Origin of the sequence: Marinifaba aquimaris (genome assembly GCF_013328345.1) — a bacterium.
Classification (GTDB): domain Bacteria; phylum Pseudomonadota; class Gammaproteobacteria; order Enterobacterales; family Alteromonadaceae; genus Marinifaba; species Marinifaba aquimaris.
The window spans coordinates 1-57,671 of record NZ_JABULX010000007.1; the positions used below are offsets into that span (position 1 = coordinate 1).

Here is a 57,671-nt window from a genome sequence, read left to right on the forward strand (position 1 = left end):
GAGCCATCTTCTACTTTTGCTACACTGTCTCGAATTAAGTCTTTAATTTCTTTTGCCGCTTCTGCTGAGCGTTGAGCTAAGTTACGTACCTCGCCTGCAACAACAGCAAACCCTCGACCTTGCTCGCCTGCTCTTGCCGCTTCCACCGCAGCATTTAACGCCAGTAAGTTGGTTTGGAAAGCTATTTCATCTATCACACCAATAATATCGGCTATTTTCTTACTCGAATCATTAATCTCTGACATACCTGTCACTGCGCGCTCGACAACCTCACCACCTTGAACCGCTTTCGTTTGGGCATCGCTCGCTAACTGATTAGCAATTTGAGCATTATCAGCGTTTTGTTTAACTGTACTGGTCATTTCTTCCATCGACGAAGCCGTTTCTTCTAATGACGACGCTTGCTCTTCTGTGCGCTGGCTTAAATCCGCATTACCTTGGGCAATTTCATCAGCACCCGAAGCAACCATATTTGCAGATTGGTTTACTCGCGCAATAATTTCCGTCAGCTTAGTTACCGTCGCATTGGCATCTTCTTTAAGCTTACCAAATGCGCCTTGGTAATCACCTTCTATTCGCTTCGTTAAATTACCGTGCGCCATCGCATCTAGCATTTCAACGGTATCATTCATGACAACTTCACTAACATCAACAAGACGGTTTAACCCTTCACCTAAGTTTTTAAAGAAGCCATCTTTGTCCTCGAGTGTCATTCTCACGCTTAAATCACCAGATGCCGCGCTTTCTACTAACTTGTCAATTTCCCGTTCAACCAATACCTCTTCAGTTCTATCGGCCCATTCAACAACTGTACCTAGTCTTTCACCCTCAATACTCATCCAAGGTGTAGCAGTCAAAGAAAATGTTAATCCAGCTAAATCAATTTCGGTCTTATAAGGTTCACTTAAATTAGCTAACAAATTTCGCTGATAGGCTGGGTTCTGGTGTAAAATATCGATGCATTTACCAATCAGGTTTTCTGTATCGAACTGCGATAATACTGTTTTTAACTTAGATTCACGTTTTTTCAACATTTTCATGTTTTCGTCATTAACGAAAACTATGTTGCAGTCATTGTCCGCTATCATGACATTCGCTTGGCAAAGCTTCAAAGCACTCGCAAGGTTGGCTGCTTCTCTTGCTTTTATAGCGGCATTTTTTTCAGCTGTTATATCAGTAGCGTACTTAACCACTTTGAAAGGCTTACCATTAGCGTCAAAAATAGGGTTATATGAAGCGCTTATCCAAACGTCATCACCAACTTTATTCAAACGCTTATATTCACCTGAGAAAAACTCACCGTTTCGCAGCTGATTCCAAAAATCTTTATATTCAAGACTCTTAGCATAATCAGATTCTACAAATATTGCATGATGCCTGCCTTTTATCTCGTCGAGCTTATAACCTATGGTTGTCAGGAAATTATCGTTAGCGTGTATGATTGTACCGTCAAGGTTAAATTCGATAACCGCTTGAGAACGACTAATAGCGTTAATCTGACCTTCATAATTTAACCTTTCTGCCTTTTGTGCAGAAATATCGACAGCAAACTTAACCACTTTAAATGGCTTGCCATCAGCATCTAAAATAGGGTTGTATGATGCTTGAATCCAGATTTCATCGCCATTTTTATCTAAACGTTTAAATTCGTCAGAGAAGAACTCACCTTTAGCGAGGCGTTGCCAAAACTTCTTATATTCGGTACTTCGACCATAATCTTGCTCAACAAATATAGAATGATGATAGCCTTTAATTTCGCTTAATGTGTAACCCATTGCGGTGAGAAAATTATCATTTGCAGTTAAAATCGTACCATCGAGGTCAAATTCAATAACAGCTTGAGAACGACTAATAGCTTCAATTTGGCCTTCAAAGTTGGCACTTTGAATTTTATCTGCAGTGATATCTGTTGCGTATTTTACTATTTTGAAGGGGTTACCCTCAGAATCCAAAATTGGGTTGTAAGAAGCTTGAATCCAAATTTCCTGAGCATTTTTTCCATATCGCTTAAACTCTCCGGAAAAGTACTTACCGCTACCAAGTTTTTGCCAAAAATGTTGATACTCTTCACTGCTGGCATACTCAGCATCGACAAACATAGAGTGGTGCTTTCCCTTGACTTCTTCTAGACTGAAACCTACAGTCCCTAGAAAGTTGTTATTTGCAGTTAAAATCGTGCCATCTAAATTAAACTCTATTACTGCCTGGGAACGACCTATTGCTTCTATTTGCCCGGAGAAGTCGGCGGCTTTGAATTTTTGTTCTGTTATGTCTACTGCGTATTTAACAACTTTATAAGCGTTACCGTTATAATCGAATATAGGATTGTAAGAAGCTTGGATCCATATTTCTTTGCCGCCTTTAGCAATGCGTTTGTATTCGGCTTGTTGATATTGCCCAGCGGCTAAACTTTGCCAAAACATTCTATATTCATTACTCTGCGCGTATTCTGGTTGAACAAATAAACTGTGATGTTTACCTTGTATTTCAGGCAATGAATAACCCACCGCGCTTAAAAAGTTATCATTCGCCGTAATAATTGTACCGTCCAAATTAAATTCTATTACCGCTTGAGACTTACTGATAGCATCCAACTGCCCTTGGTAATCAACAGTTTTTCGTTTTAAGGCAGTGATGTCTGTGGCGAATTTAATAACTTTTAATAGATGTCCCTCATCGTCATAAACAGGGTTGTAGGATGCTTGTATCCATACCTCTTTGCCATGTTTACCGTAGCGCTTAAATTCTTCAGATTGGAATTTACCAGCAGCTAATGATTGCCAAAATTGAGTATATTCAGCACTGGTAGCATAACTAGGGTCGACAAACATTTTGTGATGCCTGCCCTGTACTTCTGCAAGTTGATAACCCATTGTCGCAAGGAAGTTTTGGTTAGCAGTGATTATTGTTCCGTCTGGCTCAAACTCTATAATCGCTTGTGACTTGTGTAACGCAGCGATCACAAAGTCGTTGACTGAGTTGACCGGCTCCTGTTCCTTTGTGAACCATCCCATACGGTTACCACCTCTTGACTTAATTTGTTCAGATCAGTTGTTTGCTGTAGTTAGTAATCGGCCAGCAAAATTAAATATTTAGTACATCGTTTAAATTCAACAGAATTAGCATTTTGTCTTGAGCCTGACCTAAGCCATTGATAAATCGACTATTTTTATTATCACCTAATTCTGGCGATTGATTTATTTGGCTATCAAGAATAGTGTGAACATCTGAAACGGCATCGACCACTATTCCCATAATTTTGTCTTTACCTGCCTGTTCGAGCTTTAACACGATTACAACGGTGATCGGGCTATACTCTATCGCTGGTAATCCAAAACGAATACGTAAATCAATAACAGGCACTATGGTACCGCGTAAATTCAATACACCCTTGACATAATCAGGTGCATTAGGAATGGCAGTACTTTGTTCCCAACCTCTAATTTCTTGTACTTTTAAAATATCGACGCCGTATTCTTCATCAGCCATCAAAAAAGTTAAAAATTGGCTACTATCTTCTAAGCTTTCATCTTCTTCGTCAGTTGCTGCTAGTCGCGCATTTAATTCTTGTATATTCATATTTAAGCGACCTCTTCTTTATTGAGGTGAGAGATCGAGCGCAGCGCTTTATTTATGCCAGCTAATTTAACTAAGCCCGCTACATCTATGATTAACGAAACGGTGCCATCACCTAAAATAGTGGCGCCAGAAATACCTTCAACGCGCATATAATTCGCTTCTAAACTCTTAATTACAACTTGCTGCTGAGCGAGTAACTCATCAACTAAAATACCGACTTTGCCATTGTCATTCTCAACAACAACTAGCAAACCATCTTCAAGCTTATTGCTATCGGCTGTGTGATTAAAAGACTCGTACAAACGAACAATCGGCACATATTCATCTCTCAATCTGAGGACTTCATATTCACCGCCAACGTTATTAACTTTGGATACATCAACTTGCAGTGATTCGATAATATTAACAAGCGGTATGATATAGATATGTTCACCCACTCTAACTAATTGCCCATCTAAAATAGCAAGCGTAAGTGGTAAACGAATGGTAAATGTAGAGCCTTGACCAGGGCGAGACTCCAACTCGATGGAGCCATTTAGTGCCAGTATGTTTCTGCGAACAACATCCATGCCTACACCGCGACCCGATAAATCACTAACCTGATCCGCCGTTGAAAAACCAGGCTCAAAAATCAACTCATTGATATCTTGTTCAGAAAGCTCATCGGTATCTTTGATAAGGCCGTTTTCAATGGCTTTACTGCGAATTTTCTCTGTATTAAGCCCTTTGCCATCATCGGCGATTTCCACTACAACATTACCGCCTTGATGGTAAGCATTTAATGTCAATAAACCGACTTCAGATTTACCACTAGCAACTCGTTCTTCTGGCGACTCCAAGCCGTGATCCATAGAGTTTCTGACCAAATGAACCATAGGGTCAGATATCTTTTCCATGACGGTTTTATCTAATTCAGTTTGCTCACCAAGTAACTTAAGCTCGATATTTTTACCCAACTTCTTACTGGTATCTCGAACGAGGCGAGGAAAACGACTAAATACAAAGCTAATAGGCAGCATGCGGATGCGCATGACACTTTCTTGTAGGTCTCTAGTATTGTGAGCTAGTTGTGCCATCCCCTCCTGAATTCTCGCTAGTTTACTGGAATCAAGTTCACCATCGGTTAATTGCGTTAGCATAGCCTGAGTAATAACCAGCTCACCCACCATGTTAATTAGTGAGTCAACCTTATCAATACTGACGCGAATAGAACTTGCTTCGGTATTTTTAGGTTCAGCTTTGGTAGGCGCTTTATTTGTTTCGGTGGGTTTTACAACTTCCGTAGGCGGGTCAGTAATCGATTCAGCCGTTTCTAGTTGAGTCGAAGCATTGTCATCTTCAGCTAGAGCATATTCTTGTTCAGAATCTTCAACCTCTGCTTTGATTGCGTCAATGACAATATCAGACTCATCAATAACCCAATCAAAAACTTCATCAACTGCGGCTTGTTCACAGTCTGATTTAAGCGCAATTTGCCATTGGAAATAACAGATTTCAGGGTCAATGTCGCCAAGTACAGGAACTTGTTCGACATCGAGCTGCACGTCAACTTCACCTAAATCAGCCAATTCCAATAGCATATAAATTGGCTCATTACCCGTTTTTAGAATGTCTAAACCCGGTTTAAAGCTGATATTCCAGCCTTGCTGTTTTTTATTGGCCTTCGGCGTTGACGGTTCAGCTAATTCAGCGCCTTTTGGCTCAGTTGGAGCGTCTTCTCCGGATAAAATAGCTTCAAACTGTTTCTTAAGTTCCGAAGATACTTGGGTATCAGGTTCTTCGCTAGCTCGTAAGCTATCGAGCATTCCTCTTAGGCAATCAACAGATTGTAAAAATAAGTCAATTTGATGCTGAGTTAACTGTCTTTGACCATCTCGAATTTGGTCAAGTAAAGTTTCGACGACATGGGTAAAATCTGAAACGGAGGAGAAACCGAAAGTGCCGCTTCCACCTTTAATGGAGTGCGCAGAGCGAAAAATGGTGTTGATCGTTTCATCATCAGGAGTACCCGGTTGTAAGTTGAGCAACTCAGCTTCCATGACATCCAGCCCTTCAAAGCTTTCTTCAAAGAAAACCTCGTAAAACTGACTTAAATCCACACTCATAAATTATCTCAGTACTTTATTGATAGTCGCTAATAACTGATCTGGGTTAAATGGTTTTACAATCCAACCTGTTGCACCAGCAGCTTTACCCGCCGACTTTTTCTCTAAGCCAGACTCTGTGGTCAACATCAACATAGGTGTAAATTTGTACTGAGCTAGCTGACGCAATTCAGAAATAAGGGTGATACCGTCCATATTAGGCATATTCACATCAGAAATGATGAGGTCAAACTCACTCGTTTTAGCTACGTTCAAAGCATCCACACCATCTTTGGCATCAGTCACGTCGAAACCAGCTTTTTTAAGAGTGAACGAAACCATTTGGCGCATTGAAGCAGAATCATCAACGGCAAGAATTTTTTTCATGGGTATTTCCTGTGTACGTATTTAATTATTTAAGATTAAAATAAGATTCTAAGGCCAATGCCTTAACAGCATTATTAAAAGCAGTTGATGTTTTTGAAAAACTTAAAGATAAGTTTTGCTTTTCAAGTGTTTTTTGCATAGAGACAAGTAATTGCATGACTGCTGTATCCACTTTTTCTGTGTTACTGGCGTCTACTTCAACTGGGCATCCAAGCACAAAAAGCTCACGCATGTTTTTGAGAAGTTCTTCAGCTTGTGCGATTGTGGCGCTGGCAGGTAGTTCAAGATTTACTTTTTCAGCCATTCCTTTCTCTGATCTTATTATTTCAAATATATTTATATGTAATTGATACTAGATGTAATTTACGATTTAGCACAATATTTTTTTGTTAATGAAATGAAACCTAACTATAAATAAAAAAACTGATAGAAATGGCTTCAAATTGTTAACGACAGTGCCTTAATTACCTCTGGTAACTGCTCAAAATTAATGCTCGGTGGAGACATATTAAAGTCGGGTTTGACCATCGCCGTAATTTGCCCTTTTGGATTAATAATCACTAAAGACGCAGAATGATTTACCAAATAATCTTGCCCTTCTTTCCCTTCAACCATTGAGTAAACTAAGCCCAACTGTCGAGTAAAAGGCAGCAGAGTTTTATGTTCTGCTGTCACCCCAACAAAGTTAGGATTAAAAAATTGAGCGTAATCGTCCAACTTACTAACACTGTCTCGCTGTGGATCAGCCGATACTAAAACAACTTGATATGGCAAATTAAGTTGGCTTAGAGCAGGTTCTATTCTGGCAAGGTTGAGCATAGTAGCAGGGCAAATATCTGGGCAATAGGTATAGCCAAGAAACAAGATGTTCCATTTACCAAGTAAAGCTTGTTCGGTAAATGGTCCGTTTATGTGCTCAAGTTCAAATGAAGTTAAAGCTCTTGCTGGCTGATAAACCCGAACGTTTTCAAATTTTTCGCCTACATCATTTTTTGATTTTTGATCAGTACATCCAAGGAGTATACAAATACAAAACAGAGCAAAGTAGGTACGCAAATTTGTCATTAAAACCACTTAAAAAATAAAATGATCAACCATTAAAGCAATAAACAACAGCATAAGATGAATAATAGAAAATTTAAATAGTTTGAAGGCATCTTTATGATCTACTTGCCTTTTTAAACGCAATGCCAGCTGTAAAAAGCGGCCATTGAGCAAAATACAGGCAATTAAATAACAGTATTCCACCATACCAACTAACCAAGGCAACAAGCACACTAAAAATAAAATAGCCGAATAAAGCACAACCATGGTTTTGGTGAACTCAATTCCATGAGTCACCGGCAACATTGGTATCTTTGCTTTGCTGTAGTCTTTCTCTCTGTGAATAGCTAATGCCCAAAAGTGCGGAGGAGTCCAAGTGAAAATAATCATCACAAGCAATAAAGCATTGGGGTCAAGTTGATTGGTTACGGCTGTCCAACCTAATAGTGGCGGCATAGCTCCCGCTAAACCACCTATAACGATATTTTGTGGGGTTGCCCGCTTTAAATACAGAGTGTAAATAAAGGCATATCCAACTAAAGATGCAAAAGTTAACCAAGCCGTTAACCAATTAACGGCTAACACCAATATAGTAAAACCGAAACATGCCAACAGTATTGCAAAGCACAAGGCATGGGTACTGGTCACTCTGCCTCTAGCTATAGGCCTTTGGTAAGTTCGCGCCATTAAACTATCAACCTTTTGATCAACTACGTGGTTAATGACAGCTGCAGCGCCAGATAAGCTACCAATTCCCAAAATACTTGCAGTGATCAGTGAAAAAGAGGGTAACTCAGCTGACGCTAAGACCATACCGACTAAAGCCGTTAATAATATCAACAGTACAACTTTAGGTTTAGTTAACTCTAAGTAGTCTTTGTAGTGAAAACGACGACTAGCCCCCATGATCATACTCTTAGCCATAACCATGTTCTCCTGTCCGATATTTAATACTGTAGATAACAAAAACGAAGCTCACTAGCAGCAACAAGGCAACAAAATTGTGTGCAACCGCAACACTCAAAGGCAATAAGAAAACGATGTTACTAACACCTAGTGCGATTTGAGTGATCAGCAAAAGAGAAATTAACCAAGCAACTCGATGAGATACTTTGCAATTAGCGGCATGAAATAGATAAGCTAAAAAGATTAAAACAATTGCGGTAACAACCATAGCTCCAATTCTATGGCTTGAGTGGATGGTTACTCTTGCAGCAAAATCCAGCACACCAAACTCATAATTATCAGCAACTGGGCTGATGGGTGAAAAAGCCTGCTGATATTGATAAAGCTCCAGCCAGCCATCTTCACAAATAGGCAACTCGGTACAAACTAAGGCAGCGTAGTTAGCGGATGTCCAACCACCCAAAGCAATTTGTAAAAAGACAAATACCAAGCATAAACAACTTAATACAAATATCCGATTTTGCCGATAAAGATGTATGCGTATTTGATAGTGGCCAAGGCGAAAAGCCATCAAGCACAACAATGAAAAAATAGTAAAACCACCTAGCAAATGCCCCATTACAATAATGGGCATCAGGTTCATTGTTACCGTCCACATCCCTAGAGCGCCTTGGAAACAAACCAAGATAAGTAACAAACTTGAATGAAAGTAAAACCTTTGTTGCTTTAATTTAAAAGTGAAGTAGGTCAGTAATAAGATGCTAAAACCAAGTGAAGAAGCGAGATAACGATGAATCATTTCATTCCAAGCTTTATCAGGTTCCAATGGTCTTTCAGGATAAGCTTGCTCTGCGATAGCAATATCTGAACCTTGGGGAACTGAGAAAAAACCATAACAGCCTGGCCAATCTGGACAACCTAGTCCAGCATCTGTAAGGCGCGTGTAAGCGCCTAAGACAATCACGAAGCAAGCTAAAAATAACGATAAGTACACTAAAAAACGCATCATGAGCCTAACCTATCTTAGATAGTTTCAGCATTTTTTTAAGATCTTTTAACAGATCTCTAGCGACCAAAATACTTTGTTTAGCATCGTGCGAGATAGGGTATTTAAGCATTACATTGTTTAGTGGATCGGCGATAAATATTGCGCTTTCATTTTGATAAGAGAAGTTTGTCAGTGCCTTATCACTTAGATAATTGATTTGCCCATTGCTGTCAGTTTGCTTAACGGATGCAGATGATACCAATACCGCTTCGACTCTATCTAACTCTCGACCAAGTGCTAAACGTACATTATTCATACCTGACAACGCATTTTGACAAGACTGATCACAAGTATCAGAGTGATGACCATACAACAATAACCATTTACCTTTTAGGTGTTCAGGTCTGTCCATTTCAATTTGTATGACAGGAGATAAGAGTTCACCTTTAGCCATTACCCCTCTTTCAAACCAACCTTGTTTAAGTGCAATAGCTGCTAATAATACGGGCGCTACAAAGGCGACAATAAACAGTGCTAACTGGCTGTATTTGGTTTTTGGTAGCATATTCTGCATCCTTTTATTAGCATCAAGACTAAAAACACTGCAGCTAATGCATACCACTGTACGGCATAGGCTAAATGTTTTTCTGGTGGCATAACCATGGTTTTCCAGTGCACTTGAAAACCTACTGGTTGTTGGTAATCGAGCAATAATTTAAATCTAGCTAAAGGCATATCGAGCGACTGACTTAACATATTAGGTACCAGTTGCATGATTCGTTTTGGGTATTGATCACCCAGTACTAAATCCGACATGAAAGGGTTGGTATCGACCTCTCTAATCACAGCAATAAAAGTCACCGTTGAAGTGGGTAATACTATTGGTGAAATCAATTGACGTCCTTGACTCGCTGGTACCCAGCCTAAATTTACCGCCATGGGTACAGGATAGTTTTGATCTTTTATCAATGCCACAACGTCAAACCCGAGTTTTCCCTCTAACATTCTGTTTTCTATCAACCAAACCTTGTCCTTTAAAAAGCGACCAGATATGTGCACTCGGGTGTCATTTTTTAATAATTCAGGTTGGGATACAGCTTGGTTAAGTGCGACTGGAAAAGTACTTTTTAATGCCGCCATTTTTGCCAAGCGAACAGATTTCACATCCGCTCTATTAAGCTGCCAGTTACCCAATAAAACTAAAACACTGCAAACGACCACAGTTAAAATAGCGGGGAAAAACTGTATTTTTAGAACAATGCGTCCTAGATTAATTAACAAACAATAACTCCAAGGTTTATCAAATGGCGCTAATCATCAAAATAGCTATCGTCTTATTATTCTGCTTTGTTGTATTCAACTTAGCCCGTGCACTTTTCAGTATGCTGAAATCACCAGCACACGAAGGCGTTAGTTCATTTATAGGCAAACGTCTCTGGTTTGCCTGCGCGTTACTTTTAGTCTTTGTTTTAGCAGCGTCTTTTGGTTACATCACACCCAATCCAACACCCTATTAAACGGGCTAAATGATATAAACGAAGATGAAGAGACCCAGCCAAACAACGTCAACAAAGTGCCAATACCAACTCGCCGCCATAAAAGCAAAATGGTTGTCATTAGAAAAATGACCACACCACACTCGAGCGAGAATAACAATTAAGAACAAGGTTCCCACCGTAACGTGCATGCCGTGAAAACCCGTTAGTAAAAAGAAAGTATTGCCGTAAATGCCTGCATCTAAGGTCAGGTTTAAATCGCGATATGCGTGCACATATTCAAGTACCTGTAAATAGAGAAAGATAGAGCCCAGTAAGACAGTTAACGTCAAAAAGAGCTTCATTTGTTTGCGGTTGTTTTTCTCAAGCCCTACGTGTGCCATGTGCATAGTAATAGAAGATGTTAAAAGAATAAGCGTGTTGATAAGTGGCAACCCAGTCCATCCCATAGCTTGAGTTTCAGTGCCATCAGGTGTCTTTTCGAGGGGCCACATGGCTGTAAAGTCAGGCCAAAGTACTAAGTGAGTCATTTCGTTATTCGGCTCACCTCCCAACCAAGGTACAGATAACACTCTGGCGTAAAATAAAGCACCAAAAAAAGCCATAAAAAACATAACTTCAGACAAGATAAACCAGCTCATACCTTGCTTGTAAGAAACACCAAGTTGTTCACTATGCATGCCTTGCATTGATTCGTGAATTTGATCTTTAAACCAACCTATCATCATTAATACAACGATCACTATGCCAGCAATTAATACCGTTTTTCCCCAACCTGGATCGCCTGTTTGATGTATTTTGGCAATGGTTGTCCCAGCACCAAGTGCAATTAGAAACAAAGCAAAAGCACCAACAATTGGCCAAGGGCTTTGTTCAGGTACGTAGTAAGATTGAGAGTCATGTTGCTGTGACATTAGCTCGCTCCTTTATCAAGTTCAGACTTGCTGTATGAGGCTTGAACGGACTGAGCTTGATATAAAGTGTATGACAAAGTAAGTAGTGAGATATCTTCTGGTAAATCTTCATCGATAAAAAAGCGCATCGGATAAACCACGGTTTCATTAGCTTGCAGTATTTGCTGTGAAAAACAAAAACACTCGGTTTTATTTAGATAAAGTGAAGCAGTACCTGGCGAAACAGACGGAACAGCTTGGGCAAGTTGCAGGCTAGACGTTTTATTTTTAACTTCAAAACTCACCTCAGAAAGCTCACCTATTTTTACTTCGATAAACTTTTGGTTGGATTTAAAATCAAATTCATTTTTAGCGTCAGTTTTAACTAAGAATTGAATTTTTACCCGTCTATCTGATACCACTTTATCTGCGTCTGAATCTTCAGCCTTAACAATAATACGACCATTAATACCCGTAATTTCGCAAAATGTGTCGTACAGTGGCACTAGTGCAAAGCCAAATAAAAACATGCCAAACACGACCAAAACTAACTTTCGAAGTAAAACTAAATTGGCACGTGTCATCTTGCTAACCCCTACTTAATTTTTGGTGGAGTGCTGAAAGTATGGTAAGGCGCAGGCGATGCGACTTCCCACTCCAAGCCTTCAGCCCCATCCCAAACTTTTGCATCAACGGGTTTACCTTGTTTACGACATGCTTTAATTAGCAGCGCAAGAAAAATCAACTGAGATAATCCAAATGCAAAGCCACCAATACTGATCCACTGATTAAAGTCAGCAAATTGCAATGAGTAATCAGGAATACGCCTTGGCATACCCGCTAAACCAACAAAATGCATTGGGAAAAACAATAAATTGACCGAGATTAGCGAACACCAAAAATGTGCTTTCGCTAACGTTACGTCATACATTACCCCTGTCCACTTTGGTAACCAGTAATAGGCAGCAGCAATGATTGAGAAAACAGCACCCGTTACTAATACATAATGGAAGTGAGCAACAACAAAATAGGTATCGTGATACTGAAAATCGACAGGCGTTATTGCCAACATCAATCCAGAAAAACCACCAATTGTGAACAGAACAATAAAGGCCAGCGCAAACAACATAGGCACTTCAAAACTAATCGAACCTCGCCATAACGTGGCAACCCAGTTAAAGACTTTAACTCCCGTTGGCACAGAAATGAGCATGGTGCAGTACATAAAAAACAACTCACCAAAAAGAGGCATACCCGTTGTAAACATATGATGCGCCCAAACAACAAACGACAGTAAGGCAATAGAAGCAGTTGCATAAACCATTGAGGCATAGCCAAATAAAGGTTTGCGAGCAAACGTCGGCACAATAGCAGATATCACCCCAAAAGCAGGTAAGATCATGATGTACACTTCAGGATGGCCAAAAAACCAAAAGATGTGCTGGAACATCACAGGGTCGCCGCCACCCGCTGCATCAAAGAAACTGGTTCCAAAAAACTTATCCGTTAGTACCATGGTGACAGCCCCTGCTAAAACAGGCATGACAGCAATTAATAAAAAAGCAGTAATGAACCAAGTCCAGACAAAAAGAGGCATCTTCATCCAAGTCATGCCAGGTGCACGCATGTTCCAGATTGTCACAATGACATTGATGGCACCCATAATGGATGAAATACCCATAATGTGGACTGAAAATACAAATAAAGCCGTTGTATCGGAGCTGTAGGTTGTTGAAAGCGGTGCGTAGAAAGTCCAACCAAAAGCAGGACCACCGCCCTCCATGAATAACGTCATAATCAGGATGAGAAACGCAAAAGGAAGGATCCAAAAACTAAAGTTATTCATTCTTGGTAAAGCCATATCTGGCGCACCAATCATCATAGGTATCATCCAGTTAGCTAACCCGGTAAATGCAGGCATCACTGCACCAAACACCATAATCAAACCGTGCACGGTTGTCATTTGGTTAAAGAAATGTGGATCAACGATTTGCAAGCCTGGTTGAAATAGCTCAGCGCGAATAACCATTGCCATCGCGCCACCAATTAAAAACATAATAAAGGCAAACCACAGATACAAACTGCCAATATCTTTATGGTTGGTAGTATAAAGCCAACGTTTTAATCCTTTTGCAGGACCGTGGTGTGTGTCTGCTGTAGCTGCTACATTCGGGTTTTCAGTTAGTGTTGTCATCTAAAACTCCTTAGCTACAAAGAACGTTTAACGAATTCGTGAACATCTTTGACTTGAACGAGGTCGCCAGTGTTATTTCCCCATGCATTTCGCTCGTAAGTCACCACAGCAGCCACTTCTTTTTTCGATAATTGCTTACCAAAAGCAGGCATCGCGGTGCCTGTTTGGCCATTGATTACAATATTGATATGAGCATCGACATCACCCAGCGCAATTGGACTTCCGACTAGGCCAGGAAAGACCCCAGGCAGCCCCATACCATTGGGCTGATGACATGACGCACAGCTCGCTAAATACACCCGCTCGCCTTCACTCATTAGCTCTTCCATCGTCATATTCATTGCTAAGAGTCTTTGTTCTTCTTCTTGGGCTTTACGCTTTTCTTCAACTTTATCGGCCAGCCAAGTATCAAATTCTTCAGGCTCTTTTGCGATAACAACAACAGGCATAAAACCATGATCTTTACCGCATAGTTCCGCACATTGACCACGGTAGATACCTGCTTTATCAACCTTAGTCCACGCCTCATTTATAAAACCGGGGTTTGCATCTTTTTTCACCGCAAAATCAGGTACCCACCATGAATGAATCACATCATCTGAAGTCATTAAAAATCGAACTTTTTTGTCGGTAGGAATGACCAAAGGCTTATCTACTTCTAATAAGTAGTTTTCACCTTTGTCCCAGCGTCCATTTATTTGTTCTCTTGGCGTAGCTAAAACGCTGTAAAAATCGATATCGTGTTCAAAATATTGGTAATGCCATTTCCATTGAGAGCCGGTCACAACAATAGTCAGATCGGCATCTGATGGGTCTTCCATCGCAATCAAGGTTCGTGTGGCCGGTATAGCCATACCGATGAGAATTAAGAAAGGTACAATCGTCCAAGCAATTTCAACTTTAACGCTTTCATGGAAGTTAGCCGCTTTTGCACCTTTAGATTTTCGGTGGTGAATAAGTGCCCAAAACATGACACCAAAAACTAAAACACCAATAACGGCACAAATAATTAAGATAGTCATGTGAAGTTGATACACTTCAGCACTAATTTGAGTTACGCCTTTGGTCATGTTTAACGGCATTTCTACCGCTTTATCTGCTGCATTTGATACAAAGCTAATGGCGATAGCAACACAAGCAAATAGCTTAATAAGTTTCACTCGACATCTCCTCTGTCAGCAAAATCTCAATAGCAAATTCAGTTAACAGGTCAGTTAACGCAAGTCACCAGGGTTGAGCATTTTTTATACTTGGTATCTTTTCACCTTAGACACTGATTTAAATATCGTCCATTTTTTGTGCAACATTCTGAAATATATACCGCACTTAAAAGTGTGCAAAAGGCAATAAAGGCCACGGATAACGTGTTAAATAAGAAGAAATGTATCGAAAAGATTTTTTGGAAATTTTTTAACTGCAAAAAAATTTCAGTAAATTTGGTGGGTTAATGACAAAAAGTCAGTTGAGGGAATTGTGAATTAATAAGATAAAGGTTTACTGGTAAAAACCAGCAAACCTATTACATTTGAAATATTGATTTACATCCAGTCAGCGTTTCGAATTACACCAACGGCTAGGCCTTCAATTGCAAAAGGTTCATTATTTAAATCAACTTTAATTGCAGAGAAGTCTTTATTCTCAGCATGTAGTAAAACTTGATGACCGTTTTTCTCAAAACGCTTCACCGTCACATCGTCTTCAACTCGAGCAACAACCACCTGACCATTAGTCGCAACATTCGTTTTATGCACGGCAAGTAAATCTCCGTCCATAATGCCTATATCTTTCATACTTTCACCATCTACCCTTAACAGGTAGTCAGCACTAGGTTTGAACATACTAGGGTCGACTTTGTAGTTAGTCTCTACGTGCTCTTGTGCCAAAATTGGACTACCGGCAGCCACTTTACCAATTAACGGTAAGCCTGGCTCAGCTTCGTCATTAGCCGATAGTGATGGAACGCGAATACCTCGGCTCGTTCCAGGCATGATTTCGATCGCCCCTTTTCTTGCTAAGGCTTTTAAGTGTTCTTCAGCCGCATTTGGCGATTTAAAACCAAGCGTCTTTGCAATTTCAGCTCTTGTTGGCGGCATCCCCGTTTCTTGGATGTTATCTTTAATAAGTTGCAAAATTTCGGCTTGTCTAGGCGTTAATGGTTTCATCATGTCACTCAAATTGGGCTAACTAATAACTGTCAGTATATACAGCCTGTATAAAATCGCAAACATTAGCTAATTTTTGTATATAAACACTAACTACTCCCGCACTATTTAGACATCATGCTATAATCAGCGGAATCATTTGAGGCATGCTAACTATTTCCAACAAAAGTTATCAAACCGCCCTAATCCTAATAATAAAGTTGTAAAAGATGACTGATTTAAGACGCTTTTTTGGCCACCTCATAAAATGGCCAATGCGCTTATTGGTATCGAGTAAAGTGATACCTGAGCAAATACAAGAAAGTTTAGATATTGACTTAGCCAAACCCATTTTCTATGTATTAAGACATGACTCACTAGCCGATATTCTAACTCTGCAAAAGGTCTGTAAAGAGCAGTCATTACCCGATCCTCTTGATCCTGTCGTCATTCAAGGTAAGAGTTTTAGGCGTTATATTTGTCTAGATAAATTACCTTCTATTCTGAGTAACCAAACCGCTGCAACCCAAGCTGAACCTCAAGTTTTAGATTTATTAGCGTTACACAAATCACAAGCTGATTTAGATTGCCAACTCGTACCAGCATTTTTTGCTTGGGGTCGAGGGCCGGGCAAAGCGAGCAATGAAGGCGAAAAGATTTTCAACGATAAACGCAAACCTAACACCTTCAGAAAAACACTGATTGTTTTATTCTCAGGCCGCCACAACTTAGTTCAATTCAGCCAACCTGTGTCCATTCGCCAAGTGGCTGACAACTATGGTTTTGACAAATCAGTCGCCCATAAATTACTGCGCGTAGCCCGCTTCCACTTCCAAAGGCAACACTTAGCTATTGCAGGTCCAAGACTTTGGCAAAGAGAACAACTGATCAATTCATTGCTCGCTTCCGACGCATTGAAAAAAGCCATTGAGGATGAAGCAAAAACCAAAAATATCAATATTAGTGAAGCCCGTGAAACGGCTCGCCAATACCTTGATGAAATGGCTGCAGATTACAGAGAGGGCATGGTCAGAATTGGTGAAAAATTTCTGACTTGGATTTGGAATAAACTGTATCACGGTATTAATGTCAGTAATGCCGAGACAGTACGTAAATTAGCTCATGATGGTAATGAAATCGTTTACGTACCTTGTCATCGCTCGCACATGGATTACTTGTTACTGACGTATGTCATCTACCAACAAGGTTTAGTACCACCTCATATTGCAGCAGGCATTAACTTAAATTTCTGGCCTGTTGGTATCATGTTCAGACGCGGTGGCGCATTTTTCATGCGTCGCTCATTTCGAGGAAACAAGCTTTACTCAGCAGCATTCAGAGAATATCTCGCCCAGCTACTGAGCAAAGGTTATTCAATAAAGTACTACCCTGAATCGGGCCGCTCTAGAACAGGGCGTTTGCTTAAACCGAAAACGGGTATGGTCGCCATGACAGTGCAATCGGCTTTACGCGGTTTAGATCGCAATATTACTTTTGTCCCTGTGTACATTGGTTACGAGCATGTAATGGAAGTAAGTACTTACATGCAAGAGTTAAGTGGCCAGGCCAAAAAGAAAGAATCATTCTGGCAAGTGCTAGGTATTTTACGCAAGCTTCGCAACTTCGGTCAGGGCTTTGTTAACTTCGGACAACCTATTCACTTGACTCAAGTTTTAAACGAGCAAGTACCTGAATGGCGTGAAGACATTCACCCGACGATCCCGCAAAAGCCTACCTGGTTCCCTAATTTTGTTAACGATATCAGTCAGCAAATTATGTGTAATATCAATAGTGCTTCAGCCCTAAACAGTGTGACATTAACGTCAATGTCATTACTCGCCGCGCCTAATCATTCTTTATTTAGAGATGACTTAGAGTCGCAGTTAAGTCTCTGTGTTGACCTACTTAGAGAGGCCGCACCGTTTTCTAACCTGACTTTACCACCCACCGATAACAGCGCTAAGTTACTAGCCGAAGCGATTGCGATGGATAAGTTCCAAGTTGAAGAAAACCAAGGCCATAACGATATTATTTCGTTGTCTGATGATAATGCAGTCTTGTTGACCTACTATCGAAACAACATTATTCATCTTTATATCTTGCCTTCTTTAGTCGCTTCTTGTTTGTTAAACCAAAACAAAGTCACCAAGGCGGATTTAAATCAGCAAATAGCGCGCTTATTACCACTAATGTCGACAGAGTACTTCTTGCAAATTAGTGATGAACAATTACAAACCCACCTTACTCACGTGCTGAATAAATTAGCTCAGCACAAATTAGTAAAACTCGATGGTGATAATATTTACCCAGTCGCTCACGCTAAAGAGCCTTATTTACAACTACATTTATTGAGCTTATATGTGCAAGAAACACTGCAGCGTTATGCAATTGTACTGGCCACTGTCGAACAAGGTTTAGGTCGCATCGAGCTAGAGCGTCAAGCATTAACACATGCGAAGCAATTAGCTCAGATGCATTCAATCAAAGGACCTGAATTTGTTGATAAGAGCATTCTTAGTCAGTTTGTTATGCAGTTAAGAGAAGCAGGCATTTTAGTCACAGACAAAGATAGTAACCTAATGCCGGGAGAGGACTTCATCCCGCTTAGAGATACCATTTATGAATTAATAGATGGTGATGTGTTACATACGATTAAACACCCAATCTAAACAAAAATGCCGAGCTGATGCTCGGCATTTTTTTGGATAATCGTCTTTATCGAGTTAACTTTGCAGAAAATAATCTGCTGCAATACCCACAAACAAAACTAAACCGACATAGTTATTATTGAGAAAAGCTTGGAAGCACTTTGCTTTTTCTCTATCAGCAATGAGCATTTGCTGGCGAACAAATAAGATAGCAACCACTAAGCAAGCGAGATAGTAAAAGCCTTGCATTTGGCTTAACAAGCCAAGCACCATCATCAACGCAAACACTGAAAATTGCATTAAGCCAACACTCAGCTTATCGAATCGGCCAAATAAAATTGCAGTCGATTTAATCCCAATTTTTAAATCGTCATCTCTATCAACCATGGCATACATGGTGTCATAAGCGACAGTCCAAAGTAGGTTCATTAAATAGATTAACCACAGCCAAGTGGGTAGTTCGACTTGAATAGCCATAAATGCCATAGGAATTGCCCAACTAAATGCGGCTCCTAATACAAATTGAGGCAGGTAAGTAAAACGCTTCATAAAAGGATAAATACTTGCCAACAACAGAGCAACAACAGACAGGGCAATGGTTTGCCAATTTAAAAACAGCACACAAATGAAGGCAAAACCAACCAATAACGCAAATAAGCTTAGCGCTTCACCTTCACTAACTCGCTTTGCAGCCAAAGGCCTGTGTTGTGTTCTTTCAACATGGCCATCTAACTCTCTATCGGCAAAATCATTAATGACACAACCTGCTGAGCGCATCAAAAAAACGCCAAGGGTAAAAATAACAATCACTAGCAGGCTGGGAGTACCCTCTGCAGCCCACCACAAGGCCCAAAATGTTGGCCAAAGCAGTAATAAGGTACCAATTGGCTTATCCATTCGCATCAGCTGTTTATAAGCGAGGCGTTTGTCTGCATTAGCAAAGTCGAGTTTAGATAATTTAGTAAACATATTGATTGGGTAAAAAGATTTCACTTACGCTCAAAGGCAAGTTGGCTAGTTTAAAGATTGAACGCCGAGCCCAAATATTCTCTACCTGTTTTGTTACACTAGGATTGATTTCGCGAGGTAAAGACTGAACTGAAAAAGGGCAAATCTCAATGGGCTCACGCGTTAAATGTTCACTTTGAAAAATGGCTTCACCTAAAGAGCGGCTGCCCAAGCAACCGAGAAATTCATTGCCCTGCTCTAAAGTTTGCTGAGGAATTAACGTACTAGCAAAAACCCAAGGGGCATTGTCACAGCGAAGAATCACTTGCCTGACCAAATAACGCGAGTCAGGCATTGTCTCAAGTGCAGCAGGACAAATTTGATTAATACGCTGATTTTTCTCATGCCAGCTTTCATATACAACATCGACATTAAATGAATTGCAGTGCTCTTTTAATTTTGCCGTCAACGAGCTTGGGTCAAGCAACCAAGAAAGGGTATTGTTCGACGGTTCAATTTTGTCTTTGAGCTCTGATGCGCGCCATGCGCCCGCTAGCTGAATAGGATATTGCACAGATAAATGAAGCTAAAAATAACAGGAATGCGATGATAGCGGTTTTTACTAGCTATTGGCTAGTTTTGACAAATATCTAACGAAAAAACTGCTAATCAATTTATGCATTTCCATGATTTTTATTTTACAATCAAATTCAATCACACCTATTAATGCTGTTTTTAGAGTTACTTAATGAAGATATTCGGGAAAATTTTTGCCTTATTTTTTTTAGTTTTTGCCAGTCATCAAAGCTTAGCCAATGATTCATTCGGTTACTACGGGATGGAACCTGACATTATTACTAACTATATCACTACTCGTAAAAAGCCAGGATACGTCAGAATCACTGTCGAGTTAATGCTTAAAAATGCAGATAACATCGAGGTGGTTGAGCATCACGCACCTATGTTAAGAGATGCCATCATTAACATCGTCGGCAAAGAACCAGAAGAAAAAGTGAAATCACTTACTGGTCGTGAAGAGATACGTAAAAAGTGCGCTGAAAAAATAAAGCTGCTATTGAAAAAAGAAACCAAAGACGAAGTCATCCACGACTTACTCTTTACCAAATATTTATATCACTAAATAATAATAAGGCTGATTAATCATCAGCCTTTTTACTTTGTGTATGCCAAAATGCTAAACCTAGCCCTGCAATAAAACCAAAAAGATGTGCCCAATTAGCCATATTGATCCAAAGCACATCGGCAAAACCAATAGCCATCCATAACAGCAACATCCCAATCAATTGTCCAGGTAGTTTGAAAGCGTCAATATCAGTCTTACGTCCCACAACCCAGACATAAGCAAATAATCCGTAGATCACACCCGATAGACCAACAAAATTTGCGCCCACCAGATAAAACTGAGCCACATGGGCAAACAGAGCCGTTAATAAAGTAACATTTACTAACCGTCCCCAACCTTGATGCTTCTCTATTTTATCTCCAAGCCAAACCCACCAAAGCGCATTAAAGACAAAATGAGCCCAATCGCCATGTAACAAAATAGGTGTCCAAAGCCTGTACAGATCAAAGACACCTAAATCTGATAAATTAACAGGAAAGTGTAAAGCTCCAACCAAAAAACGAGCTGCGCCTAGGTTAACCGATAGCTGAACGAAAAAAATAAGGATCAAAAAACCAATGGTAAGGGGACCTGTGTTGAGTACCCAGTGGATAACCCCAGTTGCATCAAAGCCACCCGTTTTTACCGTTTGATTTCGCTGCCATGCTGCTGCAATGTACTTGTCCTGATTTGGGTTTTTACAAAAATCATCAGCTATAGCCATTGCCCTTTCCAAGTCCTGCCCCTCTGGGACTCTGACTTCGAACAACATATCGTCACCGGTTTGTTGAGCAAGACGCACAACTTGGGTTTCAACTTTTTGCGTATGCAAATAGTCGACGAGAGCCTGAGCAAGTCTTGGATTTTCAAATTGCGCTAATGGAGTCACGCGTCATTAGTCCTTAGCTGAAACGAATGGTAAATCTCTACGCCACAATTCAAAGCCACCATCCATACTGTAAACATCTTCATAACCTTGCTGGGCTAAATACTCAGCGGCGCCTTGGCTTGAACGGCCGTGATAACAAACAACGACAACAGGCTGGTCAAAATCAACTGCTTGCATAAATTGGCTCAAGGTTCCATTTGATAAGTGAAACGAACCTTCAATATGTGCTTGTTCAAAAGAATTATCATCGCGGATATCTGCAATAACACAGCCTTTTTGTGCAAGTTTTTCGGCTGTAGCCTGACAATCAATATGTTTAAATGAAGACATGTTTTTCCAATAATCTAATCAGCAAAGAAGTCATTCTAGCACGTTCAAAAAAACAATAAAAAAGGCCCACCTTCGCAGGCAGGCCTTGCTCACAAAGTGAGCGAGAGAAGGAATAAACTTTATCGATTAAAATGTATAACGAGCACCAAACATCACTACAAATGGGTCAATATCAACATCAACTTTTTGAATTGAATTGCCGTTTACTTTGACATTAGCTTCGGTATCAATATCAATAGCAGATACCATTAAGTGTAAGCCCCAATTCGCATCTATCTTGTAGTTAGCACCAGCTTGGAAGGCCAGTCCAACAGAATCATCTAACTCTAAACCTACGCTATCATTGGCACCTGCAACACCTAAAGCTTGTAAGGTAGATACGAGTTCAGCATCTGGCTCCTCATCAAAAAACACTGTGTAATTGATACCTAAACCAACAAAAGCACGTAACTTGTCATCTGCAGAACCAAAGTGATGTTGGCCAAATAATGTTGGAGGTAAGTGTTTGACTTCACCAATATTCAAACCATTAATAGCAGAGCCTTTAACTTGTACATCCTGACTAAATGGCGTTGCCGCAACCAATTCAATTGTCCAATTATCGTCAATGGCATAATCGATAGTTAAGCCCAGATGAGTGTTATCATCCACACTGACACCTGTTGAGCCAGCTGGTAAACCCGCTACATTTTCAATAACATCTAAATGACCACTGCTTTCATCAGGCGCGACAGTAATCGCACCAATATTTACACTAAAGTTAGCAAATGCAGCTTGGCTAACCAGCGCTAATGTGCAAACGGCAGCAAGTTTTGAAATGATTGTCATATGTATTCTCCAATATTATTGTCTGACAACCATATTAGAGAGAATTAGCCGGAAAAAGCTGTTCTAGATCAAGACTTAGCTGAGGGAAAATGTGTTTAACAGAAAAGTTTGATCTAGATTAACTTTTATTTACGGGAGAAGTAATTGATTAATGAGCAAAAAAAAAGAGGGGTTGAATACCCTCTTTTTATACTTGATGAACTCGTTCTAATTATTGCTTTTCTTGTGCTGAGACAGGATCGAGCTTAACGGTAAAAAGCACAGGTACTGCATAACTAATACTCGGTAAGCTGGCTAATTCTTTAAGCTTATCAACCCCGGCTTGTGCACCATACTTTTTCGTATCAATGATAAAAGGCTCTGTCGTGCTCACCAAAAAACCACCATCGCTGGTTTTAGTCGCGACAATTGAAAGCTCCAGCGGGCGTTGTTGACCGTGGAAATTGAATTCACCGGTAATTTTTGCACGTTTACTCTCACCTACTGATAAAGCTTCAAAACTGGCGATATCAAATTGAGCAATAAATTCAGCCTTAGCGAATTTTGTTGTTTCAAAAACAAATTCTTGAAGGCGTTCATTGCGAATTGGGATCATAGTATTTACAGACGTTAGATCAACTTCAACAGCAAGTTGCCCCTGCGAAGATAAAACGCCAGAGAAACGATCAAACAGATGCGTTTCAAAAATATGCTCTTTTTTAACAGACAAGAAGTTAATTTCAGATTGCTCAGCTTTTACTTGCCAAGCAGCATTAGAGGTAAAGCTAGCCACTAAGCCTAACGCTAGTAGTATCTTTTTCATCAAACACACCTTTTAAGTTCGATTTTAGAATGAACGAGTTGTTCTATGTGGCTTGATGATCTCTCGCCAAGGCCATTGCTCGTTGCCTAACACCATAAAATCTGGGTTAGAAAATGAAGTGCGCTGATTATAACTCAGTGCATTAAATTCGCTATCAAGAATTCTCCCGCCAGCTTCTTCAATAATGCAATGACTTGCCCCCGTATCCCACTCTCCTGTAGGCCCAGTTCGCAAATAACAATCGGCTTTACCTTCGGCAATGATACAACTTTTCAACGAGCAGCTCCCCAAAGGTACAAACTCGTATTCTTTAACCGAATCAAACAAGTGTTTAGTTGTCGTTTCTTTTTTCTGAACGCGGGACACCGCGATTTTTAATTTCGTATCTTGGTTCCTTTTTCTGACAAAAATTTGTTTACTACCGTCGGCCGTTTCTTTAAAAGCACCTTCACCTTCAACTGCGTAGTAAAGTACATCTTTAACAGGCCAATAGATTACCCCCATCACTGGCCAAGCTTTGTTGACAAGCGCAATGTTGACAGCAAAATCGCCACTGCGAGAGACAAATTCTTGAGTGCCATCCATAGGGTCGAGCAACCAAAAGCTATCCCAATGTTGGCGTAAATTAAGATTAACGGCAGGCGTTTCTTCCGAGATGATAGGAATGTGCGGATTAAGTGCTTTAAGTCCTGCGATTAAGACTTCATTAGCCGCATAATCAGCTGTAGTGACAGGCGATTCATCATCTTTTTGATAAAGCTCGAAATCGCCTTGTTCGTAAATGTCCAAAATAGCACGACCAGCTCGACGAGCGATCGCTTTTACTTCATCCAATAATTCAATCGGTTGGGGTATCAAGATTCAAATGCCTCCGAGCCAAAAATAAAGCAGCTATGCTGCGGGCTTCGTTAAAATCAGGCTGTGCTAATAATTGATCAACTTGACTAATTGGCCACGGGACAATTTCGAGTGGTTCAGGTTCATCACCTTCAAGTCTTTCTTCGTACAAACCTTTAGCTAATAGTATATGCATCCTAGCGCTAAAATAACTCGGCGCCATTGTAACACTTTGTAAGGAAATCAATTCATTGGCACCATAGCCAATTTCTTCTTTCAGTTCTCTGTTTGCAGCTTGCTCTGGTTGCTCGTCTGGATCAATTAACCCTTTGGGGAACCCGAGTTCATAGGTATGTGTACCACCTGCATATTCTCTGACTAGCAACATGGTTTCATCATCTAGCATAGGAATAACCATAACCGCACTGCGACCGGAACTTTTCATTCGCTCGTACGTTCTTTGATTACCATTACTAAATTCAAGTTCGACCGATTCCACTTCGAATAATCGACTTTTCGCAACCGAGTTTGTCGATAATATTTTAGGTAATTCAGTCTTTTTTGTGCTTTGTGTCATTTTTTCACTCAACTTAGCGCTTTCAATTGCTACACTAAAAGTTAATGTAAAAACATAACGTAATCACCCACATGCTGCAATGGAAAGATATTGATACTGTGCTTTTAGATATGGATGGCACATTATTAGACCTTCACTTTGATAATCATTTCTGGTTGGAATTTGTTCCACAGCGATTTGCTGAATTACAAGGCATCAGTAAAGAAGCTGCATTAGAAGCGCTCAAACCCAAATTTGCTGAGCAGGCAGGTCACCTTAATTGGTACTGCTTAGATTATTGGCAAAAAGAACTAGACCTCGACTTGGTTGAAATGAAAAAAGAAATTTGTCATTTAATCGATATGCGAGAAGATGTCCCCGCTTTTCTAACTGCGTTAAAAAAAGCAGGAAAGCGCATTATATTAGTGACCAATGCTCACCCTGATAGCTTAACGCTGAAAATAGAACACACTGAGCTTGATAAATATATTGATGAATTGGTTTCAACCCACACCTTTGGTGTCAGTAAAGAATCCAAGCTATTGTGGCAACAATTAGAAGAGGAATTGAAATTTGATTGCCATCGAAGCTTATTTATTGATGACAGTATTCCCATTTTAACAACGGCGAGAGAATTTGGTATCCGTCACCTTGTCGCGGTGGCAAATCCTGATAGTAAACAGGAAACACGAGAGATCACTCAGTTTGACTCAATTACCAGTTATAACGCCTACACCAACGAGCTTAATCAGCTTTACCTATAAACAAAAAAAGCCAACATTAAATGTTGGCTTTTTAAATTTATAGCTTGAGTAAAAGACGCTGATTTAACCGCCTTTTTGACGCTTCATAGCGTCGAAGAATTCGTCATTTGTCTTAGTCATTGATAACTTATCAATTAAGAATTCCATCGCATCAATTTCGGTCATATCGTGGACAATCTTTCGTAAGATCCACATTTTTTGTAATTCTTCAGAGCTTGTTAATAGCTCTTCGCGACGCGTACCTGAGCGCTTGATATCAATCGCTGGGAAAACGCGTTTTTCAGCAATTTTGCGATTTAAGTGGATTTCAGAGTTACCCGTACCTTTGAATTCTTCATAGATAACTTCATCCATTTTAGAACCCGTATCGATAAGTGCGGTAGCAATAATAGTTAAACTACCACCCTCTTCAACGTTACGTGCCGCACCGAAGAAACGCTTAGGTTTATGTAATGCGTTTGCATCCACACCACCGGTTAGTACTTTACCTGATGAAGGGATAACAGTGTTGTAAGCACGAGCAAGACGGGTAATTGAATCAAGTAAGATAACGACATCTTTTTTGTGCTCAACTAAACGTTTTGCTTTTTCGATAACCATTTCGGCAACTTGCACGTGACGCGATGCTGGCTCATCAAACGTTGATGCCACAACTTCACCGCGAACAAGACGTTGCATTTCAGTTACTTCTTCTGGACGTTCGTCGATAAGCAATACCATCAACTCACATTCAGGGTTCTTAGCTGCAATTGATTGCGCTAAGTTCTGTAAAAGCATCGTTTTACCAGCTTTTGGTGGTGCAACTAATAAAGCACGTTGACCTTTACCGATAGGAGACGCTAAGTCTAATACACGTGCTGTAATATCTTCTGTTGAACCATTACCACGCTCCATTACCATGCGCTCTGTTGCATGTAATGGCGTTAAGTTTTCAAATAAAATCTTGTTGCGCGAGTTCTCAGGTTTGTCGAAGTTTACTTGGTTAATCTTCAACAGGGCAAAATAACGCTCACCATCTTTTGGTGGGCGAATCTTACCGGCAATTGTATCACCCGTTCTAAGGTTAAAACGGCGAATCTGAGATGGAGATACATAAATATCATCAGGACCCGCCAAATATGAAGAGTCAGCTGAACGCAAGAAACCAAAGCCATCTTGTAAAATTTCTAAAGCACCGTCACCAAAGATGTCTTCACCACCTTTAGCGTGTGTCTTTAAAATTGAGAAAATAATGTCTTGCTTACGTAGGCGGGCGGTATTTTCTAAGCCCATTGATTCAGCTAGTTTTACTAGCTCATTAATTGGTTTTTTCTTTAATTCAGTTAAGTTCATTTTGGTGGGTTCTTTAAATTGAATTTTTTGACTCGAAGAACGGTTCTCGTCTTTTGCAATCTTTGCTGTTTGACAATTAAGAAATCGATTAGGTATGTCTGTTGGAAAGACCAGCTAAAGGTAGCAATAAAATTTGGATAGATCCAGAAAAAAGCCCAATTAAAATTGGGCTTTTAGGATTTTGATTAAATATGGCTGTTGATGAACTCAACTAATTGGCCTTTAGAAACTGCACCAACTTTGTTATCTACTACAGCGCCGTTTTTAAACATTAATAATGTAGGGATACCACGGATGTTGAACTTAGCAGCCACTTCATTTGAATCATCAACGTTTAATTTACCGATTTTAACTTTACCCGCTAATTCAGTTGCAACTTCGTCGATAACAGGAGCAATCATTTTACAAGGACCACACCATTCAGCCCAAAAATCAACCAAAACAGGTAAGTCAGAGTTAATAACTTCAGCATCGAAATTATCGTTTGTTAATTCAATAGTAGCGTCACTCATCGCTATCTCCAAAATGTCGATCTGCAACAGCGCAGATACAAAAGTTATAATTAAGGCGTTTTTTAAACGATTGTGTTTTTTATTGCAAGTTTAAACTGCTATGCTAGCAGCACTATGACTACTAAAAAACACTTAAGCGATGTCAAATTTGACTCGCTGGCGCTTGCGCCAGAAATAAAAAAAGCGCTTGCAGATGCAAATTATTCATACTGCACCCCTATTCAAGCCAAAAGTTTGCCAATAGCACTTAAAGGTGGCGATGTAGCAGGTCAAGCTCAAACCGGCACGGGTAAAACCATGGCGTTTTTACTTGCGACCTTTCATCACTTACTCTCTAATCCACTAGCTACACCTAAGCTTGGCAACCGTCCTAGAGCCGTTATTCTTGCTCCAACTAGAGAGCTCGCAGTGCAGATCCACAAGGATGCAGCATTGCTTGCCAAGCACACTGGATTATCGCTTGCTTTGATATATGGGGGCGAAGGTTACGAAGATCAACGCCAACAATTAGAAAAAGGTGTAGATATTTTAATTGGCACCACAGGTCGTATAATCGATTATTATAAGCAAGGCGAATTAAATCTATCTGCTGTTCAGGTTATGGTGCTCGATGAAGCCGATCGCATGTTCGATTTAGGCTTTATCAAAGACATACGCTACCTCTTTAGAAAGATGCCTCCTGCAGAAGACAGACTCAACTTAGTCTTCTCAGCAACACTGTCTCTAAAAGTACAAGAATTAGCCTACGAGCAAATGACCGATCCGACTCATGTTCACATCGAACCAGAGAAAATGTTGTCAGGTCGTATTACTGAAGAGCTATTCCACCCTTCTGATGAAGATAAAATCTTACTGCTATTAACGCTTATTGAAGACGAATGGCCAGATAAAGCCATTGTATTTTCAAACACAAAAATTGGCTGTGAAAACGTCTACCGTTGGTTAAAGTCAGATGGTCATAGGGCAGGTTTATTAACGGGCGATGTTAATCAGAAAAAACGCTTAGCAATTTTAGAAAGCTTTACTAAAGGTGATTTGGACATCTTAGTAGCAACCGATGTAGCAGCTCGAGGTTTACACATCCCTAAAGTAAGTCACGTTTTCAACTACGACTTACCGGATGACTGTGAAGACTATGTTCACCGCATTGGTCGAACAGGACGTGCTGGTGAATCAGGCCATGCAATTAGTTTTGCATGTGAAAAGTACATTTATAACCTACCGGCAATTGAAGCTTATGTAGGGCATGAATTACCAACCTGCCGTTACAACCCTGATGAATTATTGGATGATGTAAAAGCACCTAGACCTCAAGCGCGTTCAAAACACAGACACCATAATCGTCAATACCACAGCAGAAAACCTAGTCACTAATAAAAGGCAGTTTATGACAGTGATCCAAACCGCACCTATTTATGCAGCTATAGACCTTGGCTCTAATAGCTTCCACATGCTGATTGTTAGAGAAGTGAATGACAGTATTCAAACAATAGGAAAAATTAAACGCAAAGTGCGTTTAGCAGCAGGTTTGGATGATGAAATGAAATTATCGGATGAAGCAATGGCAAGAGGCTGGGATTGCTTGTCATTATTCGCCGAACGCCTACAAGATATTCCAACAAACCAAGTCCGCGTTGTCGGTACAGCAACGCTGAGATTGGCTAAAAATGTCGACGCGTTTTTAACCAAAGCAGAGCAAGTGCTCGGCCAACCTATCAATATCATTTCTGGGAACGAAGAAGCTGAACAAATTTACATTGGTGTAGCACATACCTCTGGCACAGCAACCAAAAAACTCATTATCGATATTGGTGGAGCAAGTACCGAATTAGTCGCAGGTGAAAAGTTTTCACCTAAAGTGGTTAATAGTTTTGATATTGGCTGTGTCACCTATTTGAAAAAATTCTTTGCAGATGGTCATATCGATCAAACTAAATTCGATGCAGCAATTGGCTCAGCTCAAGCCGTGATTCAAGAGAAAGTTGCTCTTTACACAGCACATGGATGGGATGCATGTTTAGGTGCATCAGGTACACCACAGGCAGTACAAGAGTGCTTAATCGCCCAAGGACATGATGAAATCATCAATCTAGCACGACTAGAAATGCTAATGGAGCAAGCCATTTCATGTGGCACGATTGAACAACTAGACTTAATTGGTTTAGCCGAAGAGAGAAAGCCAGTATTTGTCAGCGGTTTGGCTATTTTAATTGCTATGTTCCGAAGCTTGAACATAGGTTACCTCGTTCTTGCTGGTGGCGCATTAAGAGAGGGGCTCATCTATGGCATGATCGCGCATTTACAACAACAAGACGTTCGCGCCAGAACCACACATAGTTTTATTCAAAGGTACCAGCTTGATGCAACTCATGCTGAGAATGTCAAAGCAACAGCATTAAAGCTGTTTAGCCAACTCAATAATCAAAACCCTCATTGGAATCTAGCCCAACACGAAGGACAAGCGGTATTAGAAGCAGCGGCACTGCTTCATGAAGTCGGTTTTTCAGTCGATTTCAAATACGCGAATAAACACGGCGCTTATATACTCAATAACACAGCGATTCCGGGTTTTAGTTTATCTCAACGCAAGTTATTGATCGCACTGGTGGCAAACTTTAGAGATGATATCGATCCTAAAGTAGTGGAATCACAAACCATGACAAGCCCTGTGCTGGCTGCGCAGTTAACCTTTATCCTCAGACTCGCCATTCTTCTAAATATGAGAAGAAAAGACGAAGTAAGACCCGATGTAAAAATAACCGTTGATAGTGCCGAGCAGTTAAAACTCTCTTTTATGCCAGAGTGGTTAAAACAGCACCCACTAATGGCTGAAGAACTCAAACAAGAAAGCCAGCACCTCAAGCAACTTGGCCTTACATTAGTTTTTAGCTAAATCTATCTTTTTCTCTCAATCCTAGAAAGAAGCTAACAAATTCAAGATTTTGCCTATACTTAAATGTAGTTTGGGTAAAGTGCATGGAGGGAACCTTGTTAGCGATAACACCGGACAGAGCTAAAATGGAATTTGGTGTTTGGCAGCTCCACATTCCCAACTTCAGTCAGTTTCTGACAAGCCCCATCAAAACCAGTAAAGGCTTAGCGCTTTTTAGTGAAAGCGCGCCCCAAACTTTAGCTCAAGAGTATGAGCTCGTTTGCCCACAAGATCAGCAAGACTACCTTCAAGCTCATCAAGCACTTATTGAAGGGCAAACCCTCAACATTTGTTTTCAATTACAAACGCCATCTGGTGATTTCATCAAAGTCTGTAAGCAAGGCGCTATGATTGATGAGGACCTTGCTTGTGGCTGCATGTTTTTAATCGCTGATCACCCTCCAATTAATTTACCTTGTGAGCAAAAACAAAAGTTAGATGCACTAACACATGTTGCAAGACCCATAGCCCATGATTTTAATAACATCCTAAACAGCATTTCAGGTCATATCGAAATACTACAACTACAAGTACAGCAATCAGAAAATCTGAAAAAGCGCTGTGATACCATTTTAAAAAACGTACAGCGCGGCCTAGATTTCAACTACAGCCTAGCGAGCTGCGGCCGGGCTGCATTAGCAAAAAAAGTGGAAACTGACTTGAATGAGTTTCTGCCTATTCAAGTATTTCATTTAAAGCAAGAGCTCAATAACGGCCAAGACCTATCCCTAGTGATAAAAGATGCACTGCCCCATTTAGAGGTCGACCCTGAGCACCTTATCGATGCTTTAAAAGTACTTATTAGCAATGCAAGTCATGCATTGGAACCCAACGGCAATATTGAATTGCAGGTAGACACAAGCTCACCTAAAACGCCTTTGGCCAATAAACCTTTTATTCACTTTGCAGTTAAAGATAGTGGTCACGGTATTAAACAAGCCATCAAAGATAGAATATTTGCGCCATTTGCCAGTGATAAAGTGAAATCACTTGGGGCAGGTTTAGGTTTAAGTTTCGTTCACAATTTTATTAAAGCGCATAACGGGTATATCGAGGTCGATAGTAGTAGTACCGGTACGCAAGTCAGCCTATTTATTCCCACCCGAGCAGAATGCTTAACCATTAGCTCAAGTGTAGTGGCTGCAGAAAAAGACAAGGATATAAATTGATGCAACACATTCTACTCATCGATGATGATGATTTATTTGCTGAATTCGTCTCTGATGCCGCAGAAATTGCTGGTTCGAGCGTTACTACAATATCTAATGGTGAACAAATTGAGCAGCAAAACTGTGATGATTATGACTGCATAATTGTTGATTTAAGTATTCCTGGATACGATGGTGTTCAACTGCTGCGTTGGCTTAAAGATCATCGCTGTAATGCTAAGATCATCATTGCCTCTGGGTGTGAGCCAGCCATTTTAAATTCAGCCAAGCAACTGGCTGAAACCTATAAACTAAATTTAATTGCAGCGTTGAATAAACCGTTCTCGCTCGATACTTTCTTAAAAGCGCTAGAATTTGATCCCACATCAAACCAAGAGCAAATAAAAGAAGAGCAAGACATCAATGAACAACAGTTATTGTCCGCTTTAAAGGAAGCAGTCGATAACAATGCGTTAACGGTTTATTTCCAGCCTAAATTTAACCTAAAAAACATGCACTTAGTTGGGTTTGAAAGCTTAGCAAGGTGGTTTCACAACGGCGTTGCTATACCGCCCAGTATCTTTATCCCAATCGCAGAAGAAAATGGGCTAATCGATAAGATCACCTATCAAGTGATCGATTTGGTTTTACCACAACTCAATAAATGGTCCAAAGGTGAAACCAGTTTAAAAGTTGCAATCAATATTTCAGCTCGCTCACTTAATCAACTCGATATACCTGACTATTTAGCGAATAAAACATCACAGCATGGCCTTTTGCCGCAACAAATTATCATTGAGCTGACTGAAAGTGCCCTCGCAGATGATCAAAGTAGTTCATTAGAAATTCTTACAAGGCTAAGAATGAAAGGCTTTAATTTATCCATTGATGATTTTGGAACAGGTTACTCTTCTGTTCAGCAGTTAAAGAATATTCCTTTTAATGAGCTAAAGATTGATCGCTCATTTATCACAAACTTTTCTGACAATATTCAATCGCGTACCATCATCAACTCTACCATTGAAATGGCTCATAAACTGGGAATCAAAGTCGTAGCTGAAGGTATTGAAACCCAAGAAGCTATTGATGAATTAACCAAATTAGGCTGTGATATTGGCCAAGGTTTTTACTACGGTAAACCCATGACAGCGGATGATGCTGAAAAGTGGATGAAAGCCAACCCAAACTACATAAATATCAACAGTGGAAAAGACGTGGGGTTTACTGTCTGTGCAGTGGATGATGACCTAGATTTTATTACGTTGCTGGGCGAGACCTTAGCAGAAGAGTTCAATTTTACTTCGTTTACTTCGGCTCAACACTTTTTAAATGAGGTTGAAACAGTAAATCCAGATATTGTACTACTGGATATTAATTTACCTGGTGTAGATGGCTTTCAAGTTTGTGAAAAATTAAAATCTCTTTATAAGCCGCCTTCTGTTATTTTTATATCTGGTTCAGATACTAAGGAGCAAAGATTAAAAGCTTATTCTGCAGGAGGGGATGACTTTATTGGTAAACCGCTGCAGTTAGGCGAATTGCTTTCAAAATTGAGAAGGTTATACAGTTATCACCTCGATCAGGAAGAGCTGAAAGAGCAAGGTGATGAAGCGCAAAATATGGCATTCCAGTCAATGACGGAAGCGTCACAATACGGCTCTATATTACGCTTTTTTAAAGAATCTTTTGCTTGTCAGAATGACCAAGAATTGGCTAATTTATTTTTTGGTTTTATGGATGAGTTACAACTTAAAACCTGTATCCAGTTTAGATCAAGTTTTGGTACGCGGTCTTTTGCACCAAACAATACCAGTTGTAGCCCAATGGAAGAGAACCTATTCGAAATGTTATTACCGGCAGGCCGTTTATATCACTTCAAATCAAGGACCATGGTTAATGATGAACATGTTTCCTTTTTGATAAAGAATATGCCTACAACAGATGAGGTACTTTACGGTCGCTACAACGACATTATTGCTGCGCTAATAGAAGGTTTAGAAGCCAAGTGGGCAGATTTGATAAGACAGCGTTCAACCAATGAACTCATGTATGGCCTAGACGATATTTTAGCAAGCTTGCGAACCAAATTTGATGAATATGAAAAAGAGACTCATGAAGTAATCGACTTGTTAATTTTAGATGTTCGCTCTTCTATACATGTTTTAGATTTAGCAGAGGAGCAAGAAAACTACCTAATTGGTTTAATTGAAACAGGTGTTGAACGAGTAATGGAGCTAGGTGATAACGGTCGGGATATTGAGCTGTATTTTGATGAGATCTTAGCCAAGTTCAAACAAGTCTATCAGTAGCAGAAATAATCTTTTAAAAGAGCTTTAATGCATTCTGATTTTTCTGCATACTATCAAAGGTGGTTTTTTACTCAAATTACACATTTCTGTAATAATAATAATTATAAAGTAGGTTGTAGACGCCATGTTTTTTAGAACCTTTGCGTTTCTGTTACTTGCTAGCTTTATGCTAATAAGTACAGTTTGCGCTCAGGAAAACAACTCTATTCTCAAACGCGGTCAAGATTTCCATATCATTTATGATGAGGATAATAAGTACCAAGTTAATGATGCGATCTCAGCAATCGATAGCTACCCTTTTATGTCTTCGGACTACATCGAGCTCAACTTTGCTACAGGGACGGTTTGGCTTGCCACATCGATCAAAGACCTGACACCGTCTAACCAACCACTTATTTTCGAGTTACAAAATTCCTCCAGCTTTGCCGCTGAGTTTTTTTTAATACAAGCCGGCAAGGTGATCCAGCACTTAGATATCAAAAATAGCAAACCAGAATTTAGACACCACAGTCCAAGCTTCGCTTTTAAAAGCAGCCAAGAAGATATTACTCTGCTAGTAAAACTCTCTGGTGTTAACAGCGGCACTCGCCCACTTATATGGACACAAGCAGCTTTTATCGATGAACAAATTTGGCAACTGCCACTCAAAGGAGCTTTCATTGGTATTTTGCTCGCTTTGGCTTTGTACAATATCATCAACTTCTTTGGCATCAGGCACAAAGCTTATATTTGGTATTCAAGCTACATACTGCTCACAATTTTGTGGCGTAGCTTATTTAGCGGTTTCGGCCCTATCTATATCGGTGAACAGCTCTATAGCTTATTACTACCCTTCACTTATTCATTTGTACTGGCCGCTATAGGTTTTGCAGGTTTATTTTGCGCCGACTTTATAAACTTAAGACAGTATTCCAAACCCTTACTGAAGATCATTAACTTGCTGACTAGCGTCAGCTTTATCTTGACGATTTTTGCTTTAGCATTGCCGCCATCTATTGCCATGATCGCCATTAGTGCACTAACCGTTATTGCAGGCCCTACTTTCTTGATTGCCGCGCTAACCTGTTGGCGAAAAGGTGAGATCACCGCTAGGTTTTATATCTTTAGCTGGCTACCACTTGTCGTCGCCGTTGCATATATTCAACTCACTATTTGGCAAGTAATACCAACAACAGAATGGCGAACACACTGGCTTGATTTAGCACTGTTACTCGAAGCATTGCTGATGTCTGTGGCGCTGGCAGATAAGTTGCGACAAAACGAAAAAGAGAAAGTATTTCTTGCCACACACGATCCGTTAACGCGCTTACCAAACCGCAATTTAGTTTATAAAGAGCTCAGCAATTACAAAGCTTTTTTAAACTTCACTTTGTTGCAAATCGACTTGTGCAGAATTGATGAAATCCGCAACACCATAGGTTTGAAAGCGGCAAATCGCATACTCTGCCTATTGTCTGAACGATTGTGTATTTGGAGTCAGAAACAAAAAAATGCACTGACTTTTGAAGTAGATGGTAGTTATGGGCAAAAGCTTGCTCAGCTTGAGCGTGGTACCTTAGTTATAGCCTTTAGAGGTTATAATGCTGAATTAGGTGAACTTTGTGATGAGATTCGCGAACTCATTCAAAAGCCGATCAATTACCACTCTCTCAGTTTAAGCTGTGATTGCCACATCGGCGCAGTGTTTTCGAACTTACACGGCAATACAACCGAGCAATTAATTCAAAACTTAAATATCTCAGCTAATTTAGCCACTCAGAAACAACTCACCTTTGTTCTTTATTCTGATGAGAAGAACCTTTATACCGAGCGAAGGCTCGCCATGATGGCGGCTTTAAAACGCGCGTTATCAACACCTAATGAGCTCGCACTATATTTACAACCTCAGGTTGATTTACAAACCAATAAAATTATTGGCGCTGAAGCACTGATACGTTGGCAACATATTGAACACGGCAGTATTTCACCTAAAGAGTTTATTCCCCTTGCTGAAGAGTCTGGTTTGATTAACGAATTAACCTCTTGGGTATTAAAAGAAGCCCTACAAATTAATCAAGTCATAGACAGAGCTTGTCCAGGACATCAAATATCGGTCAATATCTCAGTTCAGGATTTAGAGCTGAGCAATTTTATTCAGCGTCTGAAATCTGCTTTTGAATCAACTCAGTTAAAACCGCAGCAGCTATTGTTGGAAGTAACCGAGTCAGCGATGATCTCGGACCCAGGTCAGGCGCACTTAGTACTCGAAATGGTCAGTGAAATGGGCATATTGACCAGTATTGATGATTTCGGTACTGGTTACTCATCGCTATCCTATTTGAGCTTATTACCCGTTAATGAGCTTAAAATCGACAAGTCATTCGTCGTTGGTATTGCAAGTAAAGAACAAAACTACACGATCACAGAAAATATCATTAACCTGAGTAACAACCTTAGTTTACAAGCCGTTGCAGAAGGCATTGAAGACAAAGCAACATTTGAAACACTCAAAGACTTAGGTTGTGATATTGGCCAAGGTTTCTACTTCAGTCGCCCACTTGCCCTAAACGATTACTTAATTTGGCTCAATCAGTGGAATCAAAAGCACAGCCTTAATCACCCTATCAATATCAACACAGGTTAAGCTTCTCGCATTGCTAAGAATTCTTTGATAACTTAAAGACATAAGTCAACAAAGGGCAAAACATGAATATCCACGGCTCGCTGCTTTCTCCCATCAAATTTAAAGAACCTGAAGAAAGAAAGTACAAAAGACACATTGAAAATCGAGCCCGCCCTATTGTTGCATTTGTTTATTGGCTAGGTGGGTTATTACCCCTAATATTTTTACTCAGTGACTACTTTAATCACCCCGAACAGTTCGACCATTTAGTGCAAGTACGCAGCATTTACTTGGTTTTTTGGGGCTTGATGACCTTTCTGACGATTTCGCGCTGGCGTTTTTTTAGCTTACGGCAATCTTTACTTATTTATGTCAGCGTAGGCATTTTTTACATTATTTTCCTCAATGTCATTATGCTAGAACGGCATATGCAAGTTGTCCCTTCCGCTTTATTTTTCTTATTTGGCATTGTGATCTGTCAGCTTGGTTCTAAATTATCTCTACTTGCGGGTGTCGCCTGTAGCGCTATACCTATAGTGACACTTGCCTATTTTGATCGCTTTGGCGATGTCGAGCGTACGGTCATTTTGATGTTAATCATCTGGTCAGTTGCTACCTGGCTTTCCAGTATCATCTTAGAAAAAGTCAACAGAAGGCTTTTTTTATATGAACAAGACATCAATTTAGCGAATAAAGAAAAGCAGCAATTACTCGAACGTGAATTTGAATCGAACCGATTCAAACGTGAGTTTTTAGCCAATATGAGCCATGAAATTCGCACGCCACTAACCGCAATAATGGGTTATGCCGATAGTTATTTTCAGGACAATCAAAGTCGAGAAACAAAAGAAGGCATAGTAAAAACCATCTATCACAATGGTGAACACTTACTTACACTAGTTAATGACATACTTGATTTATCTAAAATTGAAGCTGGGAAATTTGAAATAGACTCAAAACAATGCGAGTTGTTTGAATTACTCAAAGACGTCGAGACAATGCAAACAGTCATTGCTGGAGGCAAAGGACTGAACCTCCAGCTGCATTATCACTTTCCACTGCCGACACATATTCAAACCGATCCTACTCGCTTAAAGCAGGTTTTAATCAACCTGTGTACCAATGCCATCAAATTCACCGATAAAGGCAGTGTTGATGTCGATATTTGTTATCAAGCCGAGTATGACGAATTAGAGTTCACCGTTAGAGATACCGGAATAGGTATGTCTGAAGAAATGCAGCAAGCCTTGTTTAAACCTTATTCTCAGGCAAGCACAACGTTTAAACGCAATTCAGGCGGTACAGGGCTAGGATTATTTATCAGTAAGCAACTAGTTGAAAAAATGGGCGGTAACTTTGATGTCCACAGTAAAGTAGATGAAGGCTCGAGCTTTCACTTCCAAATCAAAGCCCAGGCAGATGAAACAAACTTGGTTATGTGTATGCCTGAAATTGCCGTAAACCCAAAAAATCAGCAAAAACGAGCGATTCAATTACAAGGTAAAGTTTTACTTGCCGAAGACCATACGGATAACCGTCAATTGATCTTAATGCACTTACAACAACTTGGATTGGAAGTCGACCAGGTATGTAATGGTGCTGAAGCAGTAGAACATGCCATCGTTAATGAATACGATTTAATACTGATGGATATTCAAATGCCCGTGATGTCAGGTGAGCAAGCAACCAGCATCATACGTCAAACTGATTCAGATACGCCTATTATTGCCCTCACTGCAAATGCGATGACGAACGAGGTCAATCATTACCTGACGAATGGATTTAACGCCCATATTAGTAAGCCGCTCAATATGGCAGAGTTCCACAAAGTTATTGGTAGTTTTTGCACTGAAAACAATGACCAAGCAGATATTGAAAAAACAGAAACGACTACACAAGTGCCGCAATTTAGTCTCAATAGCCAAGCCTACCAAAGACTAGTTAAAGAATATGTTGAAACCTTGCCATGTGAAGTTGAAATGCTCAAACACGCCAAATCAACCCATAACTGGGAGAAGCTACAAAAAGTTGCCCACAACTTAAAAGGGGCTGCTGGTAACTTTGGCTTTGCTGATATTTCCAAGCACGCTGAACGTTTAGAAACAATTTTAAAGACGGGAGATTTGGCAGAGCTCGATTCGATCTTTGATGATCTTCACTTCGAGCTCAACCAAGTGCTATATCAGCACGATTAATTGACTTTGAGCGTTTGCCAGTGAGCGACGCGCTCATTCATAAAACCTGACTCACGATACGCTTGCGCATAAGCACCAGAGTCGAGTAACTCTTGTAAGCCTTTGGATAACGCTTTAAATATAGCATGGCCATCAGGATGATTCTTGGTCACGATCCAATGGCGGGTATCATCTAAAGCGATTTTAAAGTTAGGAATAGGTATAAGCTTTTTACCTTCAACAATCAGTGACATATCTGGCGTTGATTGAAATGGCGCTAAAGTGAAATCGCCTTTTAACTCAGATACATGTTTAACCATTCTAGGCCATGGTCTGACGCTCTTTACCTCAGCAAAGTCTAAGCGCTTCAGCGTTCGCCAATCGACAAACCACTGGCGATTAGCAATAGCGGTCAGTGATTTAACATCTCGTTCAGTTTTACTCGAAAGGGCTTTGGTATTAGCCGGGGAGGTATAAAGACCAACAATAAAGTCACCGATGTTAATTAAGCTTTGCGATATAAAAACTTCATCAGATGTACGATAGGCGTCGTTACCCCAAGCAGGCGTTCCTCTGACAGTGGCAAAACCTGTCGCGACTAACTGAATAGAGTGATTGTAACCTTGAGTAAGTACCCACTCGACTTGTGCAGGATAACCGCCTAAATGTAGTGCTTGCTGTAAGATAATCAGTTCTACAACATCTCGACGAGAATGTTCACCAGAAAAATCGGTGATCGTTAACGGATCTCGACCTTTTAAAAACGCATCATAATCGCGCTTAACATCCAGATCGACAGTCGCTTTAACTTTGGGTAGCGTTTGTGCTAAAGCAAGCGAAGGGATAAAGAAAACAAGTAGTAAAATCTTAGCCAAAAAAGACATAGGCACTCACTGCATAGAATTAAACATCATGCCTAACCACATAGTAGGCACAGATAACCCTTGAATATTGTTATTAATTCCATTGATCTAATGGGTAATTAGACCATTTAGTGCTTTTTATTATTAGTCATATGATTGTAACAAAACTATATGTAAATAGCTTGCTAACAATTGTAACGCGTGATTGTTGAGTTGCTTTAAACGCATTACTTCTTAACGAGTGAGCTCGCTTTGCGTAATAACCTGCCAAGGATGTGTTAAATCGATACGCCATCGCTTTTTGTGGTAATAGGTTTTTCCACGAACCACAAATAGCTCACCTTGACGCTCTTTAGATAATTGATATTTTTCAAACAAGGCTAGATCTTTAAAGCGGATCCCCAAATACAAGTACTTATCAAGAACAACCCAAGTTACATTGTCATCATCACTCCAAACACGGGTAATTTTACCTTGATATTCTTTATATTGCCCTCGGTAATACCTTGCCTCTTCGCTACTTAGAACATTACTACGAGTGGGAAACCAAATATTTTGTTTTGCCTGCCTAGCTTTAATTTCTGCTTTTTTGTAGCAAGGCCAAAATTGATCGTTAGCGCCGATCACCCAATGCTTGGCTAGTCCTGCACTGAGCATGGCCGCCTGTAAATTTTGACCTTGGTCATTATACAAGTGGGCTAACATGCGGTTGTAGGGATCAATAAAATCTTGATCAAAACTGAGATGCACTTTTTTCTTACCAATGAGCTGTGCCAAGTATTCTTTGGCTTTAAGTGCATCGGCCTCACTTTTGGTCGCATCATCAAAGTCCATTTCTGGCGCATCGATACCAATTAATCGCACCAAGCTGCCATCCCTCAAGCGCACTGTATCGCCATCAATAACTTTGGTAATAGTTTCGGTTTGATCAAAGCTCGCTGCTGAACATTTAGCATTTGCTAAAGCATAACAAGGGAGCATTAACAGTAAAAAAAAGGATAACAGTGACTTAAACATCTTAATCAGTATTCTGGGTCATTGGGTAAGCAATGAAATATGGCTTTACTCGTTGATAAACTATGATGATAGTTGAAAACTAAGCCAAGGATGAAGCGTTTTTATTGGGAATAATAGAGAAAGAAAACAGGCAGGTACAAAAAAAGGCGCTAGATAGCGCCTTTTTAGAATCGTCTAAGCAAATATTACTTTTTGCTAGATAAAGCGCCAAAACGCTTTTTGAAACGATCAACACGACCACCAGTATCAACGATACGTTGCTTACCTGTGTAGAATGGGTGACACTCAGAACATACGTCTAAGAAAATGTCTTTGCCAACAGTTGAACGAGTTTTGATTTCGTTACCACAAGAACACTTTGCAGTGATCTCTGCGTATTCTGGGTGAATACCTTGTTTCATTTTGGATTACCTTCTTAATTGAGGCCACATCGCCAAATGGTCAACAAAAAATGTCACCAAACACCATGTGAAGTTACTATAAAATTCGGGCGCGAATAATAAGTGATCTCGCCTAACCGATCAAGCATTTATCAAAAAATGAGCAATTAAATTGCCGTCCCCGAGCTTGCTTGGTTAAAGCAGACAATGATAAATTAGCGCACCACTTCTTTTCATGCGCCCATATGCTATTTGCTCACGTTGCTGTCGCCGTTCCATTAAGGCGTTTATTCGATTACAAGATCCCTGAAGCGTTAGAAAGCAGCCTATCAATAGGCAGTCGTGTTGAAGTGCCTTGGGGCAGACAAAAACAAATTGCCGTTGTTGTAAATATCAGTGATAAAACAGAATTTTCAGCGGATAAAATCAAACCGCTGTCACGCATCATTGACCATATTCCTCTACTAGATCCCGCAATGGTCGCCCTAAAGAACTGGGTTGCACAGTACTACGTATGCCCACCAGGCGAAGTCTTTATCAACCTGCTACCGAAAAAGCTTAAAACAGGTGAAATAGCGAAGCCAGAAATGGAGACCTATTGGCAACTAGGCGATGAAAGTGCCTTTAGCCAAATCAGTAAACGCGCCAAAAAACAACTGTCCTTGATTGAAGAGTTAAAACAAACAGCAGAAATCGCAGATAGTCGATTAAAACAACAAGGTTATGCACAAGCGTTAATTAAAAAACTCAGTGAATTGGGCGCGATAACAGCAACTGAGAAAATTCCACTCGAGCACGATGTCAAAGCGCCAGTGAGCTTGGCAGAAACGCCGCTTACGTTGAATGATGAGCAAGTAATAGCACTTGAACAGATCAATCAACATTTGAGTACATTTAAACCCATACTACTCGAAGGCGTGACAGGCAGTGGTAAAACCGAAGTTTATTTACAAGCAATAGAACAAGTACTAAAACAAGGAAAACAAGTGCTGGTATTGGTGCCAGAAATCGGTTTAACGCCACAAACTTTAGGCCGCTTTCGCAATCGCTTTAATACCGAAATACTCACTTTACATTCAGAACTCAATGACACTGAACGACACAACGCCTGGCTTAAAGCGAAACTCGGCCTTGCGCAAATCATTATAGGTACCCGCTCATCCGTTTTAGTGCCCATGCCAAGCCTAGGTATGATCATCTTAGATGAAGAGCATGATATCTCTTATAAACAACAAGATGGTCTGCGTTATAACGCTCGTGATATTGCAGTGAAAAGAGCACATTTACAAAGCATCCCCGTTATTTTGGGTTCAGCGACACCGTCTTTAGAAACGGTTAACAATGCAAATCAAAACCGATATTTAAAGTTAAAACTCACTAAAAGAGCGCAAAAAACAGCTCCGCCAGTTCCCGAGTTATTAGACATTAAGCATCAGCCTATGCAAGCAGGCCTCGCCTATGGAGTGTTGCAGTGTATTGAACAGCATTTAAATGCAGGTAATCAGGTTCTCATTTTCCTCAACCGCCGAGGTTTCTCCCCTGCTCTTATCTGCCATGAATGTGGCTGGGTTTCAGAATGCCAACGCTGTGATAATCACTACACTTATCACAAAAGCATCAATCAATTGCAATGCCATCACTGTGGTGACATACAAGCGGTTCCGATGCAGTGCCACGATTGTGGTTCAACACAAATCGTCGACTGGGGGGTAGGAACCGAGCAATTAGAAAGCTTTTTATCAGAACGCTTTCCAGAAGCGAATACCTTGCGCATAGATAGAGATAGCACTCGTAGAAAAGGCGAGTTAGAGCGCAAACTAGAAGCCATCAATAAAGGCGAGCACCAATTATTGATTGGCACACAAATGCTAGCCAAAGGCCATCATTTTCCAAACCTGACATTAACAGTAGTGATGAATTTAGATCACGCTCTTTACAGTGCAGACTTCCGCGCACTGGAGCGCATGATGCAATTATTAGTGCAAGTATCTGGCCGTGCCGGACGCGGTGAAAAAAAAGGACAAGTGCTACTGCAAACTCACAATCCAGAACACGAGTTACTACAAACCATCATTAAAAAAGGTTATGCAGATGTGCAAAACTACCTGCTCGATGAAAGAAATGCGATGAAGCTCCCTCCTTTTCAATCATGGGCATTATTAAGAGTAGAAGCATTGCAGCTAGAAACCGTTCTGGCTTTTTGCCAACAAACTTCAAATACCTTTAATCCTTACTTGCAGTCTCACTATCAAAAAGTGGTCGCTATACCCGCCATGCCAGCACCTCAAGAGAAACGCGCCGGCCGATATCGTTATCTCATGGTTTTTGAATCCAATCACAGAGGTCATTTAAATGCGGCAATGCAGCATTTAACTCAATTACTTGAAGCTCAAAAAGGTTACAGCACGGTGCGTTGGACCTTAGATATCGACCCACAAGAGCTCAATTAAGCCCAGTTAATGAAATTAAATTTATCTCAAACGAGTGTTAATTAGCCGATATCCACTACATTTTTATTTTTTTTCAGCAAAGATATTTGTAATTAAAACAACCAATTAATGGATATTCAATGCGCTACTCTCTTAATAAAAATCGTCAATTTAAACTCGCTTTGATTAGTTTTGTCACCTTATTAATAGCCTTAATAATGCCTGCTAAATTATTCGCTAGTGAAACAAGTAAAATCACTCAACTTATCAATCAATCCAACCTTGATTACGCCCACAATGTAGTTAAAGGTGATATCAGTGATATTCAATATCGATATACCCCAGATGCTTGGTTGATAGGTCATGGCGGGATGCGAATTCAGGGACGAGAAGCCATTACTCAACACCTCAATGAAGTACTCGTGCAAAGGCCAGTGTCTGTGACGGTAACTACGATATCGCTAGAAAAAGCAGGCGATAAATATATCGAGCTAGGTGAAAGTAGAGGTACTGGTCAATCGGGTAGCACTTGGCTTGGTCATTACATGTCTATTTGGGTTGAGAAAGATGGTCAATGGCTAATTGAAAAAAACATCTTCAATTAACGAGCTTATTTTTTCGTTAAGAGCAGCTTGTTACTGACTCGATTATAAGCTGTTCTTATCATGCATTAAACCTGAATTTCGATTACATCAATTAAGCTAATATCCAGATCATACAGATTAGACAGTGAATGGCTTGATATTGATCAGTGGGTGGCTAATTAAAAATAAATGTACATTTAGTACAAAAACTTACAATTTATCTGAGCTTTGGCTTACTGATTTTTATCAACACATAAGGTTATAATCGCCGCTTGATTTGCCTTATTTTTCACAAGCTTTTTATTTACATGGCACCAAGAGATTATAAAAAACGTGGCCCAGCTACAAAAAAGAACACCCCACCCGCCCCTGAAAAACCAGCCCTTGGCATTAAAGTAATTTTAGTTGGCGTCATAGGCTTAATTGGCTTATTGGCTATGGCTTATGGTTTGTACGCAATTAATGGTTCTGCAGAAGATACACCCGCTTCAACGCCTGCACCCATTGAGAAAAAAGCAGAGCCTTTACCAGAAAAGCCAAAAGAAAAATGGAGCTATATTAAAGATTTACCTGAAAAAGAAGTGGAAGTTGAAGTACCAGAGCGCGAAAAGTCAGACAAACTGTATCAAATGCAATGCGCATCATTTAGAAGCAATAACCCAGCAGAAACGATGAAAGCGAAAATCGCATTTATGGGTATAGAGTCACAAATTAAAGTGACCGAAGGTAAAAATGGTAAATGGTACCGAGTTGTTCTTGGCCCTTATCAAACTAAACGCGATGCTGAGCGCGATCGTCACCGCTTACAGAACAACCGCATCAACGGTTGTAAAATTTGGTTATGGAACTGGAAATAGCATAAGCAAATCTTGTCATACCCTTGAAATAAAGAAATTAGCGCCCATTAACAGAGTAAGATTATTTTGTTAGTGGGCGTTTTTATTTCTGCCTCTTTGTCTATTACTTATAATAGACATGACACTTCCCACTGACCTCAAATAGGAATATACAATAGTGACAACGATAGTTTCAGCTCGTCGTGACGGTAAAGTTGCCATCGGTGGTGACGGTCAAGTTTCTTTAGGCAATACCGTAATGAAAGGTAATGCTAAAAAAGTACGCCATTTATACAATGGAAAAGTGATTGCAGGCTTTGCAGGCGGTACAGCTGACGCCTTCACATTATTTGAACGCTTTGAAAGCAAATTAGAAATGCATCAAGGTCACTTATTGCGCTCTGCTGTCGAATTGGCAAAAGACTGGCGTACCGACCGCGCATTGAGAAAACTTGAAGCCCTACTCGCTGTAGCAGATAAAGAAACATCGCTAATTATTACAGGTAATGGCGATGTTATTCAGCCTGAACACGACCTTATTGCTATTGGTTCTGGTGGCCCATTTGCACAAGCAGCCGCTACTGCTTTAATTGAAAATACCGAATTAAGTGCCCGAGATATTGTTGAAAAAAGCCTAACAATTGCTGGCAATATTTGTGTTTACACCAACACTAATCAAACGATTGAAGAACTTTAATCCGCACGAATTAAGCTAAAGAGATTTTGTTATGTCGGAAATGACACCTAGAGAAATAGTATCTGAATTAAATAGCCATATTATTGGTCAAAGCGACGCGAAAAAAGCCGTTGCTATCGCCTTGCGCAACCGCTGGCGTCGTATGCAGTTAAATGAAGAACTGCGCCAAGAAGTGACACCGAAAAATATCTTAATGATTGGCCCAACGGGCGTTGGTAAAACTGAAATTGCACGTCGCTTAGCAAAACTGGCAAACGCACCTTTTATCAAAGTAGAAGCGACTAAATTCACTGAAGTGGGCTACGTCGGTAAAGAAGTTGAAACTATCATTCGCGATTTAGCCGATATCTCAGTAAAACTGGTTCGCGAACAAGAAACGAAAAAAGTTAAAAATCGTGCAGAAGAAGCCGCTGAAGAACGCATTTTAGATGCGTTACTCCCTCGCCCACAAAACACTTTTGGCGAAGTTGAGCAAGTTGATGATTCAAGCACGCGTCAGGTTTTCCGCAAGAAATTACGCGAAGGTCAATTAGACGAGAAAGAAATCGAAATTGACGTTGCCGCACCACAAGTAGGTGTAGAAATTATGGCGCCTCCTGGTATGGAAGAAATGACAAACCAGTTGCAAGGCATGTTCCAGAACTTATCGGGTAAAGAAACGAAACAGCGCAAACTAAAAGTGAAAGAAGCCTTAAAGCTTTTAGTCGAAGAAGAAGCGCAAAAATTAGTTAACCCAGAAGATTTAAAAGAAGCAGCTATTAACGCTGTTGAACAAAACGGTATCGTCTTTATTGATGAAATCGATAAGATTTGTAAGCGCGGTGAATCATCAGGTCCTGATGTCTCTCGCGAAGGTGTTCAGCGTGACTTATTACCTTTGATCGAAGGTAGCACGGTCAGTACTAAACACGGCATGATCAAAACTGATCACATTTTGTTTATTACATCAGGTGCTTTCCAAGTCGCTAAACCATCTGACTTAATTCCTGAATTACAAGGTCGTTTACCAATCCGCGTTGAATTATCAGCGTTAACGTCTGAAGATTTTGTTCGAATCTTAACTGAGCCAAATGCCTCATTAACTGAGCAACAAATCGCGTTAATGGGTACTGAAGGTGTTGATATCAGCTTTACCGAAGATGGTATCGAGCAAATTGCCAAAGCCGCTTGGCAAGTTAACGAGAAAACAGAGAACATTGGTGCACGTCGATTACACACAGTAATGGAGCGCTTAATGGAAGAGATATCTTATGATGCGTCGGAAAAAAGCGGCCAGTCATTTGTGATTGATGCAGCATACGTAAATAAACACTTAGATACCTTAGTAGAAGACGAAGATTTAAGTCGCTTTGTACTCTAATAAAAGCTTGTAACTAGTTAAAAAAAAGAGCGGTTATCCGCTCTTTTTTATTGCTCATTGTCAGCCACTAGGATTTCAGTCGCCAGACTGTCAGATGGCTTTTTTGCACTGATAAACATCGTGCATTAGTACCTTGTGATTGCAATAACTCTTCTTGGGTGACTAAGTCAAAGTGCGTACTCAAGATACTTTGTAAAGCATCAAACCCTGTTAGATTCTCACCATTAACCTTAATACCACCCAACCATTTCGCTTTTTCAGTTGCGCTTTCATCCCATTGATAAGCGGAATTAAGAACCAAATAGCCTTGTGGGTTTAATCGTTGCTGTATTGCTGATAAACACAATCTAGGGTCGTAAAGGTGCTCAAGTAAGCTATCGGCATAAATTAAATCATAACCGGTAAACTGAGGCTTTAAGTTATGCGCATCTCCCTGATAAAACCCTACCTTATCTGCCAAAGACGTGAATTTAAGTTTGGCTAAGTTAACCTCGTGATAATCGAGGATTTCACCTTCAATCGATGTCGCAAATCTAACTGTTTGTTGCTCCTTGATAGCTAACGCATGTTGAATATGTCTTGCGGTAAAATCGATACCATCAACATGTTCAAAATATTTGGCTAATTCAAATGTGCCTCGCCCGACACCACAGCCTAAATCAAGAGCACGTGTTGCTTGAGGTTTAACACGTTTTAAAATATGTTCGACCCGCTTTGCTAACGGTTTTAACTCAGCAATATTCAAACCGCTGGAGAGGTACTGATCTTGTAGTTGATTGGCAATATCCGCTTGCGTCTCACAAATCACTACAGGCTCTACTGGTAGCTCTGAGGTTTGACTGCGGATGTAACGAAAACCTGCGTGTTGAAAAAAGTGGCGCCTAAATGCGTAACGCGAATCTCGCTGTGCTTCATTACCCGTTGAAATCCAAGAGCCACCTTTGATGAGGTTGTGTTTACCATCAAAAGTTGGTGTCGAGAAATCGTCGTATAAGGGGTGCACCTTAAAACCGTCAAAACCATCGATTGGTGTCTCTGTCCATTGCCAAACATTACCTATCACATCAAAAAGACCATCGACCTGAAAGCGATTGACCGGACACGAAGAGGCAAAAAACTCTAAGTTAATATTACCCGGCGCCTCATTCCAGTTAGCTAACTCAAGTGGCTGAATATCTCTTAACAACTGCCACTCAGCTTCAGTTGGCAGTCTAATAAATTCGCCAGTTGTCTGTGCAAGCCAATTGCAAAAAGCTTTAGCTTCGAGGTAATTTACCTCTACGGGCCAATTAAGCGGTAAAGGCATTTCGGAAGTTAAATTACGTTGCCAATACTGTCCATTACGCTTTGACCAAAACCTTGGCATATTTGGCTGTTGTGATTTAAGCCAAGCTTGACCTTCTTCTGTCCAGTATTGCGGTTTTTGATAACCTCCAGCTTCAACAAAACTCAAGAACTCTTGGTTAGACACTAAATATTGGCTCGCTTCAAAATCAGCGACATCCATTGATTTTTGGCCGTATTCGTTGTCCCACCCGTAGGTGGCATTAGCCTGAGGTTTACCCTGTTGTAAGGTTTTTCCGGTAATCGCCACAAAGCTATTTTTAGGTGCTGGCGCACTGTCTTGGCAAGCTTGCCAACCAGCTTGCTCAGTAATATCGGATGTATCCAACATACGGATTATGACAGATGAGGTCTCGAGGTGAATGCGCTCATGCTCAATCCCCATCAAGATAATCCAAGCCAATGAATCTTGCTGAATAGGCAATAAAAGCGGCATGTCATCAATAATTTGATTGATCAGTTTATAAACCTTATCGCGATAGGCCCTAACAGCGTCAACTGCTGGCCAATCATAATTTTTACTATCAAGATCATCCCAAGACATTTCATCCACCCCAACAGCACAAATTGCTTCAAGGTGTGGGTCGATTCTTTTATCGATATATTTACCCAATATCAATTTATTGATAAAAAATGTCGCGGTATGGCCAAAGTAAAAAATAAGTGGGTGGCGTAAACGTTCGGCTTTTTTATAAAACGCGTCATCATTATTGATATTGCTAAATAGCGATTGATATTGAGTCCATGAGTTATGGAAATAAGCTTTGATTTGCTGGCGTTTCTGCTCAATTGATTCACCCGTTAATAGGGGTGGTTTTAATGTTGGCTCAAAATATTCCATGTCTAATCTATATAATTATGTTTTTTTGATACTGAGCTAATACGGCTGACTTTAGCTTTTCGCCTAGTTGTAAATGCGCTTTATTGTGTTCAACTTGGCTTACAAGTTGATGAATGGACTCAACAAGCCAAACATCACTTGCAAATAGGCTGATGGCACCTTTTTTTTCACCACTATCATTTAGGCTTGTGGGTAACAAGACAGGCGTAAACGCCTCATATTCAGGCTTAATACGCTTATCAAACTGACCTAAGTGGTTGATAAATGGCTTAATTGCATTCACTACATTGGCTAAAGCATAGACCATATTAAGAAAAGGGTTATATAAATGGCTCGATGCCCCTAACCTATGCTCTATGCGTGCTGTTTTCTGCCAAGCGAACTCACTGAGCAACACATTTCCGTTGCAATCGGCCAATAGCGCCTTTTCTCCAAGCACTTGATTGTGCTTACCTAGCTGTCGATATAAAGCCACACTCCCTTGATGACCGCCGGAAATATCATTCGGGGAACTCAACTCTGATTCCAAATCAAAATCAGATTTTAAATTAAGGCGTTTAAACGCATCCTCTTCGGGTAGGTACAACAAACAATTATTCAGACTTGTTGATAATAAACAGTGCTGTAAATATTCGCCCAATTCGGTTTCGGCGACTAAATTGTTATTGTGTTTATCCCAAACGCTAATATTAATTTGTACAGCATTAGGAATATGCACTGCCTGCTTTTGCGGTGCAAAAATATCTTTAGTTCCCGCGGCCATACGCACTGAATCGGCCGACCAAAGCACAGGCTGGTAATAAACTTTAGCTATGCCTTGCTCGGCGAATAAATGAGGTAATAAAGTGAGGGTTTTAGCTAAATACTCGGCTTCTTCTAAAGGTGTTTGACCATTAAACAGTGACACGTATTCCCACTGATTACGCCAGAACTCAGGTTTCAATTCACCAGCTATACCATGTTTTTTCAGTGCTGCATTCACCTTGGCATAATTTAAGCCGTGATGCTGCATATCCGATTGACGCAGGGGGGCTGAAAAACCGCCTTCAAATTCGAAATGGATAGCCGCATTCAGCCCAATTTGTTTCAAATGCTGTTGATAAAGCGTAATGATCTGACGAGAAAGAAAAGTAATGCTATCCATTTGCACTGTATTTATATAAACCAGACAATAAATACGATAGCGGATAACATTTAGATTGGCTAATAGATTGTTTTTAAAGATTTATTGCGTATCAAGTGAAATACCAGTCAAACATAAAAAAATCCCCGCTAATTGCTTAGCGGGGATTTTTTATATTCAAACAGTGAGCTTAAAGTTTTTAGCTCACATTCAGCACTGTCGACTATACGCGTTGTACTGGGATGAACTTAGTTGTCATCTCTTCTTTTGGTGGCTCAAAGCGAGTTAAGTCAATACCTTCAACTGCAGCTTGGTACTCATCCATAGTTGGGAAACGACCCAAGATAGTTGAAAGAACAACAAGAGGTGTTGAACCTAATAAAGACTCACCTTTCTTCTCAGCACTATCAGCAACAACACGGCCTTGAAATAGACGAGTTGAAGTTGCGATTACAGTGTCACCTGGTTCTGCTTTTTCTTGGTTACCCATGCATAAGTTACAGCCTGGGCGCTCTAGGTATAAGATGTTTTCGTAAGTCTTACGCGCTTCACCTTTAGGGTTATTGTCGTCGAATACGAAACCAGAGTACTTAGCTAAGATATCCCAATCGCCTTCTGCTTTTAACTCATCAACGATGTTATACGTTGGTGGAGCTACAACTAATGGCGCTTTGAACTCGATAGCACCGTTTTGCTTTTCAAGGTTACGGAACATTTGAGCGATAATTTGCATGTCACCTTTGTGAACCATACAAGAACCAACGAAACCTAAGTCAACTGGCTTACCATCGTAGTAAGAAACAGGACGGATAACATCGTGCGTGTAACGCTTAGATACGTCTTCGTTGTTTACATCCGGGTCAGCAATCATAGGCTCTACAATTGAATCTAGATCGATTTCAACTTCAGCGTAGTACTTAGCGTTGTCATCTGGTGCTAATGCTGGTTGCTCACCAGACTTGATGCCCTCGATGCGCTCATCTGCTAACTTGATTAAACCAGCTAACATACCCGCTTCGTTATCCATACCCTTGTCGATCATGATTTGGATACGAGATTTCGCTAATTCGATAGACTCAATCAATGTCTCGTTATTAGAGATACAGATTGACGCTTTCGCTTTCATTTCTGCAGACCAGTCTGTGAATGTGAATGCTTGGTCAGCTAATAATGTACCGATATGAACTTCGATGATACGGCCTTGGAATACGTTCTCACCGTCAAATTGCTTAAGCATTTGCGCTTGAGTTGCGTGAACGATGTCACGGAAGTCCATGTGGCCAGCCATGTTACCTTTAAATGTAACTTTAACTGACTCAGGAATTGGCATCGCAGATTCACCTGTCGCAAGAGCGATTGCAACCGTACCTGAATCGGCACCGAATGCTACCCCTTTAGACATACGTGTATGCGAGTCACCACCGATAATAATTGCACGGTCATCAACTGTGATGTCATTCAATACTTTGTGAATAACGTCGGTCATTGAGTGGTATACGCCTTTCGGGTCACGAGCTGTGATCACACCAAACGCGTTCATGAATGCCATTAACTTAGGCGTGTTTGCTTTTGCTTTGTTATCCCATACAGAAGCGGTGTGACAACCTGATTGGAATGCACCATCAACAGAAGGAGAAATAGTAGAAGCAGCCATCGCTTCTAATTCCTGACATGTCATAGGACCTGTCGTATCTTGAGAACCAACGATGTTAACTTTAACACGAACGTCAGAACCAGCATGTAAAGGCGCATCTGAAGCAACACCTACAGCGTTACGGTTGAAGATTTTCTCAACAGCCGTTAAACCTTGGCCTTCATGAGAAACTTCTTTCGCTAGTGCGTAAACAGCCGGCGCTTCAACACCTAATGTTTCAGCAGCGAATGTTTGGATTTTCTTACCAAAAGTCACGGCGTAAGAACCGCCAGCACGCATAGATTCAACTTTTTGCGGCGTGAATGCTGAAGAAACATCAACTAACTCAGTATCGCCGTTGTAAAGCTTCTTAGCTTTAGTGTCGATAGTTAAGCATGTGCCAGTTGCAACTGAGAATGCTTCTTCTAGTACTGGGTCGCCATTAGCGTCAGTTACTGTGTTGCCGTCTGCGTCTACTTTCTTAACCCAGTTTTTAAGGTCAAGACCGATACCACCAGTTACGTCAACTGTTGTTAAGAAGATTGGTGCAATACCGTTAGTACCAGCAACAACTGGTGCGATGTTAACAAATGGAACGTATGGAGAAGCTTGTTCACCTGCCCAAAGAGCAACGTTGTTAACACCAGACATACGAGATGAACCAACACCCATAGTGCCTTTTTCAGCCACTAACATGACTTTCTTGCCAGGGTGCTTCTCTTGAAGTGCAACGATTTCTTGTTGTGCTTCTGGAGTGATCATACATTGGCCGTGTAACTCACGGTCAGCACGAGAGTGAGACTGGTGACCAGGCGATAATAAGTCAGTAGAGATATCACCTACACCTGCGATGTAAGTAACCACTTCTACTTTTTCTTGTACGTCTGGGAGCTTAGTGAAGAACTCAGCTTTCGCGTAGCTTTCTAAAATTTCTTTAGATACTGGGCAGCCTTTTTCGAATGCCGCTTTTAAGCGAGCTAAGTCAGCATCGTATAAGAATACTTGAGTTTTAAGAACATCTGCCGCTTGTTTTGCGATTGCAGCTTCAGTGCCTTCGATTACTAAATCAAGTAATACTTCGATTGAAGGACCACCTTTCATGTGAGAAAGCAATTCAAATGCAAACTCAACTGAAATCTCAGCAACAGTTTCGTTACCTAAGATGATGTCTTTTAAGAAAGCCGCTTTTGCGCCTGCAGCACTCGTTGTACCTGGAAGCGTGTTGTAGATGAAGAACTTTAATGAATCTTCACGGTGCTCATTAGCAGTGTCTTTGATTTGCTCGATGATTTCAGATAATAAATCTGCGCTATCAATTGGCTTAGGATTTAAACCAAGCTCCGCTTTACGCGTCTCGATTTCAGCCAAGTAATCTTGATATAAACTCATGTAAATTTCTCCGGGCGAATAATTTAAATAGAATTCTAGTTTTGAGCCTAAAGGGGCTGTACACCTTGATAAACCTTATTTTCAAAGGAAAATCAAAGTAAAAAAGTGAAAAGAGTATAATGGATAAGTAAGGCTATTTCAGCCTTTGTACTGGCTCAGAGAGGAAAATTACAGTGATACTCGCCATAAATGTGGTTTATAGCGAGTTAGATATTTATAAATGAGAACTATTGTTATTAAGTCGTTGCTCGTTTAATCGGTAAAAGCCTGTTTTAATTCAGTTAATCGTTTTTGTAGCGCTTCTTCGTGATAAGGCTCATCAGCTAAATTTCCCCAAACAGGTGAAGGCCAGACAGGGTCATTTTTGTAGCGACCGATAACATGTACATGCAATTGACTAACAACATTACCAATAGCAGCCACATTCAATTTATCTGGTTGATAGAGGTCGTTTAAGATATTTGAAGCTTGATTGACCTCAGCTAGAAGCTCAGTTTGTTGCTCAGCAGATAAGTCGATTAATTCAGTTGCTCCAGCTACTTTTGGTACCAAAATAAGCCAAGGTAACTTGCCATTATCAAGCAGTAACAGCTTGCTGAGCTTCAATTCACAGATTTCAAAACAATCAGCTTGTAAGCGGGTATCCAGTTCAAATTCAGTCATGGTATTTATATAAAGCTTAAATAAGAAATCGTTATATTAACTTAAAAGTCTATCAAAGCTTGTATTTTTTCAGAAGGAAATAAAGAACGGTACTCGTCATTCGATAATTTTTTTCCATTTATAACAACTAGCGGTCGCTCTAGACTTGTGATATCAAAAATAGCTCTCAACTCGGTTTGCAAATTAAAGGTTTGCTCGGAGCAACTGGTATGTGTGCAGCTTCCAACTGTACACCATGTAAACCAAGTTTCATTGAGCAAAGTCTTTTTCAAGCTATTTAAAGTTATCGAATAATCACCTGGTATGAATAAAATAGCTTCATGCAGACCAATTTGGTTATCAGAATTAATTTTTAAATTCGAGTAACGCTGCCAATTAAGCTTTATTGGCGTTTTTCCCAACGAATTCGAGAAGTGATATTTTCAGGACTAGCATCTGCAGTAGATATAGTAACCAAGTTGTAACCTCTTTTTACATGTATGATATCTGCAACATCTAAACCACTTGTCAATATCATTGTTTACGCCAGGGAAAAATCATTTTTCTATGCATTACTTAATATCCAATCTAAATCAAATTTTCTGTCATACATTGCTTCGTATTTTGTTATAAAGCTTTCGCTTACCTGAAAAGGTAATTTTGTAGTCCTGTATAAATTTTGTATAAAATCGTCAACTTGCACTTTCAAAGCATCAGGCCTCAATTCAGTCAATTCAATATTTTGCCTTGAGCTTGTAGCTACATAAACTAAGTAATGCGACGATAATGTTGACGTACCACCAGTTCCTGTTGTTTGTAAAACCTCTGAACTCAAAATAATCTTATTCAATCCATTGTAATTATTCACTCTCTTCCATAAGTAGTTGCCGACAACAATTTTTACCTGATTTTTATTCAGGTAAACTTTGTAAGAGCTAATCATAAAACTAAAGCTTATAACTTCTAAAATCAGAAATAATACATGTAAATAAATTGGCCACTCTGCATGTGCGTACTTAATATAGTTTCCTGTAGAAAAAATAAAAAAGAAACCACCAACTAAGCGAAATAAACCAGTGTAAACCCTATTGGTTATAATTATCTCATTCATAATTAAAATACCTACTCAGCTTTTATTTCACCCTTAATATCAAAAATACCAAGAACTGAAGCTTTTACTTAAGATACTCCTTGCCGTTTGATAGGTCCCAAAGCAGCATTCATTGGTAGCCGATATTTTTAACTTCACCACGCCAATAGATTCAGCGCCCTTATACTGCAACTATTTGAACATCATATTTAATTTTGCTTTTGCTTGTAAGGTCGGTTTGAGCGTAACCTGATATTTTCTCACTTTGAAAACAAAAATTGTCATATACCTTTGATCGTTGCGGATAATATTTCAGTGAACGCTGATGGAAAGGTCAGTTGCCATTTATTTTTGGGTACAAATTTGATGCTTGCTAAACAATTCAATAATGAGAGCTTTTTAATGCGACCAAAGCATTCATGCAAGAAGACAAAATAACCGTAAAAATTAACCCTCCAGAAAATAAAACATCAACTTTGTCTGATTTATATACCACAAAAGAACTTCGTCCAATGCAAAAACACCCAATACCAATCTATCGAGGAACAGAAAGTAACATTGAGGTACTAATTACTAATCATGGTATTGGTCATGACTTTCCTGGCGGAGCAATCGACCAGAGTGAAGCCTGGGTTGATTTTAGAGTTTATGACGCGAATAAAAAACTAATACACTCTAGTGGTCATCTAACTAAAAATCACGAGATATCGAAAGGAACTACAATTTACAAAGAAATTCCTGTAGACAGAGAGGGTAAAGATGTATGGCGACATGATTTGTTTAATATGGTTGGAAAGGCCTACTTAAACACAATTCCATCTGGGGATAAAGATTTTATTAACTATGCCTTTTATGTACCTGACTGGGCATCCTCTCCACTGACCATTAGCTCGGCATTGAAGTACAGGACATTAAACCCTAGATATCTGAAGTGGGTAAATAAAAAAACCAAGTGAAGGAAAATCCGATCATAGATATATCAAAGGATACCATTTACGTTCCTTTAGTTAAGAGACTAAATGTACGAAATTAGCCCATAAAAAAACCGCCAAATGGCGGTTTTTTTAATACTTTACAAAAGAAGGAGCTACTTCTTTTTCTTCGCTTTAGCGTTTGGTAAGTCAGTAATTGAACCTTCAAATACTTCTGCAGCCAGACCAACTGATTCGTGTAATGTTGGGTGAGCGTGAACAGTTAAAGCGATATCTTCTGCATCACAACCCATTTCGATTGCTAAACAGATTTCACCTAATAACTCACCACCGTTAACACCAACGATTGCACCACCTAATAGGCGTTGAGAGTCTTTATCAAAGATAAGCTTAGTGAAGCCATCTTGACAACCTGAAGCAATTGCACGACCTGAAGCTGCCCATGGGAATACAGCTGTTTCGTAGTTTAAGCCTTGCTCTTTCGCTTCTTTCTCAGTTACACCAGCCCAAGCAACTTCTGGTACTGTGTAAGCAATTGAAGGGATTACTTTAGGTTCGAAGAAGTGCTTCTTACCAGCAATGTTTTCAGCTGCTACATGGCCTTCATGCACACCTTTGTGAGCAAGCATAGGCTGACCTACGATGTCACCGATAGCATAGATGTGTGGAACGTTCGTTTGCATTGCAGTGTTAGTTTCAATGAAACCACGATCAGTAACTGTAACACCTGCTTTTTCAGCATCGATTAGTGAACCGTTTGGAGTACGACCTACTGCTACTAATACAGCATCGTATTTAACTGGTTCTGCTGGCGCTTTCTTGCCTTCGAAAGATACGTAAATACCATCTTCTTTTGCTTCAACTGCCGTTACTTTTGTTTCTAACATGATGTCACCAAGCTTCTTAGAGATAGCTTTAGTGAAGTTTTTAACGATATCTTTGTCAGCAGCTGGAATTAATTGGTCCATAAACTCAACAACATCAATTGTTGAACCTAATGAGCTGTATACTGTACCCATTTCTAGACCGATGATACCACCGCCTAATACCAACATTTTTTCAGGTACAAATGGCATTTCTAATGCATCAGTAGAATCCCAAATACGTGGATCTTCATGAGGAATGAAGGGTAATTTCACAGGCTTAGAACCTGCTGCAATAATAGCATTATCAAAGTTAATTGTTGTAACTGAACCGTCTTCAGCTGTTACATCAATTGTATTACCGCCAGTAAATTTACCGTAACCGTTAACCGTCTTAACTTTACGCATTTTAGCCATACCTGCTAAACCGCCCGTTAATTGACCGATAACTTTTTCTTTGTGGCTACGCATTACATCGATGTCGATTTCAGGCTTGCCAAAAGTTACACCTTCATGTGCCATAGCTTGCGCATCATCGATATGCTTAGCAATGTGTAATAACGCCTTTGAAGGGATACAACCAACGTTTAAACAAACACCACCTAGTGTTGAAAAACGTTCGATAATAACTGTTTCTAAACCTAAGTCAGCAGCACGGAAAGCAGCTGAGTAACCAGCAGGGCCGGCACCTAGGACAACAACTTGTGTTTTAATTTCGTTGCTCATGAGTTCCTCATGTATTTTTTTATTAGGGCTTGAGTGAGATGGATTCTAACCAATCCCAATATTTATTTCTCGTATGAATTTAAATTAATGTATTCATACAATTCATAATCAGTATTTGTAGCATTTGTGGGCAAGAAATTATTCCCTGCCAACACAATTTTAAATCTAAGTAGTTGTGCTTTAGACAAAAGCTACCGCGTCTTGCTTTCGCCTCTTACCTACATCCATGTAGGTAAGCCGCCTTTTGACGGCATGCCTAATTTATCAATTACGACGATTTAAAGAATAAAACGACGTAAATCGCTTAAGTTAGCTGCAATCTCAGTTGAGAATGCTGCACCTTCAGCACCATCAATCACTCGGTGATCGTAAGATAGTGATAAAGGAACCATTAAGCGAGGTTCGAACTCTTTACCATTCCACTTCGGCTTAAAGTCAGACTTAGATACACCTAAAATACCCACTTCTGGTGCATT

52 protein-coding genes (1 of these 52 running past the window's edge) are annotated in these 57,671 nt (G+C 40.1%); 16 read left to right on the plus strand and 36 right to left on the minus strand.

The features are described from left to right. From HR060_RS19620 to HR060_RS06540, 10 genes are all read right to left on the minus strand, one after another. On the minus strand, positions 1-3,014 hold a 3,014-nt coding region (locus HR060_RS19620; protein WP_174199483.1), incomplete at its 3' end, for a methyl-accepting chemotaxis protein. Between the two features lie 70 nt (positions 3,015-3,084). Beyond that, a complete protein-coding gene (locus tag HR060_RS06500) occupies positions 3,085-3,579 on the minus strand; it encodes a chemotaxis protein CheW (protein WP_174199484.1) in 495 nt (164 codons plus the stop codon). Between the two features lie 2 nt (positions 3,580-3,581). Further along, positions 3,582-5,684, minus strand: coding sequence for a chemotaxis protein CheA (locus HR060_RS06505; RefSeq protein ID WP_174199485.1), 2,103 nt, complete (start codon positions 5,682-5,684; stop codon positions 3,582-3,584). A gap of 3 nt (positions 5,685-5,687) precedes the next feature. Next, entirely contained in the window at positions 5,688-6,050 is a 363-nt protein-coding gene (locus HR060_RS06510; protein ID WP_174199486.1) for a response regulator, read from the minus strand. A 25-nt stretch (positions 6,051-6,075) separates the two neighbouring features. After that, positions 6,076-6,354 (minus strand): STAS domain-containing protein, encoded by a 279-nt coding sequence (locus HR060_RS06515; protein ID WP_174199487.1) that lies wholly within the window; start codon positions 6,352-6,354, stop codon positions 6,076-6,078. A 134-nt stretch (positions 6,355-6,488) separates the two neighbouring features. Further along, the gene (locus HR060_RS06520; RefSeq protein ID WP_174199488.1) at positions 6,489-7,115 is read right to left on the minus strand and encodes an SCO family protein; all 627 of its coding nucleotides are present in this window, start codon (positions 7,113-7,115) and stop codon (positions 6,489-6,491) included. Between the two features lie 9 nt (positions 7,116-7,124). Beyond that, complete coding sequence (cyoE, locus tag HR060_RS06525; protein WP_174199489.1) at positions 7,125-8,018, minus strand: heme o synthase; 894 nt, start codon at positions 8,016-8,018, stop codon at positions 7,125-7,127. Beyond that, complete coding sequence (locus HR060_RS06530) at positions 8,011-9,009, minus strand: COX15/CtaA family protein (RefSeq protein ID WP_343044184.1); 999 nt, start codon at positions 9,007-9,009, stop codon at positions 8,011-8,013. Before HR060_RS06530 ends, cyoE begins: the two co-directional genes overlap by 8 nt. Before the next feature lie 4 nt (positions 9,010-9,013). Continuing rightward, positions 9,014-9,553, minus strand: a complete 540-nt coding sequence (locus HR060_RS06535) for a hypothetical protein (RefSeq protein ID WP_174199490.1) — start codon at positions 9,551-9,553, stop codon at positions 9,014-9,016. Next, positions 9,523-10,269 (minus strand): SURF1 family protein, encoded by a 747-nt coding sequence (locus HR060_RS06540; RefSeq protein WP_174199491.1) that lies wholly within the window; start codon positions 10,267-10,269, stop codon positions 9,523-9,525. The genes HR060_RS06535 and HR060_RS06540 overlap by 31 nt, the downstream gene beginning before the upstream one ends. Before the next feature lie 23 nt (positions 10,270-10,292). Between HR060_RS06540 and HR060_RS06545 the strand changes: the two genes are divergently transcribed. Continuing rightward, complete coding sequence (locus tag HR060_RS06545) at positions 10,293-10,505, plus strand: DUF2909 domain-containing protein (protein WP_174199492.1); 213 nt, start codon at positions 10,293-10,295, stop codon at positions 10,503-10,505. Between the two features lie 5 nt (positions 10,506-10,510). Here the strand turns inward: HR060_RS06545 and HR060_RS06550 are convergent, their stop codons facing one another. The 5 genes from HR060_RS06550 to lexA all read right to left on the minus strand — a co-directional run bounded on the left by HR060_RS06550 (position 10,511) and on the right by lexA (position 15,733). Beyond that, positions 10,511-11,398, minus strand: coding sequence for a cytochrome c oxidase subunit 3 (locus HR060_RS06550; RefSeq protein WP_174199493.1), 888 nt, complete (start codon positions 11,396-11,398; stop codon positions 10,511-10,513). Further along, a complete protein-coding gene (locus HR060_RS06555; RefSeq protein ID WP_174199494.1) occupies positions 11,398-11,961 on the minus strand; it encodes a cytochrome c oxidase assembly protein in 564 nt (187 codons plus the stop codon). The genes HR060_RS06550 and HR060_RS06555 overlap by 1 nt, the downstream gene beginning before the upstream one ends. Positions 11,962-11,972: 11 nt before the next feature. Further along, positions 11,973-13,571, minus strand: coding sequence for a cytochrome c oxidase subunit I (gene ctaD / locus HR060_RS06560; RefSeq protein WP_174199495.1), 1,599 nt, complete (start codon positions 13,569-13,571; stop codon positions 11,973-11,975). 14 nt (positions 13,572-13,585) lie between these two features. After that, on the minus strand, positions 13,586-14,731 hold the full coding sequence (coxB, locus tag HR060_RS06565) for a cytochrome c oxidase subunit II (protein ID WP_425487455.1): 1,146 nt from the start codon (positions 14,729-14,731) through the stop codon (positions 13,586-13,588). A gap of 378 nt (positions 14,732-15,109) precedes the next feature. After that, positions 15,110-15,733, minus strand: coding sequence for a transcriptional repressor LexA (gene lexA, locus HR060_RS06570; protein ID WP_174199590.1), 624 nt, complete (start codon positions 15,731-15,733; stop codon positions 15,110-15,112). Positions 15,734-15,942: 209 nt separating this feature from the next. Here lexA and plsB point away from each other — a divergent pair, with 209 nt between their 5' ends. After that, complete coding sequence (plsB, locus tag HR060_RS06575) at positions 15,943-18,381, plus strand: glycerol-3-phosphate 1-O-acyltransferase PlsB (protein WP_174199496.1); 2,439 nt, start codon at positions 15,943-15,945, stop codon at positions 18,379-18,381. A gap of 54 nt (positions 18,382-18,435) precedes the next feature. On the opposite strand, the gene ubiA is transcribed toward plsB, so the two are convergent. Next, a complete protein-coding gene (ubiA, locus tag HR060_RS06580) occupies positions 18,436-19,329 on the minus strand; it encodes a 4-hydroxybenzoate octaprenyltransferase (protein WP_174199591.1) in 894 nt (297 codons plus the stop codon). Beyond that, the gene (locus tag HR060_RS06585; RefSeq protein ID WP_174199497.1) at positions 19,319-19,882 is read right to left on the minus strand and encodes a chorismate lyase; all 564 of its coding nucleotides are present in this window, start codon (positions 19,880-19,882) and stop codon (positions 19,319-19,321) included. The genes ubiA and HR060_RS06585 overlap by 11 nt, the downstream gene beginning before the upstream one ends. A gap of 174 nt (positions 19,883-20,056) precedes the next feature. On the opposite strand from HR060_RS06585, the gene HR060_RS06590 reads away from it, so the two are divergent. Further along, positions 20,057-20,449: a flagellar basal body-associated protein FliL gene (locus HR060_RS06590; protein ID WP_174199498.1), complete on the plus strand. Its 393-nt coding sequence runs from the start codon at positions 20,057-20,059 to the stop codon at positions 20,447-20,449. 16 nt (positions 20,450-20,465) lie between these two features. On the opposite strand, the gene HR060_RS19740 is transcribed toward HR060_RS06590, so the two are convergent. From HR060_RS19740 to nudE, 6 genes are all read right to left on the minus strand, one after another. Then, positions 20,466-21,320 (minus strand): rhomboid family intramembrane serine protease, encoded by an 855-nt coding sequence (locus HR060_RS19740; protein ID WP_174199499.1) that lies wholly within the window; start codon positions 21,318-21,320, stop codon positions 20,466-20,468. A 6-nt stretch (positions 21,321-21,326) separates the two neighbouring features. Further along, the gene (glpE, locus tag HR060_RS06600; RefSeq protein ID WP_174199500.1) at positions 21,327-21,650 is read right to left on the minus strand and encodes a thiosulfate sulfurtransferase GlpE; all 324 of its coding nucleotides are present in this window, start codon (positions 21,648-21,650) and stop codon (positions 21,327-21,329) included. Positions 21,651-21,776: 126 nt separating this feature from the next. Then, a complete protein-coding gene (locus tag HR060_RS06605; protein WP_174199501.1) occupies positions 21,777-22,478 on the minus strand; it encodes an OmpW/AlkL family protein in 702 nt (233 codons plus the stop codon). A gap of 211 nt (positions 22,479-22,689) precedes the next feature. Beyond that, a complete protein-coding gene (locus tag HR060_RS06610) occupies positions 22,690-23,280 on the minus strand; it encodes a YceI family protein (RefSeq protein WP_174199502.1) in 591 nt (196 codons plus the stop codon). A gap of 24 nt (positions 23,281-23,304) precedes the next feature. Next, a complete protein-coding gene (cysQ, locus tag HR060_RS06615) occupies positions 23,305-24,138 on the minus strand; it encodes a 3'(2'),5'-bisphosphate nucleotidase CysQ (protein WP_174199503.1) in 834 nt (277 codons plus the stop codon). Continuing rightward, a complete protein-coding gene (gene nudE / locus HR060_RS06620) occupies positions 24,119-24,694 on the minus strand; it encodes an ADP compounds hydrolase NudE (RefSeq protein ID WP_174199504.1) in 576 nt (191 codons plus the stop codon). Before nudE ends, cysQ begins: the two co-directional genes overlap by 20 nt. 71 nt (positions 24,695-24,765) lie before the next feature. Here nudE and yrfG point away from each other — a divergent pair, with 71 nt between their 5' ends. Continuing rightward, positions 24,766-25,437: a GMP/IMP nucleotidase gene (yrfG, locus tag HR060_RS06625; RefSeq protein WP_174199505.1), complete on the plus strand. Its 672-nt coding sequence runs from the start codon at positions 24,766-24,768 to the stop codon at positions 25,435-25,437. A 63-nt stretch (positions 25,438-25,500) separates the two neighbouring features. Here the strand turns inward: yrfG and rho are convergent, their stop codons facing one another. Both rho and trxA read right to left on the minus strand, forming a co-directional pair. After that, entirely contained in the window at positions 25,501-26,769 is a 1,269-nt protein-coding gene (gene rho / locus HR060_RS06630) for a transcription termination factor Rho (protein WP_174199506.1), read from the minus strand. Positions 26,770-26,954: 185 nt separating this feature from the next. Next, complete coding sequence (gene trxA / locus HR060_RS06635; protein ID WP_174199507.1) at positions 26,955-27,281, minus strand: thioredoxin TrxA; 327 nt, start codon at positions 27,279-27,281, stop codon at positions 26,955-26,957. Positions 27,282-27,395: 114 nt separating this feature from the next. Here trxA and rhlB point away from each other — a divergent pair, with 114 nt between their 5' ends. From rhlB to HR060_RS06665, 6 genes are all read left to right on the plus strand, one after another. After that, a complete protein-coding gene (gene rhlB / locus HR060_RS06640; protein WP_174199508.1) occupies positions 27,396-28,655 on the plus strand; it encodes an ATP-dependent RNA helicase RhlB in 1,260 nt (419 codons plus the stop codon). A gap of 13 nt (positions 28,656-28,668) precedes the next feature. After that, positions 28,669-30,174, plus strand: a complete 1,506-nt coding sequence (gppA, locus tag HR060_RS06645) for a guanosine-5'-triphosphate,3'-diphosphate diphosphatase (RefSeq protein WP_174199509.1) — start codon at positions 28,669-28,671, stop codon at positions 30,172-30,174. Positions 30,175-30,257: 83 nt separating this feature from the next. Further along, positions 30,258-31,382, plus strand: a complete 1,125-nt coding sequence (locus tag HR060_RS06650; RefSeq protein ID WP_174199510.1) for an ATP-binding protein — start codon at positions 30,258-30,260, stop codon at positions 31,380-31,382. Continuing rightward, positions 31,382-33,670 (plus strand): EAL domain-containing protein, encoded by a 2,289-nt coding sequence (locus tag HR060_RS06655; RefSeq protein WP_174199511.1) that lies wholly within the window; start codon positions 31,382-31,384, stop codon positions 33,668-33,670. The genes HR060_RS06650 and HR060_RS06655 overlap by 1 nt, the downstream gene beginning before the upstream one ends. Positions 33,671-33,794: 124 nt before the next feature. After that, the gene (locus HR060_RS06660) at positions 33,795-36,293 is read left to right on the plus strand and encodes an EAL domain-containing protein (RefSeq protein WP_174199512.1); all 2,499 of its coding nucleotides are present in this window, start codon (positions 33,795-33,797) and stop codon (positions 36,291-36,293) included. A 62-nt stretch (positions 36,294-36,355) separates the two neighbouring features. Beyond that, a complete protein-coding gene (locus HR060_RS06665) occupies positions 36,356-38,467 on the plus strand; it encodes an ATP-binding protein (RefSeq protein WP_174199513.1) in 2,112 nt (703 codons plus the stop codon). Here HR060_RS06665 and HR060_RS06670 read toward each other — a convergent pair. The 3 genes from HR060_RS06670 to rpmE form a co-directional block, all read right to left on the minus strand. After that, positions 38,464-39,330 carry a hypothetical protein gene (locus HR060_RS06670; protein ID WP_174199514.1) on the minus strand — a complete coding sequence of 289 codons (867 nt, stop codon included), beginning with the start codon at positions 39,328-39,330 and terminating at the stop codon, positions 38,464-38,466. The genes HR060_RS06665 and HR060_RS06670 overlap by 4 nt on opposite strands. Before the next feature lie 213 nt (positions 39,331-39,543). Then, positions 39,544-40,326, minus strand: a complete 783-nt coding sequence (locus tag HR060_RS06675; protein WP_174199515.1) for a thermonuclease family protein — start codon at positions 40,324-40,326, stop codon at positions 39,544-39,546. 185 nt (positions 40,327-40,511) lie between these two features. Further along, positions 40,512-40,727: a 50S ribosomal protein L31 gene (rpmE, locus tag HR060_RS06680; RefSeq protein WP_174199516.1), complete on the minus strand. Its 216-nt coding sequence runs from the start codon at positions 40,725-40,727 to the stop codon at positions 40,512-40,514. A gap of 170 nt (positions 40,728-40,897) precedes the next feature. Here rpmE and priA point away from each other — a divergent pair, with 170 nt between their 5' ends. The 5 genes from priA (at position 40,898) to hslU (ending at position 46,612) form a co-directional block, all read left to right on the plus strand. After that, the gene (gene priA, locus HR060_RS06685; protein WP_246283104.1) at positions 40,898-43,156 is read left to right on the plus strand and encodes a primosomal protein N'; all 2,259 of its coding nucleotides are present in this window, start codon (positions 40,898-40,900) and stop codon (positions 43,154-43,156) included. A gap of 119 nt (positions 43,157-43,275) precedes the next feature. Continuing rightward, on the plus strand, positions 43,276-43,740 hold the full coding sequence (locus tag HR060_RS06690; RefSeq protein WP_174199517.1) for a YybH family protein: 465 nt from the start codon (positions 43,276-43,278) through the stop codon (positions 43,738-43,740). Between the two features lie 287 nt (positions 43,741-44,027). Beyond that, positions 44,028-44,576: an SPOR domain-containing protein gene (locus HR060_RS06695; RefSeq protein ID WP_174199518.1), complete on the plus strand. Its 549-nt coding sequence runs from the start codon at positions 44,028-44,030 to the stop codon at positions 44,574-44,576. A 157-nt stretch (positions 44,577-44,733) separates the two neighbouring features. Further along, positions 44,734-45,252 (plus strand): ATP-dependent protease subunit HslV, encoded by a 519-nt coding sequence (gene hslV / locus HR060_RS06700; RefSeq protein ID WP_174199519.1) that lies wholly within the window; start codon positions 44,734-44,736, stop codon positions 45,250-45,252. Positions 45,253-45,283: 31 nt separating this feature from the next. After that, complete coding sequence (hslU, locus tag HR060_RS06705) at positions 45,284-46,612, plus strand: ATP-dependent protease ATPase subunit HslU (protein WP_174199520.1); 1,329 nt, start codon at positions 45,284-45,286, stop codon at positions 46,610-46,612. A gap of 67 nt (positions 46,613-46,679) precedes the next feature. Here the strand turns inward: hslU and ovoA are convergent, their stop codons facing one another. The 6 genes from ovoA to HR060_RS06730 all read right to left on the minus strand — a co-directional run bounded on the left by ovoA (position 46,680) and on the right by HR060_RS06730 (position 54,695). Continuing rightward, on the minus strand, positions 46,680-48,797 hold the full coding sequence (gene ovoA / locus HR060_RS06710) for a 5-histidylcysteine sulfoxide synthase (RefSeq protein WP_174199521.1): 2,118 nt from the start codon (positions 48,795-48,797) through the stop codon (positions 46,680-46,682). Positions 48,798-48,804: 7 nt separating this feature from the next. Continuing rightward, complete coding sequence (locus tag HR060_RS06715; RefSeq protein ID WP_174199522.1) at positions 48,805-49,941, minus strand: hypothetical protein; 1,137 nt, start codon at positions 49,939-49,941, stop codon at positions 48,805-48,807. A 202-nt stretch (positions 49,942-50,143) separates the two neighbouring features. Beyond that, on the minus strand, positions 50,144-52,942 hold the full coding sequence (locus tag HR060_RS06720; protein WP_174199523.1) for a bifunctional aconitate hydratase 2/2-methylisocitrate dehydratase: 2,799 nt from the start codon (positions 52,940-52,942) through the stop codon (positions 50,144-50,146). A 252-nt stretch (positions 52,943-53,194) separates the two neighbouring features. Next, complete coding sequence (locus tag HR060_RS06725) at positions 53,195-53,605, minus strand: HIT family protein (RefSeq protein WP_174199524.1); 411 nt, start codon at positions 53,603-53,605, stop codon at positions 53,195-53,197. A 382-nt stretch (positions 53,606-53,987) separates the two neighbouring features. After that, positions 53,988-54,122 (minus strand): hypothetical protein, encoded by a 135-nt coding sequence (locus HR060_RS19630; RefSeq protein WP_281362592.1) that lies wholly within the window; start codon positions 54,120-54,122, stop codon positions 53,988-53,990. Between the two features lie 27 nt (positions 54,123-54,149). Further along, on the minus strand, positions 54,150-54,695 hold the full coding sequence (locus tag HR060_RS06730) for a hypothetical protein (RefSeq protein ID WP_174199525.1): 546 nt from the start codon (positions 54,693-54,695) through the stop codon (positions 54,150-54,152). 398 nt (positions 54,696-55,093) lie between these two features. Here HR060_RS06730 and HR060_RS06735 point away from each other — a divergent pair, with 398 nt between their 5' ends. Then, complete coding sequence (locus HR060_RS06735; RefSeq protein WP_174199526.1) at positions 55,094-55,630, plus strand: hypothetical protein; 537 nt, start codon at positions 55,094-55,096, stop codon at positions 55,628-55,630. Positions 55,631-55,761: 131 nt separating this feature from the next. Here the strand turns inward: HR060_RS06735 and lpdA are convergent, their stop codons facing one another. Both lpdA and aceF read right to left on the minus strand, forming a co-directional pair. After that, positions 55,762-57,195: a dihydrolipoyl dehydrogenase gene (gene lpdA, locus HR060_RS06740; protein ID WP_174199527.1), complete on the minus strand. Its 1,434-nt coding sequence runs from the start codon at positions 57,193-57,195 to the stop codon at positions 55,762-55,764. Positions 57,196-57,473: 278 nt separating this feature from the next. Next, on the minus strand, positions 57,474-57,671 hold the final stretch of the coding sequence (gene aceF, locus HR060_RS06745; protein ID WP_174199528.1) for a pyruvate dehydrogenase complex dihydrolipoyllysine-residue acetyltransferase. 1,734 nt of this gene lie beyond the right edge of the window; only the last 198 of its 1,932 coding nucleotides appear in the window; its start codon lies off the right edge, out of view; its stop codon occupies positions 57,474-57,476.

Coding starts and splice junctions, on each gene's coding strand:
- HR060_RS06555 (WP_174199494.1), bottom strand. CDS start 11,961: ATGACACGTGCCAATTTAGTTTTACTTCGAAAGTTAGTTTTGGTCGTG.
- lexA (WP_174199590.1), bottom strand. CDS start 15,733: ATGAAACCATTAACGCCTAGACAAGCCGAAATTTTGCAACTTATTAAA.
- rhlB (WP_174199508.1), top strand. CDS start 27,396: ATGACTACTAAAAAACACTTAAGCGATGTCAAATTTGACTCGCTGGCG.
- HR060_RS06660 (WP_174199512.1), top strand. CDS start 33,795: ATGTTTTTTAGAACCTTTGCGTTTCTGTTACTTGCTAGCTTTATGCTA.
- ubiA (WP_174199591.1), bottom strand. CDS start 19,329: ATGTTTACTAAATTATCTAAACTCGACTTTGCTAATGCAGACAAACGC.
- HR060_RS06500 (WP_174199484.1), bottom strand. CDS start 3,579: ATGAATATACAAGAATTAAATGCGCGACTAGCAGCAACTGACGAAGAA.
- HR060_RS06730 (WP_174199525.1), bottom strand. CDS start 54,695: ATGAATGAGATAATTATAACCAATAGGGTTTACACTGGTTTATTTCGC.
- gppA (WP_174199509.1), top strand. CDS start 28,669: ATGACAGTGATCCAAACCGCACCTATTTATGCAGCTATAGACCTTGGC.
- HR060_RS06535 (WP_174199490.1), bottom strand. CDS start 9,553: ATGCTACCAAAAACCAAATACAGCCAGTTAGCACTGTTTATTGTCGCC.
- lpdA (WP_174199527.1), bottom strand. CDS start 57,195: ATGAGCAACGAAATTAAAACACAAGTTGTTGTCCTAGGTGCCGGCCCT.
- HR060_RS06665 (WP_174199513.1), top strand. CDS start 36,356: ATGAATATCCACGGCTCGCTGCTTTCTCCCATCAAATTTAAAGAACCT.
- trxA (WP_174199507.1), bottom strand. CDS start 27,281: ATGAGTGACGCTACTATTGAATTAACAAACGATAATTTCGATGCTGAA.
- yrfG (WP_174199505.1), top strand. CDS start 24,766: ATGCTGCAATGGAAAGATATTGATACTGTGCTTTTAGATATGGATGGC.
- glpE (WP_174199500.1), bottom strand. CDS start 21,650: ATGTCTTCATTTAAACATATTGATTGTCAGGCTACAGCCGAAAAACTT.
- HR060_RS06670 (WP_174199514.1), bottom strand. CDS start 39,330: ATGTCTTTTTTGGCTAAGATTTTACTACTTGTTTTCTTTATCCCTTCG.
- rpmE (WP_174199516.1), bottom strand. CDS start 40,727: ATGAAACAAGGTATTCACCCAGAATACGCAGAGATCACTGCAAAGTGT.
- ovoA (WP_174199521.1), bottom strand. CDS start 48,797: ATGGAATATTTTGAGCCAACATTAAAACCACCCCTATTAACGGGTGAA.
- HR060_RS06530 (WP_343044184.1), bottom strand. CDS start 9,009: ATGATGCGTTTTTTAGTGTACTTATCGTTATTTTTAGCTTGCTTCGTG.
- HR060_RS06610 (WP_174199502.1), bottom strand. CDS start 23,280: ATGAAAAAGATACTACTAGCGTTAGGCTTAGTGGCTAGCTTTACCTCT.
- HR060_RS06505 (WP_174199485.1), bottom strand. CDS start 5,684: ATGAGTGTGGATTTAAGTCAGTTTTACGAGGTTTTCTTTGAAGAAAGC.
- rho (WP_174199506.1), bottom strand. CDS start 26,769: ATGAACTTAACTGAATTAAAGAAAAAACCAATTAATGAGCTAGTAAAA.
- HR060_RS06675 (WP_174199515.1), bottom strand. CDS start 40,326: ATGTTTAAGTCACTGTTATCCTTTTTTTTACTGTTAATGCTCCCTTGT.
- HR060_RS06735 (WP_174199526.1), top strand. CDS start 55,094: ATGCAAGAAGACAAAATAACCGTAAAAATTAACCCTCCAGAAAATAAA.
- HR060_RS06720 (WP_174199523.1), bottom strand. CDS start 52,942: ATGAGTTTATATCAAGATTACTTGGCTGAAATCGAGACGCGTAAAGCG.
- HR060_RS06520 (WP_174199488.1), bottom strand. CDS start 7,115: ATGACAAATTTGCGTACCTACTTTGCTCTGTTTTGTATTTGTATACTC.
- HR060_RS06605 (WP_174199501.1), bottom strand. CDS start 22,478: ATGACAATCATTTCAAAACTTGCTGCCGTTTGCACATTAGCGCTGGTT.
- HR060_RS06650 (WP_174199510.1), top strand. CDS start 30,258: ATGGAGGGAACCTTGTTAGCGATAACACCGGACAGAGCTAAAATGGAA.
- HR060_RS06690 (WP_174199517.1), top strand. CDS start 43,276: ATGCGCTACTCTCTTAATAAAAATCGTCAATTTAAACTCGCTTTGATT.
- HR060_RS06695 (WP_174199518.1), top strand. CDS start 44,028: ATGGCACCAAGAGATTATAAAAAACGTGGCCCAGCTACAAAAAAGAAC.
- HR060_RS06510 (WP_174199486.1), bottom strand. CDS start 6,050: ATGAAAAAAATTCTTGCCGTTGATGATTCTGCTTCAATGCGCCAAATG.
- HR060_RS06655 (WP_174199511.1), top strand. CDS start 31,382: ATGCAACACATTCTACTCATCGATGATGATGATTTATTTGCTGAATTC.
- HR060_RS06590 (WP_174199498.1), top strand. CDS start 20,057: ATGAAGATATTCGGGAAAATTTTTGCCTTATTTTTTTTAGTTTTTGCC.
- ctaD (WP_174199495.1), bottom strand. CDS start 13,571: ATGACAACACTAACTGAAAACCCGAATGTAGCAGCTACAGCAGACACA.
- nudE (WP_174199504.1), bottom strand. CDS start 24,694: ATGACACAAAGCACAAAAAAGACTGAATTACCTAAAATATTATCGACA.
- cyoE (WP_174199489.1), bottom strand. CDS start 8,018: ATGGCTAAGAGTATGATCATGGGGGCTAGTCGTCGTTTTCACTACAAA.
- HR060_RS06725 (WP_174199524.1), bottom strand. CDS start 53,605: ATGACTGAATTTGAACTGGATACCCGCTTACAAGCTGATTGTTTTGAA.
- HR060_RS19630 (WP_281362592.1), bottom strand. CDS start 54,122: ATGATATTGACAAGTGGTTTAGATGTTGCAGATATCATACATGTAAAA.
- hslU (WP_174199520.1), top strand. CDS start 45,284: ATGTCGGAAATGACACCTAGAGAAATAGTATCTGAATTAAATAGCCAT.
- HR060_RS06715 (WP_174199522.1), bottom strand. CDS start 49,941: ATGGATAGCATTACTTTTCTTTCTCGTCAGATCATTACGCTTTATCAA.
- HR060_RS06545 (WP_174199492.1), top strand. CDS start 10,293: ATGGCGCTAATCATCAAAATAGCTATCGTCTTATTATTCTGCTTTGTT.
- HR060_RS06550 (WP_174199493.1), bottom strand. CDS start 11,398: ATGTCACAGCAACATGACTCTCAATCTTACTACGTACCTGAACAAAGC.
- HR060_RS06515 (WP_174199487.1), bottom strand. CDS start 6,354: ATGGCTGAAAAAGTAAATCTTGAACTACCTGCCAGCGCCACAATCGCA.
- plsB (WP_174199496.1), top strand. CDS start 15,943: ATGACTGATTTAAGACGCTTTTTTGGCCACCTCATAAAATGGCCAATG.